This is a genomic window from Pulveribacter sp., from assembly GCF_032079985.1.
GTDB lineage: Bacteria > Pseudomonadota > Gammaproteobacteria > Burkholderiales > Burkholderiaceae_C > Melaminivora.
On the sequence record NZ_DAMATK010000001.1, the window covers coordinates 708,712 to 763,952 of the forward strand.

The 55,241-nt window shown below is 67.1% G+C and carries 55 protein-coding genes and 1 riboswitch (1 of these 56 running past the window's edge); of the genes, 35 read left to right on the forward strand and 20 right to left on the reverse strand.

Annotated elements, in window-relative coordinates; genetic code table 11:
• Positions 1–239 precede the first annotated feature (239 nt).
• Together RT282_RS03275 and RT282_RS03280 are read left to right on the forward strand one after the other, a co-directional pair.
• The gene (locus RT282_RS03275) at positions 240–725 is read left to right on the forward strand and encodes a thioesterase family protein (protein ID WP_313311756.1); all 486 of its coding nucleotides are present in this window, start codon (positions 240–242) and stop codon (positions 723–725) included.
• 152 nt (positions 726–877) lie between these two features.
• Positions 878–1,477, forward strand: coding sequence for a polymer-forming cytoskeletal protein (locus RT282_RS03280; protein ID WP_313311757.1), 600 nt, complete (start codon positions 878–880; stop codon positions 1,475–1,477).
• Between the two features lie 87 nt (positions 1,478–1,564).
• Here the strand turns inward: RT282_RS03280 and RT282_RS03285 are convergent, their stop codons facing one another.
• Complete coding sequence (locus tag RT282_RS03285) at positions 1,565–1,981, reverse strand: acyl-CoA thioesterase (protein ID WP_312306505.1); 417 nt, start codon at positions 1,979–1,981, stop codon at positions 1,565–1,567.
• 132 nt (positions 1,982–2,113) lie between these two features.
• Between RT282_RS03285 and RT282_RS03290 the strand changes: the two genes are divergently transcribed.
• The 6 genes from RT282_RS03290 (at position 2,114) to RT282_RS03315 (ending at position 7,360) form a co-directional block, all read left to right on the forward strand.
• Complete coding sequence (locus tag RT282_RS03290) at positions 2,114–3,931, forward strand: ABC transporter ATP-binding protein/permease (RefSeq protein ID WP_313311758.1); 1,818 nt, start codon at positions 2,114–2,116, stop codon at positions 3,929–3,931.
• 64 nt (positions 3,932–3,995) lie between these two features.
• Positions 3,996–4,370, forward strand: a complete 375-nt coding sequence (locus RT282_RS03295) for a YciI family protein (protein WP_313311759.1) — start codon at positions 3,996–3,998, stop codon at positions 4,368–4,370.
• A 111-nt stretch (positions 4,371–4,481) separates the two neighbouring features.
• A complete protein-coding gene (locus RT282_RS03300) occupies positions 4,482–4,976 on the forward strand; it encodes a VOC family protein (RefSeq protein WP_313311760.1) in 495 nt (164 codons plus the stop codon).
• Positions 4,977–5,005: 29 nt separating this feature from the next.
• Positions 5,006–5,443, forward strand: a complete 438-nt coding sequence (locus RT282_RS03305) for a VOC family protein (RefSeq protein WP_313311761.1) — start codon at positions 5,006–5,008, stop codon at positions 5,441–5,443.
• Between the two features lie 158 nt (positions 5,444–5,601).
• Entirely contained in the window at positions 5,602–6,024 is a 423-nt protein-coding gene (locus RT282_RS03310; protein WP_312305974.1) for a VOC family protein, read from the forward strand.
• A 1-nt stretch (position 6,025) separates the two neighbouring features.
• A complete protein-coding gene (locus tag RT282_RS03315; protein WP_313311762.1) occupies positions 6,026–7,360 on the forward strand; it encodes an RNA polymerase sigma factor in 1,335 nt (444 codons plus the stop codon).
• A gap of 86 nt (positions 7,361–7,446) precedes the next feature.
• Here the strand turns inward: RT282_RS03315 and RT282_RS03320 are convergent, their stop codons facing one another.
• The 5 genes from RT282_RS03320 to RT282_RS03340 form a co-directional block, all read right to left on the reverse strand.
• Positions 7,447–8,466, reverse strand: coding sequence for a transketolase C-terminal domain-containing protein (locus RT282_RS03320; protein WP_313311763.1), 1,020 nt, complete (start codon positions 8,464–8,466; stop codon positions 7,447–7,449).
• On the reverse strand, positions 8,463–9,467 hold the full coding sequence (locus RT282_RS03325; protein WP_312305966.1) for a thiamine pyrophosphate-dependent dehydrogenase E1 component subunit alpha: 1,005 nt from the start codon (positions 9,465–9,467) through the stop codon (positions 8,463–8,465). The genes RT282_RS03320 and RT282_RS03325 overlap by 4 nt, the downstream gene beginning before the upstream one ends.
• Positions 9,468–9,644: 177 nt before the next feature.
• Entirely contained in the window at positions 9,645–10,679 is a 1,035-nt protein-coding gene (locus tag RT282_RS03330; RefSeq protein WP_312305964.1) for a DctP family TRAP transporter solute-binding subunit, read from the reverse strand.
• Between the two features lie 60 nt (positions 10,680–10,739).
• Positions 10,740–12,038, reverse strand: coding sequence for a TRAP transporter large permease (locus RT282_RS03335; RefSeq protein WP_313311764.1), 1,299 nt, complete (start codon positions 12,036–12,038; stop codon positions 10,740–10,742).
• The gene (locus tag RT282_RS03340) at positions 12,035–12,637 is read right to left on the reverse strand and encodes a TRAP transporter small permease (RefSeq protein WP_312305961.1); all 603 of its coding nucleotides are present in this window, start codon (positions 12,635–12,637) and stop codon (positions 12,035–12,037) included. Before RT282_RS03340 ends, RT282_RS03335 begins: the two co-directional genes overlap by 4 nt.
• A gap of 216 nt (positions 12,638–12,853) precedes the next feature.
• On the opposite strand from RT282_RS03340, the gene RT282_RS03345 reads away from it, so the two are divergent.
• The 7 genes from RT282_RS03345 to RT282_RS03375 all read left to right on the forward strand — a co-directional run bounded on the left by RT282_RS03345 (position 12,854) and on the right by RT282_RS03375 (position 19,334).
• Positions 12,854–13,792, forward strand: coding sequence for a LysR substrate-binding domain-containing protein (locus RT282_RS03345; RefSeq protein ID WP_313311765.1), 939 nt, complete (start codon positions 12,854–12,856; stop codon positions 13,790–13,792).
• Positions 13,793–13,885: 93 nt separating this feature from the next.
• A complete protein-coding gene (locus RT282_RS03350) occupies positions 13,886–14,776 on the forward strand; it encodes an amino acid ABC transporter substrate-binding protein (protein ID WP_313311766.1) in 891 nt (296 codons plus the stop codon).
• A 102-nt stretch (positions 14,777–14,878) separates the two neighbouring features.
• Entirely contained in the window at positions 14,879–15,778 is a 900-nt protein-coding gene (locus tag RT282_RS03355) for an amino acid ABC transporter substrate-binding protein (protein WP_313311767.1), read from the forward strand.
• 117 nt (positions 15,779–15,895) lie between these two features.
• Positions 15,896–16,648 (forward strand): amino acid ABC transporter permease, encoded by a 753-nt coding sequence (locus tag RT282_RS03360; RefSeq protein ID WP_312305954.1) that lies wholly within the window; start codon positions 15,896–15,898, stop codon positions 16,646–16,648.
• 5 nt (positions 16,649–16,653) lie between these two features.
• On the forward strand, positions 16,654–17,325 hold the full coding sequence (locus RT282_RS03365) for an amino acid ABC transporter permease (protein ID WP_312305972.1): 672 nt from the start codon (positions 16,654–16,656) through the stop codon (positions 17,323–17,325).
• 30 nt (positions 17,326–17,355) lie between these two features.
• Positions 17,356–18,093: an amino acid ABC transporter ATP-binding protein gene (locus RT282_RS03370; RefSeq protein WP_312305952.1), complete on the forward strand. Its 738-nt coding sequence runs from the start codon at positions 17,356–17,358 to the stop codon at positions 18,091–18,093.
• Between the two features lie 278 nt (positions 18,094–18,371).
• Positions 18,372–19,334 (forward strand): tripartite tricarboxylate transporter substrate binding protein, encoded by a 963-nt coding sequence (locus tag RT282_RS03375; RefSeq protein WP_313311768.1) that lies wholly within the window; start codon positions 18,372–18,374, stop codon positions 19,332–19,334.
• Between the two features lie 49 nt (positions 19,335–19,383).
• Here RT282_RS03375 and RT282_RS03380 read toward each other — a convergent pair whose 3' ends face one another.
• The 6 genes from RT282_RS03380 to RT282_RS03405 all read right to left on the reverse strand — a co-directional run bounded on the left by RT282_RS03380 (position 19,384) and on the right by RT282_RS03405 (position 26,032).
• Positions 19,384–20,178, reverse strand: a complete 795-nt coding sequence (locus tag RT282_RS03380) for an HAD-IIB family hydrolase (protein WP_313311769.1) — start codon at positions 20,176–20,178, stop codon at positions 19,384–19,386.
• Positions 20,179–20,212: 34 nt separating this feature from the next.
• Positions 20,213–21,181, reverse strand: a complete 969-nt coding sequence (locus RT282_RS03385; protein WP_313311770.1) for a glycosyltransferase family 2 protein — start codon at positions 21,179–21,181, stop codon at positions 20,213–20,215.
• An 11-nt stretch (positions 21,182–21,192) separates the two neighbouring features.
• On the reverse strand, positions 21,193–21,540 hold the full coding sequence (locus tag RT282_RS03390; protein WP_312305944.1) for an EamA family transporter: 348 nt from the start codon (positions 21,538–21,540) through the stop codon (positions 21,193–21,195).
• 16 nt (positions 21,541–21,556) lie between these two features.
• Complete coding sequence (locus RT282_RS03395; RefSeq protein ID WP_313311771.1) at positions 21,557–24,004, reverse strand: hypothetical protein; 2,448 nt, start codon at positions 24,002–24,004, stop codon at positions 21,557–21,559.
• A gap of 44 nt (positions 24,005–24,048) precedes the next feature.
• Entirely contained in the window at positions 24,049–25,683 is a 1,635-nt protein-coding gene (locus RT282_RS03400) for a peptide chain release factor 3 (protein ID WP_313311772.1), read from the reverse strand.
• Between the two features lie 115 nt (positions 25,684–25,798).
• Positions 25,799–26,032, reverse strand: a complete 234-nt coding sequence (locus RT282_RS03405; RefSeq protein ID WP_312305937.1) for a hypothetical protein — start codon at positions 26,030–26,032, stop codon at positions 25,799–25,801.
• Between the two features lie 150 nt (positions 26,033–26,182).
• Positions 26,183–26,266: riboswitch (S-adenosyl-L-homocysteine riboswitch) on the forward strand.
• A gap of 77 nt (positions 26,267–26,343) precedes the next feature.
• Here RT282_RS03405 and ahcY point away from each other — a divergent pair.
• From ahcY to RT282_RS03425, 4 genes are all read left to right on the forward strand, one after another.
• Positions 26,344–27,789: an adenosylhomocysteinase gene (ahcY, locus tag RT282_RS03410; RefSeq protein WP_313311773.1), complete on the forward strand. Its 1,446-nt coding sequence runs from the start codon at positions 26,344–26,346 to the stop codon at positions 27,787–27,789.
• A gap of 114 nt (positions 27,790–27,903) precedes the next feature.
• A complete protein-coding gene (locus tag RT282_RS03415; RefSeq protein WP_313311774.1) occupies positions 27,904–28,911 on the forward strand; it encodes a TlyA family RNA methyltransferase in 1,008 nt (335 codons plus the stop codon).
• A complete protein-coding gene (metF, locus tag RT282_RS03420) occupies positions 28,908–29,753 on the forward strand; it encodes a methylenetetrahydrofolate reductase [NAD(P)H] (RefSeq protein ID WP_313311775.1) in 846 nt (281 codons plus the stop codon). The genes RT282_RS03415 and metF overlap by 4 nt, the downstream gene beginning before the upstream one ends.
• A 63-nt stretch (positions 29,754–29,816) precedes the next feature.
• On the forward strand, positions 29,817–30,548 hold the full coding sequence (locus RT282_RS03425) for a septal ring lytic transglycosylase RlpA family protein (RefSeq protein WP_313311776.1): 732 nt from the start codon (positions 29,817–29,819) through the stop codon (positions 30,546–30,548).
• 6 nt (positions 30,549–30,554) lie between these two features.
• On the opposite strand, the gene RT282_RS03430 is transcribed toward RT282_RS03425, so the two are convergent.
• Positions 30,555–31,439: a 23S rRNA (adenine(2030)-N(6))-methyltransferase RlmJ gene (locus tag RT282_RS03430; RefSeq protein WP_312306988.1), complete on the reverse strand. Its 885-nt coding sequence runs from the start codon at positions 31,437–31,439 to the stop codon at positions 30,555–30,557.
• An 80-nt stretch (positions 31,440–31,519) separates the two neighbouring features.
• On the opposite strand from RT282_RS03430, the gene RT282_RS03435 reads away from it, so the two are divergent.
• The 4 genes from RT282_RS03435 to erpA all read left to right on the forward strand — a co-directional run bounded on the left by RT282_RS03435 (position 31,520) and on the right by erpA (position 34,972).
• On the forward strand, positions 31,520–33,406 hold the full coding sequence (locus RT282_RS03435; protein WP_313311777.1) for a serine/threonine-protein kinase: 1,887 nt from the start codon (positions 31,520–31,522) through the stop codon (positions 33,404–33,406).
• 170 nt (positions 33,407–33,576) lie between these two features.
• A complete protein-coding gene (gene rplM / locus RT282_RS03440) occupies positions 33,577–34,005 on the forward strand; it encodes a 50S ribosomal protein L13 (RefSeq protein WP_312306986.1) in 429 nt (142 codons plus the stop codon).
• 9 nt (positions 34,006–34,014) lie between these two features.
• Positions 34,015–34,407, forward strand: coding sequence for a 30S ribosomal protein S9 (gene rpsI, locus RT282_RS03445; protein ID WP_312306985.1), 393 nt, complete (start codon positions 34,015–34,017; stop codon positions 34,405–34,407).
• 190 nt (positions 34,408–34,597) lie between these two features.
• Positions 34,598–34,972: an iron-sulfur cluster insertion protein ErpA gene (erpA, locus tag RT282_RS03450; RefSeq protein WP_312306984.1), complete on the forward strand. Its 375-nt coding sequence runs from the start codon at positions 34,598–34,600 to the stop codon at positions 34,970–34,972.
• 69 nt (positions 34,973–35,041) lie between these two features.
• On the opposite strand, the gene RT282_RS03455 is transcribed toward erpA, so the two are convergent.
• Positions 35,042–36,193: an anhydro-N-acetylmuramic acid kinase gene (locus tag RT282_RS03455; protein WP_313311778.1), complete on the reverse strand. Its 1,152-nt coding sequence runs from the start codon at positions 36,191–36,193 to the stop codon at positions 35,042–35,044.
• Positions 36,190–37,557: a peptidoglycan DD-metalloendopeptidase family protein gene (locus RT282_RS03460; protein ID WP_313084631.1), complete on the reverse strand. Its 1,368-nt coding sequence runs from the start codon at positions 37,555–37,557 to the stop codon at positions 36,190–36,192. The genes RT282_RS03455 and RT282_RS03460 overlap by 4 nt, the downstream gene beginning before the upstream one ends.
• Positions 37,558–37,762: 205 nt before the next feature.
• On the opposite strand from RT282_RS03460, the gene tyrS reads away from it, so the two are divergent.
• Entirely contained in the window at positions 37,763–38,995 is a 1,233-nt protein-coding gene (gene tyrS / locus RT282_RS03465; RefSeq protein WP_313311779.1) for a tyrosine--tRNA ligase, read from the forward strand.
• 83 nt (positions 38,996–39,078) lie between these two features.
• Here the strand turns inward: tyrS and RT282_RS03470 are convergent, their stop codons facing one another.
• On the reverse strand, positions 39,079–40,065 hold the full coding sequence (locus tag RT282_RS03470) for a LysR substrate-binding domain-containing protein (protein WP_313311780.1): 987 nt from the start codon (positions 40,063–40,065) through the stop codon (positions 39,079–39,081).
• Between the two features lie 135 nt (positions 40,066–40,200).
• Between RT282_RS03470 and RT282_RS03475 the strand changes: the two genes are divergently transcribed.
• From RT282_RS03475 to RT282_RS03485, 3 genes are all read left to right on the forward strand, one after another.
• Positions 40,201–40,581, forward strand: coding sequence for a DUF2917 domain-containing protein (locus RT282_RS03475; RefSeq protein WP_313311781.1), 381 nt, complete (start codon positions 40,201–40,203; stop codon positions 40,579–40,581).
• 141 nt (positions 40,582–40,722) lie between these two features.
• On the forward strand, positions 40,723–42,156 hold the full coding sequence (glmU, locus tag RT282_RS03480) for a bifunctional UDP-N-acetylglucosamine diphosphorylase/glucosamine-1-phosphate N-acetyltransferase GlmU (protein ID WP_313311783.1): 1,434 nt from the start codon (positions 40,723–40,725) through the stop codon (positions 42,154–42,156).
• Positions 42,157–42,162: 6 nt separating this feature from the next.
• Positions 42,163–42,930, forward strand: coding sequence for an ATP-binding protein (locus tag RT282_RS03485; RefSeq protein ID WP_313311784.1), 768 nt, complete (start codon positions 42,163–42,165; stop codon positions 42,928–42,930).
• Here RT282_RS03485 and RT282_RS03490 read toward each other — a convergent pair.
• From RT282_RS03490 to RT282_RS03500, 3 genes are all read right to left on the reverse strand, one after another.
• Positions 42,927–43,262 carry a chaperone modulator CbpM gene (locus RT282_RS03490; RefSeq protein ID WP_313311785.1) on the reverse strand — a complete coding sequence of 112 codons (336 nt, stop codon included), beginning with the start codon at positions 43,260–43,262 and terminating at the stop codon, positions 42,927–42,929. The genes RT282_RS03485 and RT282_RS03490 overlap by 4 nt on opposite strands.
• Positions 43,263–43,266: 4 nt before the next feature.
• On the reverse strand, positions 43,267–44,259 hold the full coding sequence (locus RT282_RS03495) for a DnaJ C-terminal domain-containing protein (protein ID WP_312307006.1): 993 nt from the start codon (positions 44,257–44,259) through the stop codon (positions 43,267–43,269).
• 95 nt (positions 44,260–44,354) lie between these two features.
• Positions 44,355–44,870 (reverse strand): Lrp/AsnC family transcriptional regulator, encoded by a 516-nt coding sequence (locus tag RT282_RS03500; RefSeq protein WP_313311786.1) that lies wholly within the window; start codon positions 44,868–44,870, stop codon positions 44,355–44,357.
• 147 nt (positions 44,871–45,017) lie between these two features.
• Here RT282_RS03500 and glmS point away from each other — a divergent pair, with 147 nt between their 5' ends.
• The 3 genes from glmS (at position 45,018) to RT282_RS03515 (ending at position 47,935) form a co-directional block, all read left to right on the forward strand.
• Positions 45,018–46,919: a glutamine--fructose-6-phosphate transaminase (isomerizing) gene (gene glmS / locus RT282_RS03505; RefSeq protein WP_313311788.1), complete on the forward strand. Its 1,902-nt coding sequence runs from the start codon at positions 45,018–45,020 to the stop codon at positions 46,917–46,919.
• A gap of 157 nt (positions 46,920–47,076) precedes the next feature.
• Entirely contained in the window at positions 47,077–47,400 is a 324-nt protein-coding gene (locus RT282_RS03510; RefSeq protein ID WP_312306825.1) for a DUF6916 family protein, read from the forward strand.
• Positions 47,372–47,935, forward strand: coding sequence for a GNAT family N-acetyltransferase (locus RT282_RS03515; protein ID WP_312306826.1), 564 nt, complete (start codon positions 47,372–47,374; stop codon positions 47,933–47,935). The genes RT282_RS03510 and RT282_RS03515 overlap by 29 nt, the downstream gene beginning before the upstream one ends.
• Here the strand turns inward: RT282_RS03515 and RT282_RS03520 are convergent.
• Positions 47,916–48,395 (reverse strand): DUF6916 family protein, encoded by a 480-nt coding sequence (locus RT282_RS03520; RefSeq protein ID WP_313311790.1) that lies wholly within the window; start codon positions 48,393–48,395, stop codon positions 47,916–47,918. The genes RT282_RS03515 and RT282_RS03520 overlap by 20 nt on opposite strands.
• Positions 48,396–48,537: 142 nt before the next feature.
• Here RT282_RS03520 and RT282_RS03525 point away from each other — a divergent pair, with 142 nt between their 5' ends.
• The 5 genes from RT282_RS03525 to corA form a co-directional block, all read left to right on the forward strand.
• Positions 48,538–49,044 (forward strand): tail fiber protein, encoded by a 507-nt coding sequence (locus RT282_RS03525; protein WP_312306828.1) that lies wholly within the window; start codon positions 48,538–48,540, stop codon positions 49,042–49,044.
• A 4-nt stretch (positions 49,045–49,048) separates the two neighbouring features.
• The gene (locus tag RT282_RS03530) at positions 49,049–49,543 is read left to right on the forward strand and encodes a tail fiber protein (protein ID WP_312306830.1); all 495 of its coding nucleotides are present in this window, start codon (positions 49,049–49,051) and stop codon (positions 49,541–49,543) included.
• 27 nt (positions 49,544–49,570) lie between these two features.
• On the forward strand, positions 49,571–50,089 hold the full coding sequence (locus RT282_RS03535; RefSeq protein WP_312306832.1) for a phage tail protein: 519 nt from the start codon (positions 49,571–49,573) through the stop codon (positions 50,087–50,089).
• A 76-nt stretch (positions 50,090–50,165) separates the two neighbouring features.
• Entirely contained in the window at positions 50,166–54,788 is a 4,623-nt protein-coding gene (locus RT282_RS03540; RefSeq protein WP_313311792.1) for a choice-of-anchor U domain-containing protein, read from the forward strand.
• Between the two features lie 237 nt (positions 54,789–55,025).
• Positions 55,026–55,241, forward strand: the beginning of a protein-coding gene (corA, locus tag RT282_RS03545) for a magnesium/cobalt transporter CorA (protein ID WP_313311793.1). It continues 927 nt past the right edge of the window; only the first 216 of its 1,143 coding nucleotides appear in the window; its start codon is at positions 55,026–55,028; its stop codon lies off the right edge, out of view.

Genomic DNA, 55,241 nt, shown 5'->3' on the forward strand with positions numbered 1-55,241 from the left:
CAAAAGCGGCACCCGGATTTCAGCCAGTGCTGAAATCCGCGGCCAGCGCAGCGGGCCGGCGCTGCGCAGCAGCGAGGCGGCTTTCGCCAAAAGCGGCACCCGGATTTCAGCCAGTGCTGAAAGGCCGTTGACAAGCCGTTTCTTGCCAGCCCCGCCCGCGGGGCTTTTTTGCGAGTCAAATCGGTCTCCAACGCCCAGTGGATAAGCGCCAGCAGCTCATTTTTGAATAGCAAAACACCATGACCGCCGCTCACAGACAGCCGCCCATCGCCTTCGAGCCGGAGTTCATCTCCGGCCTGAAGGACATCTTCGAGGACAAGATTCCCTTCAACCGGGTGCTGGGGCTGGAGATCATGGAGATCACGCCCACCCAGGTAGCGGCGCGCATCGCCATGCAGCCGCAGCTGGTGGGCCACTTCGCCTACAACCGCTTGCACGGTGGGGTGATCAGCGCCGGGCTGGACGCCATGGGCGGCCTGGCCGTCATGGCAGCCATCGGCGCACGGCACATGGACGATGCGCCGCTGGCGCGGCTGCAGCGTTTCTCGCGCCTGGGCACCATCGACCTGCGGGTGGATTACCTGCGCGCCGGCATCGGCGAGCGGTTCACGCTGCGCGCCCAGGTGCTGCGCCTGGGCTCGCGCGTGGCCAGCACGCGCATGGAGTTCCTGGGTCCGCAGGACGAGCTGCTGTCCACCGGGGCGGCGGCCTACATCGTGTCCTGACGGCTTCTGACGGCATCACGCGCTTGTTTGTCACTGCAACGCATGCAAGTGCATGCAACGATCGAGCGCTTTGGTTACCTCTCTTGCGTAACGCCAAAGGTCTGGGGCGGCCCGGCCCCCTAGCATGGGCTGGTTATTTCTCAGGAGTTCCGATGGCCGTGCAAAACCCCTTCTTTGGCAAGCGAGACAGCAACAGCGACAGCTTTTCCACCCGCCAGCCCACCACATCGTCCGTGCTGGGCGGCACCACCACCCGGCCGGGCAGCGTCAGCACGGCTTCCACCCCGGCAGCATCCATGACCCCCAGCACCGCCACCACCACCGATTCCGCCACCACCACGGCCACCGGCGGCAGCAAGCTCACCGTGGGCCCCAACATCAAGCTCAAGGGCGTGGAAATCACCGACTGCGACACCCTGGTGGTCGAGGGCACGGTCGAGGCCACCATGGACTCGCGCGTGATCCACATCGCCGAGCAGGGGGCCTTCCGCGGCAGCGCGGAGATCGACATCGCCGAGATCCACGGCCAGTTCGACGGCCAGCTCACCGTGCGCGAGAAGCTGGTCATCTTCGGCTCGGGCCGCGTCAGCGGCAAGATCCGCTACGGCAAGGTGGTGATCGAAGAGGGCGGCCAGCTCAGCGGCGAGATCGAGGGTGGCCTGGGCAGCAACAGCGCCCGCGCCACCTCGGGCAGCAGTGGCACCAGCCACTCCAGCGGCGCCGGCACCGCTTCGGCGCTGGCCGCGGTCTGACCGCGCTGCGCACGCATCTGCGCAGACCAAAAAAAGGGAGCCTTCGGGCTCCCTTTGTCGTTGGCGCCTTGGGCGCTTCTGGCAGGCTTATTCCTGCGCGGCCTTCGGGATCGGGCGCGGGCGGCCGTTCTCGTCGATGGCCACGTAGGTCAGCTTGGCCTCGGTCACCTTGGCATAGCGGCCCTGCGTGCGGATGCGCTCGGCATAGACCTCCACCTGCACCGTCATGGAGGTGGTGCCTACGCGCGTGACCTCGGCGAAGAACGACAGCAGGTCGCCCACGCGCACCGGCTGCTTGAAGACGAACTCGTTCACCGCCACGGTGGCCATGCGGCCCTGGATCAGCCGCGCCGGCAGCACCGAGCCGGCCAGGTCCACCTGCGCCATAACCCAGCCGCCGAAGATGTCGCCGTTGCTGTTGGTGTCCGCGGGCATGGGGATCACTTTGAGCACCAGCTCCTTGTCCGTGGGCAGGGCGTGGTGGGCGTGCAGGGCGTCGGTCATGGCGGAATGAGGAAAAGGCGGGGCCGCATTGTCCCGCAACTGGCGGCCTTGGCCTGTTTTGCCCGCCGCTGCACGCCGCGGCGCCGGCGGTCACAATCGGCCGCTGCTCTTCCTCTTTCCCCTCCTGCCTCCATGCGCCGCTTCGGCTCCGATACTGCTCCCGCCCCCGATCCCACGGTTGTCCGCACCGACTGGGCCACGCTGTCGCGCCTGCTGCCCTACCTGATGCAATACAAGTGGCGCGTGGCCGCCGCCATCGCCTTCATGGTGGGGGCCAAGCTGGCCAACGTGGGCGTGCCGCTGCTGCTCAAGGCCCTGGTGGACGCCATGACCGTGCCGCCCGGCAACCCTGCCGCGCTGCTGGTGGTGCCGGTGGGCCTGCTGCTGGCCTACGGCCTGCTGCGCTTTGCCAATTCGCTCTTCAACGAGCTGCGCGAGCTGGTCTTCGCCAAGGCCACGCACGGCGCGGCGCGTTCCATAGCGCTGAAGACCTTCGAGCACCTGCACGCCCTCTCGCTGCGCTTTCACCTGGAGCGCCAGACCGGCGGTATGACGCGCGACATCGAGCGCGGCGTGCGCGGTATTGAGTCCCTGGTGTCGTTCGCCCTGTTCAACATCGCCGCCACGCTGGTGGAGGTGGCGCTGGTGCTCACCGTGCTGGCCACGCGCTTCGATGCCTGGTTCGCGATCATCACGCTGGCGGCGCTGGCGCTGTACATCGGCTGGACGGTGTGGGTGACGGAATGGCGCATCCACTTTCGCCGCGAGGCCAATCAGTTCGACTCGGCCGCGCACAGCAAGGCCATCGATTCGCTGCTGAACTACGAGACCGTCAAGTACTTCAACAACGAGCAGTTCGAGGCCCGCCGCTATGACGAAAGCCTGGAGCGGCTGCGCCGCGCGCAGCTCAAGAGCCGCAGCTCGTTGAGCCTGCTCAATGGCGGCCAGCAGCTGATCATCGCCGTGGCCCTGGTGGCCATCCTGTGGCGCGCCACCGAGGGCGTGGCGGCCGGGCGCATGACGCTGGGTGACCTGGTCATGGTGAATGCCTTCATGATCCAGATCTACATCCCGCTGAACTTCCTGGGCGTGGTGTACCGCGAGATCAAGCAGAACCTGACCGACCTGGACAAGATGTTCACCCTGATGGACCGCCAGCAGGAAGTGGCCGACGCCCCCGGCGCCGCGCCGCTGGACGCCGCCGCGCCGCCCGTGGTGCGCTTTGACGACGTGCACTTCGCCTACGACCCGGCCCGGCCCATCCTGCAGGGCGTGAGCTTCGAGATCCCGGCCGGGCGCACGGTGGCCGTGGTCGGTCCGTCCGGCGCCGGCAAGAGCACGCTGGGGCGTCTGCTGTACCGCTTTTATGACCTGCAGGGCGGCGCCATCACCATCGGCGGGCAGGACATCCGCCAGGTCACGCAGGCCAGCCTGCGCCGGGCCATCGGCATCGTGCCGCAGGACACGGTGCTGTTCAACGACACCATCGCCTACAACATCGCCTACGGCCGCACCGACGCCAGCCAGGTCGAGGTGGAGGCGGCCGCCCGCGCCGCGCACATCCACGACTTCATCGCCGCCACGCCCCAGGGCTATGCCACCCAGGTGGGCGAGCGGGGCTTAAAGCTGTCGGGCGGCGAGAAGCAGCGCGTGGCCATCGCCCGCACGCTGCTGAAGAACCCGCCCATCCTGATCTTCGACGAGGCCACCAGCGCGCTGGACTCGGCCAACGAGCGCGCCATCCAGGCCGAACTGCGCCAGGCCGCGCAGGGCCGCACCACGCTGGTCATCGCGCACCGCCTGTCCACGGTGGTGGACGCGCATGAGATCCTGGTCATGGACGCCGGCCGCATCGTCGAGCGCGGCACGCATGGCCAGCTGCTGGCCGCCGGCGGGCGCTATGCGGAAATGTGGGCGCTGCAGCACCGCAGCGCCGGGGCACAAGAATGATGGTGAAAAAGGCCTCCCGCCCTTGCCAGTCAAGCGCTGGCAGCTATTGAACAAGGAGCAAACCATGGCCCACATGCTGCTGATCCACGAACCCGTAGGCCAGCGCGCCGAGCGCAGCCTGGCCGAGGGCCAGCTGCTCTACGAGCGCATGCGCGCCTGGGGCGCCGAGCTGCAGGGGCGCGGCCTGCTGCTGGCCGCCGAGTCGCTGGCGCCGCAGGATGCCGGCGCCGCCCAGGTGCGCCGCCGCGCCGGCGCCGTGCAGGTGCTGGACGGACCGTTTGCCGAGACCAAGGAAATGGTCGGGGGCTTCTACCTGCTGGCCACCGACAGCCGCGCGCAGGCCGTGGCCCTGGCGGCCGAATGCCCGGCCGCTGCCTGGGCCACGGTGGAGGTGCGCGCCGTCGCGCCCTGCTGGGCAGGCAGCCCGGGCAGTGATTGACTCAGGGTAACTACCTAGTCGCCGGCTGTCGAAAACCGGTGGCCTGATGCGTCGTGGTGGTACGAGCCGGCGAAAGCCGGGTGCCTGCCCTTTTTTTAAGGAGCCACCTCTGTGATCTTGCACGCCCACCCCCGCATCGTCCCCTGCCTGTGGTTCGACCGCGACGCCGAAGCCGCGGTACGCCACTACAGCGCCATCTTCCCCCGCAGCCGCACGACGGCCACCAGCCACTACGGCGAGGGCGCGCCGCTGCCCGCCGGCACGGTGCTGACCATCGCCTTCGAGCTGGACGGCCAGCCCTTCATGGCCCTGAACGGCGGCCCGCACGAGGCCTATACCGACGCCCTGTCGCTGCAGGTGATGTGCGACACCCAGGCCGAGATCGACCACTACTGGGAGCGCCTGGCCGCCGGCGGGCGGCCCGTGCAATGCGGCTGGCTGAAGGACCGCTGGGGCGTGTCCTGGCAGGTGGTGCCGCGCATGGTGCTGGACATCATCGGCGGCAGCGACGCCGCGCGCTCGCAGCGCGTGCTGCAGGCCGTGCAGGGCATGGTCAAGCTCGACATCGCCGCGCTGCAGGCCGCCGCCGACGGCCGTGGCGCCTGAAGCCCGCATCCACCTTACAGAGACCCGCCATGAGCATGAACCCTGTCATCCACTTCGAACTGCCCTGCCGCGACCGTGAGCGCATCGGGCGCTTCTATGCCGGCGCCTTCGGCTGGAAGCTGCAGTTTCTGGGCCCCGAGATGGGCCACTACACCGTCGTCACCACGGCCGACCCCCAGAATCCGCCGCCGGCGCCGCCCGGGGCCGTGCCCGGCTGCATCAACGGCGGCTTCTTCATCGCCGACGCGCACATGCCGGCCCAGCACCCGGGCATCGTGATCGGGGTGCAAGACCTGCGCGCCGCCATGGCGCGCGTCGCGCAGGCGGGCGGCAGCGTGCTGGGCGAGCCCATGGACATTCCCGGTGTCGGCGCCTACGTGGCCTTCACCGACACCGAGGGCAACCGCTGCAGCCTGCTGCAGCCGCTGGCCTCTGGCAGCGGGGAGGGCGCGCCGTGCGTTTCATGATCATCGCGAAGGCCACGGCCACCGGCGACGCGGGCCACGGGCCGCGCCACATCCAGCACGCGCGGCGCCAGGCCCTGCGCGAGCGTTTCCGCGCCATGGGCAGGTAGCCCGGCGCCTTCCCGTTGCCCCTCAACCCTGTCGTTTTCTGGAGCCGAACCATGGCCCGCAAGATCTTCGTCAACCTGCCCATCGCCGACATGCAGCGCTCGCGCGCCTTCTTCGAGGCGCTGGGCTTTTCCTTCAACCCGCAGTTCACCAACGAGCAGGGCGCCTGCATGGTCATCAGCGAGGACATCTACGCCATGCTGCTGGTGCGGCCGTTCTTCCAGACCTTCACCGCCAAGCGCATCGCCGATGCGCGCGAGAGCGCCCAGGTGCTGCTGTGCCTGTCGTGCGACAGCCGGGGCGAGGTGGACGCGCTGATGGCCAGGGCGCTGGCTGCTGGCGCCACCGAGCCGCGGCCGGCGCAGGACCACGGCTTCATGTACTACCGCGCCTTCGACGACATGGACGGCCACGGCTGGGAACTGATGTACATGGACATGGCCGCCGCGCCCGCCACGCCTCCCGCCGCCGCCTGACGTGCCCGGCGCCGACGACGCCGCCCGCCAGGCCGTCGCCGCCGTCTGGCGCATCGAGGCCGCCAAGGTCGTGGCCCACGCCGCGCGCGTGGTGCGCGACCTGGGCGTGGCCGAGGAACTGGCGCAGGACGTGCTCGTCTCCGCCCTGGAGCACTGGCCCGTGAACGGCATCCCGAACAGCCCCGGCGCCTGGCTGATGGCCGCCGTGCGCCGCCGCGCGCTGGACCACCTGCGGCGCCAGCAGGTGCGCAGCGCCGCGGCCGACCTGATCGCCGGCGAACTGCAGGCGCAGCAGGCCCTGTACGCCCCCGACGCCGCCGCAGGCCTGGACGAGCGCCGCGCCCAGGCCCGGGGCGACGCGGTGGACGACGAGGTGCTGGGCCTGGTCTTCACCGCCTGCCACCCGCTGCTGCCGGCGTCGGCGCGCAGCGCGCTCACGCTGAAGCTGGTGGCCGGGCTGTCCACGGCGGCCGTGGCCCGCGCCTACCTGGTCAGCGAGGGCGCCATGGCGCAGCGCCTGGTGCGCGCCCAGCGCACGCTGGCCGAAGCCGGCGTGCCCTTCGAGGTGCCCGGCGGCGAGGAGCTGCCGGCGCGGCTGGCGGCGGTGCTGGAGGTGGTCTACCTGATCTTCAACGAGGGCTATGCCGCCAGCGAGGGCGACGACTGGATGCGCCCGGCGCTGGTGGACGAGGCGCTGCGCCTGGCGCGCAGGCTGGCGGCCCTGGTGCTGCGTCGCGCCCGCGCCGGCCGGCCCCTGGCGCCCGCCGACCAGGCCGAAGTGCACGGCCTGGCCGCGCTGCTGGAGCTGCAGGCCGCGCGCATGCCGGCGCGCACCGACGCCCGGGGCCGGCCGGTGCTGCTGGCCGACCAGGACCGCCGCCGCTGGGACCGCCTGCTGCTGCGCCGCGGCCTGGCGGCGCTGGCGCAGGCCGAAGCGCTGGCTCCGGCGCGAGGGCCGTACACGCTGCAGGCGGCGATCGCCGCCTGCCACGCCCGCGCGCCCAGCGCCGCGGCCACCGACTGGCGGCGCATCGCCGGGCTGTATGGCGCACTGGCGGCGCGCCAGCCGTCGCCGGTGGTGGAGCTGAACCGCGCCGTGGCCGTGGGCATGGCCGACGGCCCGGCCGCCGGGCTGGCAGTGCTGGAGCCGCTGCGGGCCGAGCCCGCGCTGGCGCGCTACCACTGGCTGCCGGCCGTGCGGGCGGACTTCTTGCTGCGCCTGGGCCGGGTGCACGAGGCGCGGGCCGAACTGCTGCGCGCCGCCGCGCTGGCCGGCAACGGCCGCGAGCGCGCCCTGCTGCAGGAGCGGGCGCAGGAGCTGGCGGGCGGCGCCTAGCGCCCGCAGGAAATACAAGCAAAAAGAGCCGCCAGCGCTTGTGCAGCAAGCGCCAGCAGCTCCTGTTTTGCTAGCAGACTGGTTTGCTAGCGCGCTTTTGCGGCCATCAGCTGCTGCGCCACTTGCACCACGCGCGCGGCGCCGATGCGCGATTCGGCCTCCAGCGTGGGCGCGTAGCCCACGGGGATGCGCGGCGCGCCCAGGCGGGCCACGCGGGCGCCGGTGTGCTCGGCCACGGTGGCGGCCACCTCGGCGCCGAAGCCGGCGGCCTGCACGGCTTCGTGCACCACCAGCAGGCGACCGCTGGCGGCGGCGCTGGCCAGCACGGCCTCGCGGTCCCAGGGCCAGATGGTGCGCAGGTCCAGCACGCGGGCGCGCACGCCCTGCGCGGCCAGCGTGCGCGCCGCGTCCACGCAGGCATGCACCTGGCGCGACCAGGAGACGATGGTCAGGTCCTGCCCGCCGCCGTCTTCAAAGGCCACGCGGCATCGGCCCAGCTCGGCCGTGGCCTGGGTGTCCACCTCGCCCTGCAGGCCCCACAGCTCCTTGTGCTCCATGTAGACCACCGGGTCGCCGCTGGCGAGCGACGCCTTGAGCAGGCTGTAGTTGTCCTGCGGCGTGGCGGGCGCCACCACCACCAGGCCCGGGACATGGGCGAACCAGGCTTCGAAAGACTGCGAGTGCTGCGCGGCCGAGGCCGTCCAGATGCCGATGGGCAGGCGCGCGACGAGCGGCACGCGGCCCTGGCCGCCGAACATGAAGCGGTTCTTGGCCGCCTGGTTGACCAGCTCGTCGATGGCGCACAGCGCGAAGTCGGCCACGCGCATCTCCACCACGGGGTGCAGCCCGGCCAGGGCCATGCCGACCCCGGCGCCCATGATGGTGGCCTCGGAGATCGGCGTGTCGAGGATGCGCTGCGGGCCGAAGTGCTCCACCAGGCAGCGCCCGTCGGTGGCCCGGTACTGGCCGAAGACGCCGCCGCGGCCCAGGTCCTCGCCCAGGGCGACGATGTGGGGCTGGGCCTGCATGGCCTCCTGCAGGGCCAGGGCGGCGGCCTGGGCGTAGCTCAGGGTGGCGGTGGTCGTTGTTGTCGTTGTCGTCGTCATGTCCATGCGCCTTCTCCAATGCTGACAACGTCGCCGTAGGCCGCCTCGGCGGGCGGCAGCGGGGCGGCGGCGGCCGTGGCTACGGCGGCGGCGATTTCCTCGCGCGCCTCGGCCTCGATCTGCGCGGCCTGTGTGCCCAGGCCCTGGGCCTGCAGGCGCGCGCGGGCGCGGTCGATGGGGTCGTTTTCGAGCGCCCGGGCCAGCTCGGCCGGGTCGCGGTACTTGGCCGGGTCCACGGAGACGTGGCCCTTGAGGCGGTAGGTCTGCGCGTGCAGCAGGCGCGGCCCGCCGCCGGCGCGGATGGCGCCGACCAGGGTGCGGGCGGCTTCGCTCACGGCCTGCACGTCATTGCCGTCCACCTGCACGGCCGGGATGCCCAGGGCCTGCGCGCGGGCGCTGGCCGCCTGCTCGCCGGCGGTCATGGGCGCGGACTGCGTGGTGGCCGAGATGCGGTTGTCCTCGCACACGAAGAGCACCGGCAGACCATAGATCTGCGCCCAGTTCAGCGCCTCCAGGAAGGGGCCGCGGTTGATGGCGCCGTCGCCGAAGAAGCTGACGGCGATGGCGTCCTCGCCGCGGATCTTCAGCGCGTGGGCGGCGCCCACGGCAATCGGCAGGCCGGCGGTGACCACGCCGTTGGCGCCCAGCATGCCGACGGAAAAGTCAGCGATGTGCATGGAGCCGCCCTTGCCGCCGTTGTAGCCGCTGGCGCGGCCGAACAGCTCGCACATCATCTTGGTGGGGTCGGCGCCCTTGGCCAGGGTGTGGCCGTGGCCGCGATGGGTGGAGGTCAGCAGGTCGCGCGCGTGCAGGTGGCGGCAGACGCCGGCGGCCACGCCCTCCTGGCCGGTGGACAGGTGCAGCGGGCCCTTGACGCGCACCTCCACGCCGTCGGTGGCCGCGCCGCCCCAGGACACGCCGCCCTGGCTGGCCGCCTCGGCCGCATCCTCGAAGGCGCGGATGCGCACCATGGTGCGGTAGAGATCAAGCAGTTCGTTCATGGACATCGGAACAGTGTCATCCCGCCAGGCCGGCACGGGTGCAGGCTGGCGGGAGAGCTGGCAGGTTTTCAAGCAAAATCAGGCGCAAACGCTTGCTGGGCAAGCGCTGGCAGCTATCAAATTTGATAGCCACATGGCCGGTGGCGGCGGCCGCCGCCGGCCCCGGGACGGCCCGGCTTATTGCTTGCGGCTGGCGATCGCTTTTTCCGCCATGTCCACCAGCGGCGTGCCGATGGTGGGCTTCCACTTGTTGTAGACGGCGCGCGTGGCCTGCACGAAGGCGTCGCGCTCGGCCGGCGACAGGCGGGTGACGGTGACGCCCATGCCTTCGATGTCTTTGAGCAGCGGCTGGCCGGGCTCGATCATGCCCTTGCGGGCGATGGCGATCTCTTCCTTGCCGGCCTCGATGGCGGCCTGGCGCACGTGCTCGCGGTCCTCGGGCGTCCAGGAATTCCACACGTCCTTGTTGACCACGAAGACCAGCGGGTCGGCCACGTAGCCCCACATGGTCAGGTACTTCTGGCCCACGTTTTGCAGCTTGGCGGCGGTGAAGATGCTCATGGGGTTTTCCTGCCCGTCCACGGCGCCGCTGGCAAAGGCCGGCTGCGCGTCGGCCCAGCTCATCTGCGTGGGGTTGGCGCCCAGGGCGGTGAAGGTGTCCACGAACAGCGGCGAGCCGACGACGCGGATCTTCAGGCCCTTCATGTCGGCGGGGGTCTTCACGGCGTGCTTGGAGTTGGTGAGCTCGCGGTAGCCGTTCTCGCCCCAGGCCAGGGGCACGACGCCGGCCTTTTCCAGCGTCTTGAAGATCTCTTTGCCCACCTCGCCCTGGGTCAGGGCGTCGACGGCCGCGTAGTCGGGCATCAGGAAGGGCAGCGAGAACAGGTTGAGCTGCTTGACCTGGGGCGACCAGTTGATCGTCGAGCCGACGGCCATGTCGATCACGCCCTGGCGCAGGGCGGAGAACTCGCGCGTCTGGTCGCCCTGGATCAGCGACACGCCGGGATACAGCTTGATGTTGATGCGGCCGTTGGTCTTTTCCTTGACCTTGTTGGCCCAGATCTCGCCGCCCTTGCCCCAGGGGAAGGCCGTGCCCACCACCAGCGACATGCGGTACTCGCTCTTGTAGTTTTGCGCGTGCGCGGCGGGCAGGCCCAGGGTCAGCAGGGCGCTGGCGGCGGCGGTGGCGGTGAGGAAGGTGCGCAGTTTCATGGGTTGGTCTCCTTTATTGGAAGGTCAGTGGAAAAAACAAAAAGATCGGCGTTCGTTCGATCAGTAGCCCAGCCGCGCCGGCAGCCACAGCGCGATCTGCGGCCACACCACCACGGTGATCATGGCCAGCGTCATGGCCAGCACCAGCCACAGCACCCAGCGCGTGGTGGACTCCATGCGCACCTGGGCGATCTTTGCGGACACCATCAGGTTCACGGCCATGGGCGGCGTGAACTGGCCGACGGCGATGGTCAGCACCAGCACCACGCCGAACCAGACCACGTCCCACTGGTAGTGCAGCATGATGGGCGCCATCAGCGGCACGAAGATCAGCATGATGGAGATGCCGTCCAGGAACATGCCCATGATCAAGAGCAGCACGATGATCAGCGCCAGCACACCGCTCTCGCTCAGGCCGGAGCTGACGATGGCGCGGGTGATCGGGTCGATCACGCCCAGCGTGGACAGCGAGAACGCGAAGATGCCGGCCAGCGAGACCACCACCAGGATCACGGCCGACAGCTCGCCGGCTTCGCGCAGGATGGGAAACAGGTCGCGCACGCCGATGGTGCGGTGCACCACCATGCCCACGAACAGGCCGTAGAAAACCGCTACCACGGCCGCCTCGGTCGGGGTGAACCAGCCCATGCGCATGCCGCCCAGGATGACCACCGGCGCTGCCAGGCCCCAGGAGGCCTCACGCAGGCTGCGCCAGAACGGTGGGCGCGGCAGGCCGGCTTCGAGCTTGCCCATGCCGTGGCGCCGCGCCATCCACACCGCCGGGATGATCAGCGCCAGGCCGGCCAGCATGCCGGGGAACATGCCGGCGGCAAACAGCGCCGGCACCGATGCGCCCGGCACCAGCACCGAATAGACGATGAAGGCCACCGAGGGCGGGATCAGGATGTCGGTGGCCGCGGCACTGGCCACCACGCTGGCGCTGTAGCCGGCCGGGTAGCCAGCGCGTGCCATGGCGGCGATCATCACCCCGCCCACGGCGGCGGCTGTGGCCGGCCCCGAGCCGGAGATGCCGCCCATGAACATGGCCACGGCAATGGCCACCAGCGGCAGCATGCCGGGTCCGCGACCGACGATGGATACGGCGAAGTTCACCAGCCGCAGCGCCACGCCCGAGCGGTCGAAGATGGAGCCCACCAGCACGAACATGGGAATGGCCAGCAGCGGGTACTTGCCCAGGCCGGCATAGAAGTTCTGCGGCACGGCCAGCAGGCCGAACCACTGCGTCTCGGCGTTCGCCAGGGCGATGGCCGCGGCGCCCGCCAGGCCCAGCGCCGCGCCGATGGGCACGCCCAGGAACATCAACGAGAGGAAGGCGACGAAGAGCAGCGTGGCGATCATGCTTGCTGCTCCTTCGCGGCTGGTGCGGGCGGCTCGTCGCCGGCCAGGTACTGTGCGTCGCTCTGGCGTGTGCGGCGCCTGAGCAGGCCCACGGCGCGCACGGCGATCAGCGCCGACAGGATGGGCAGCCAGATGGAGTACCACCACTGCGGCACGCCGATGCCGGGCGACGTTTCCTCGAAGCGGTAGTCATCCCACACCACGCGCACGCTTAAGAGCGCGATCAGCGCGAACAGCAGGGCCACCAGCAGCGCGCCCAGCTGCGCCAGGCGCCGGCGCCGCGCGGCGGTGCCGGCGCTGCAGAAGAATTCGATGCGGATGTGCTGATCGCGCGCCACGGCCGAGGAGCCGCCCACCAGGGCCAGCATGATCATTAGGAAGACGGAGAACTCCTCCGTCCAGGCGAAGGAGGAATCGGTGAAGTAGCGCACGATCACGTTGGTGAAGGTGATCAGCGCCAGCAGCGCCATGGCGGTGACGGTCAGCCAGTCTTCCAGGCGCAGCGAGGAGGAGAGGGCGGTGTCAGGGGTGGCGGCCGCAGGCGCGGCTGCGCCGTCGGCGCCGCTGCGGGACGGCCCGGGTGTGGGTTGGGAAGACATGGAGGCGCAAGAGCGGGAAGTCGGACATACGGGCTGGGTGCGTCGCTGGGCAAGCCCGCCGGCGTCGTGTGCCGCGGGCCCTGGACGGTGCGCACGGCTGATAGGTGCGCTCGGCCTATTTTGCAATCAAATGCAGCAGGGCTTGGCGCAGGGTGTTCCCCAACGGACAGCACGGGCGGGCAAGGGCACGCGGGCGGCGGCCCGATAATGCGCGCCATGGAAACCAAATGGCTCGAAGACTTCGTCAGTCTGGCCGAGACGCGCAGCTTCAGCCGCTCGGCGCAGCTGCGGCACGTGACGCAGCCGGCGTTTTCGCGCCGCATCCAGGCCCTGGAGGCCTGGGCCGGCACCGATCTGGTGGACCGCAGCTCCTACCCCACCAGCCTCACGCCCGCGGGCCTCACCCTGTACGACCAGGCGCTGGAGGTGCTGCAGGCGCTGCAAAACACCCGCGCGGTGATGCGCGCGCACTCCAGCACCAGCAGCGACATGATCGAGTTCGCCGTGCCGCACACGCTGGCCTTCACCTTCTTTCCGGCCTGGGTGTCCAGCCTGCGCGAGAACTTCGGCCCGCTCAAGAGCCGCCTGATCGCGCTGAACGTGCACGACGCGGTGATGCGGCTGGTGGAGGGCGGCTGCGATGTGCTGATCGCCTACCACCATCCGTCGCAGCCTTTCCAGCTCGATTCCGAGCGCTACGAGATGGTGACGCTGGGCCAGGAGCCGCTGGCCCCCTATGCCAAGGCCGGCGCCGACGGTCAGCCCCTGTACATGCTGCCAGGCCAGGCGGGCGAGCCGCTGCCCTACCTGGGTTACGCGCCGGGCGCCTATCTGGGACGTGTGACGGAGCTGATCCTCAAGCAGGCGGCCATACCCATTCATCTGGACCGCGTGTACGAGACCGACATGGCCGAGGGCCTGAAGGCCATGGCGCTGGAGGGGCACGGTGTGGCCTTTCTACCCTACAGCGCGGTGCGCAAGGAGCTGCGTGCGCGCAAGCTGGTCAACGCCGCGCCGCCCGCCATGCAGCAGGAACTGCAGATGGTGATGGACGTGCGTGCCTACCGCGAGAAACCCTCGCGCAAGGAGCCGAGCAAGAGCCTGGCGCAGGCGCTGTGGAGCTATCTCACTGCCCAGAAGCAACCGGCGGCATGACCCGGGTGTGCCTCTGTTGAGGAGCGGCCGACGCGCCATCTCTGCCTTTCTTTTTCCTGCTTCTTCCATCAACCCGTTGAGAGAGCGCAGTCCATGCCACTTTCTTCCCCTCTTCACTCCCTGGCGGCGCTGGCGCTGCTGTGCTGCGTGCCGCTGGCGCAGGCGGGCGACGTGCTGGCACGCGTGCGCACGGGAGCGCCACTGGTCATCGCGCACCGCGAGTCGTCGGTGCCGTTTTCCTACGTGGACCAGGGCAAGCCCATGGGCTATGCGCTGGACCTGTGCCTGCGGATCGCCGAGGCGGTGCGCAAGAAGACGGGCGTGAAGGACATGCCCGTCAAGCTGCTGCAGGTGACGCCGGCCAACCGCATCGAGATCATCAAGAGCGGTCAGGCCGACATGGAATGCGGCTCCACGACCAACAACGCGGAGCGGCGCAAGGACGTGGCCTTCACCATCCCGCACTTCATCACGGGCGCGCGCCTGCTGGTGCCGGCGAACAGCTCTGTCACGCGCATCGAGGACCTGGAGGGCAAGAAGCTGGTGTCCACCAAGGGCACCACGCCCCTGAAGGCGGCCGAGCAGGCCAACCGTGAGCGGCTGATGCGCATCCAGATGCTGGAGGCGCCCGACCATGAGGCGGCGGTGGTGATGGTGGAAAAAGGCCAGGCCGACGCCTTCGTGATGGACGACGTGCTGCTCTTCGGCCTGATGGCCAACCGCCCCGAGCCGGGCAAGTTGAAGGTGGTGGGCCGCTTCGTGACCACCGAGCCATTGGCCATCATGCTGCCCAAGGACGATGCCGAGTTCAAGGCCGTGGTGGACGAGGAGATGCGCCGCCTGATTCAGAGCCGCGAGATCCAGCCGATCTACGACAAGTGGTTCCTGCAGCCCATTGCGCCCACCCAGCGTGCCCTGAATCTGCCGGTCAGTTATTTGCTGCGGGACTTCTGGAAATACCCTACGGATCAAGTCCCCTTCTGAGCTCGGCTGCCCGCACAATATGGCCCTTCGTTGACGGGGCGTCATCCGCTTCCGTCCTCGGTTTTCGCTTTCCGCGTTTCACACCCCTACAAGGAGATAACCATGAAAAAACAACTGTTGGCGGCTGCCATTACCCTGCTGGCCGCGGGCAGCGCACTGGCGCAGGCAGGCGACACGCTGGCCAAGATCAAGTCCTCGGGCGCCATCACGCTGGGCGTGCGCGAGTCCTCCGGCCTGGGCTACACGCTGGGCAACGGCAAATACGTGGGCTTCCACACCGAGATGAGCGAGCGCATCGCAGATGACATCCAAAAGCAGCTGGGCCTGGCCAAGCTGGAGGTCAAGTACCAGCCCGTCACCTCGCAAAACCGCATCCCGCTGGTGTCCAACGGCACGGTGGACCTGGAATGCGGCTCCACCACCAACAACCTGGCACGCCAGAAGGAAGTGGCCTTCGCCGTCACCACCTACGTGGAAGAAGTGCGCATCGCCGTGAATGCCAAGTCGGGCATCACCGGCATCAAGGACCTGAACGGCAAGACCATCGTCACCACCACGGGCACCACGTCCGTGCAGACGCTGCGCAAGAACAAGCGCGCCGAAGGCCTGAACTTCAAGGAGGTCATGGGCAAGGACCACGCCGACAGCTTCCTGATGCTGGAGACGGGCCGCGCCGACGCCTTCATCATGGACGGCTCCATCCTGGCGGCCAACATCTCCAAGTCCAAGAACCCGCAGGACTTCAAGATCGTGGGCGAAGTGCTCTCCGTCGAGCCCATCGCGTGCATGCTGCGCAAGGACGACCCGGCCTTCAAGAAGGCCGTGGACGACTCCATCAAGCGCCAGATTGCCGACGGCTCGCTGGCCAAGCTGTATGACAAGTGGTTCCTGCAGCCCATTCCGCCCAACAACGTGAAGGTTGGCCTGCCGCTGTCCGAGGCCACCAAGGAAGCCTGGGCCAACCCCAATGACAAGCCCATGGAGTCTTACGAAATCAAGTAAGGCCTGACCTGAGGCGCACCGCCCCTTTTCGGCCCGTGCGGCGGAGAAGGGGCGTTTTCGTTGCCGGCCCGCGCGCGCCGGCAACTGCAATTGAATGAGAACTGAAAGGGTGTTCCTATGAATTGGGAATGGCAGGTGTTCTGCCAGGACACCATCACCATGGAGGTCGGTACGAGCTGCTTCGGCAAAGGCGGCGACGTGACCTACCTGGACTGGATGCTGTCGGCCTGGGGCTGGACGGTGTCCGTGTCGCTGCTATCGCTGCTCATCGCCCTGGTCGTGGGCGCGGTCGTTGGCACGTTGCGCACGCTGGAAGGCCGGCCCTGGGTCGTGCGCCTGGGCAATGCCTGGGTCGAGCTGTTCCGCAACATTCCGCTGCTGGTGCACATCTTCGTGTGGTACCACGTGGTGCCCGCGATCTTCCCGGCGATGAAGTCGCTGCCAGGCTTCGTGCTGGTGGTCTTCGCCCTGGGCTTCTTCACCTCGGCGCGCATCGCCGAGCAGGTGCGCTCGGGCATCCAGGCGTTGCCGCGCGGCCAGCGCTACGCCGGCATGGCCATGGGCTTTTCCACGTTCCAGACCTATCGCTACGTGCTGCTGCCCATGGCGTTTCGCATCATCATCCCGCCGCTGACCAGCGAGACCATGAACGTGTTCAAGAACTCGTCCGTGGCCTTTGCTGTCTCGGTCGCCGAGCTGACCATGTTCGCCATGCAGGCGCAGGAAGAGACCTCGCGTGGCGTGGAGGTCTACCTGGCCGTCACGGCCCTGTACGTCATCTCGGCCTTCGCCATCAACCGCATCATGGCCTTCATCGAGAAGCGCTCACGCGTGCCCGGCCTGATCGCCGCCGGCGGGGGAGGGCACTGAGCATGGTGAATCTCAACATCGACTGGTCGTTCTTCACCTGGGACCTGGTTTCCAACTTCGTGCTGAAGGGCTTGTACTTCAGCGTGACGCTGACGGTGATCGCCACCCTGGGAGGCGTGGCCCTGGGCACCGTGCTGGCCCTGATGCGCCTTTCGGGCAAGAAGTGGCTGGACCTGCCCGCCACCATCTACGTGAACGGCATGCGCTCCATCCCGCTGGTGATGGTGATCCTGTGGTTCTTTCTGCTGGTACCCATGATCATCGGCCGGCCCATCGGCGCCGAGGTCTCGGCCATCATCACCTTCGTCGCCTTCGAGGCCGCGTACTTCAGCGAGATCATGCGTGCGGGCATCCAGTCCATTCCGCGCGGACAGGTCTTCGCCGGCCAGGCCCTGGGCATGACCTATGGCCAGAACATGAAGCTGGTGGTGCTGCCGCAGGCCTTCCGCAACATGCTGCCGGTGCTGCTGACGCAGACCATCATCCTGTTCCAGGACACCTCGCTGGTCTACGCCATCGGCGCCTACGACATGCTCAAGGGCTTCGAGATCGCGGGCAAGAACTACGGCCGTCCCATCGAGGCCTATCTGGCCGCCGCCGTCGTCTATTTCGTGCTGTGCTATGCGCTGTCGTGGCTGGTCAAGCGCCTGCACAAGAAGATCGCCATCATCCGCTGACGCGGCACGGCTGGCAGAGGAATCATCGCAATGATCGAACTGAAAAACGTCTCCAAGTGGTACGGCTCCTTCCAGGTGCTGAGCGACTGCTCCACCAACATCCAGAAGGGCGAGGTGGTGGTGGTCTGCGGTCCGTCGGGCTCGGGCAAGTCCACGCTGATCAAGACCATCAACGCGCTGGAGCCCATCCAGAAGGGCGAGATCTACGTGGACGGCACGGCCATCCACGACCCCAAGACCAACCTGCCCAAGCTGCGCTCGCGCGTGGGCATGGTGTTTCAGCACTTCGAGCTGTTCCCGCACCTGTCGGTGACGGAGAATCTGACGATCGCCCAGATCAAGGTGCTGGGCCGCAATCCCACGGACGCCAAGGCACGCGGCCTGAAAATGCTGGAGCGCGTGGGCCTGACGGCGCACAAGGACAAGTTTCCCGGCCAGCTGTCGGGCGGCCAGCAGCAGCGCGTGGCGATTGCCCGGGCGCTGTCGATGGACCCCATCGTCATGCTGTTCGACGAACCGACTTCAGCGCTGGACCCGGAAATGGTGGGCGAGGTGCTGGACGTCATGATCGGCTTGGCCCACGAGGGCATGACCATGATGTGCGTGACGCACGAAATGGGCTTCGCCAAGAAGGTCAGCAACCGTGTGATCTTCATGGATGTGGGGGGCAAGATCCTCGAGGACTGCACCCGGGACGACTTCTTCGGTCATCCCGAGGCGCGCCAGCCGCGTACCAAGGATTTCCTGAACAAGATCCTGCAGCATTGATGAACGAGCTGACTGCGCAGATGGCCAAGGTGCCATCTGCACGTCAGGCCTACAGGCGCCTTCGGGCGCCTTTTCTTTTGCTCATTTTTTAATAGCTGCCAGCGCAGATGGGATGCGTGCTGGAGCCGCTTTTTGCTTGAAAAACGGGCCGCAGCTGCAGCCGTCGTTTCGCCTGCGCGACAGCGCCTCAGGGTTTTCATGCGCCGCCGCGGGGCTGTCAGGCGCTGCAATGCGCGCTGCATCCGTCCGTCCTTCGTTTTGAGAAAGGTCCAACATCCATGCAGCGTCGTCAACTCATGCAGTGGGGCGCGGCCGCACTGGCCGCCCCGGCCTTCACCGCCAATTCCCAGGCTTTCCCGTCCAAGCCCATCCGGCTGCTCGTCGCCTTTCCTGCGGGCGGGCCGACCGACATCACCATGCGCGTGCTGGCCGACCAGGCCGGCCGGGTGCTGGGCCAGCCGGTGGTCGTGGAGAACAAGCCGGGCGCCGGCGGTACGCTGCCCGCGCAGGCGCTGCAAAGCGCCGCGCCCGACGGCTATACCGTCGCCCAGATCCCGCTGGGCGTGTTCCGCCTGCCCTACACCACCAAGATCAACTGGGATCCGGTGCAAGACATCCGCTACGTCATCAACGTCACCGGCTACGCCTTCGGCGTGGTGGTGCCGGCGGACTCGCCCCTGAAGACCTGGACGCACTTCGTCGCCTGGGCCAAGGCCAACCCGGGCAAGCTCAGCTACGGCTCCACCGGCACCTTGACCAGTCCGCACCTGACCATGGAGCTGGTGGCGCAGCAGCTGGGCATCGAGCTGCTGCACGTGCCCTACAAGGGCAGCGCCGACCTGATGCAGTCCATCCTGTCGGGCCAGGTGATGGCCGCGGCCGACTCCACCGGTTTTGCGCCGCAGGTGGAGGCCGGCAAGCTGCGCGTGCTCAACACCTGGGGCGAGCAGCGCCTGGCCAAGTTCCCCGACGCGCCCACGCTGCGCGAACTGGGCCTGGACGTGGTGCAGAACTCGCCGTTCGGCATCGGCGCACCGCGCGGCACGCCCGACGCGGTGGTGCAGCGCCTGCACGCGGCCTTCAAGGAGGCCATGGACCACGAGAGCTACCGCAGCGCCCTGGCGCGCTACGACATGCTGCCCATCTACATGGGCCCGGCCCAGTACGAACGTTTTGCCCGCGAGACCTTCGCGCGCGAGAAGGCGCTGATCGACAAGCTGGGCCTGGCGCGCGGCTCGTGACGGTGGTTTGCTATTAGTTGTATAGCTGCTCGCGCTTGTACAGAAAGCGCTAGCGGCCTTTTTGGCTTAAAACGGCGCGCGCCACTTCGGCAAACCCTGCACCGCGCTCGCCCTGCGTCACATAGCGCGGCAGGTGCGTCAGGTGCGGCACGAAGCGCGCCACGTTGGCCACACCCACGCTGCTGTCGAAGGCGTGGAACATCAGCGCGTCGTTGGTCGAGTCGCCCACGTAGACCCAGCGGTCCATTTCGGTGTCCAGCTCGCGGCCCCAGAGCTGGCGCACGATCCAGCGCGCGCCTTCCAGCTTGTTGTGCTCGCCATACCAGCCGTTGACGTGGATGCTGCTCACGGTGGCGTGCATGCCCTCGTGGCGCATGGCTAGCACCACCTTGTCGATCTGCGCATCCGACAGCTGCGTGAACTCGCTGTGGTCGATGGCGATGTCGGTCTCGCGTCCGGCGGAGTCGGTGGCGCGGCGCGCGCCGGGGATGGTCGCCTCGATGTGCGCCAGCACCTGCTGCATGCGCGCGAAGTTGGTGGCGCGCGTGGAGGCGTCCTGCTGGTACAGCTTGTCCAGGCTACCCGAAGCATTGCGCTTGAGCGCCACGGCGCCGTTTTCGGCCACGATGGCGTCCACCGGCCAGGCGAGCGCGAAGGGCTCGCTCCAGCCCACGGGCCGGCCGGTGATGGCCACGACCGACAGGCCGGCAGCCTTCAGATCGGCCAGGGCCTGCAGGGCGTCGGGCGTGATGGCGCCGTCGGTGGTGAGGGTGTCGTCGATGTCGGTGAAGACGCCGGCAATGGGGCTGCGGGCCTCTGGAGGCCACTGGGTCAGGGAAAGCATGCGAGAAGGAGGGCGCCGCGTCAGCAGCCGCAATTCAAGGACGAAGGGGCAGGTCAGCCAGCGTCAGGCTGACCGGCTCGGTGGGGACGTTGCTCACGTCGTAGTGCAAGAACGCGATCAGGCACTGGATGCCGATGAGCACCGGCAAGGCCGCGAGCATCACGGTGCCGCTGGTGGCGGGGTGGTTGGTGCTGCTGCTGACGAACCAGTGCCAGCCGCCAAAGGCCGCGCCCACCAGCAGCAGCACAACCGCAAAAAGGCTGTACAGCGTGCCCACGTTGAAGTCGCGCACGAGGTAGTTGTACACATAGCGCCTTCCGAGCCGCGACAGGTGCTTGCGCAGAAATTCGGGCAGCACGCGGCTGACCTTCAAGTTGGATTCTTCATCCGCGTAGACCGCGTCCATGGGTACATCACGCACCACGGCCCGCACCGTATTCAGGCGAAACAGCATGTCGGTCTCGAAGAAATAGCGGCGCTCGAGCTTGTCCAGCGGCAGCTCGGCCAGCACGCAAGTGCGCACGGCCGTGTAGCCGTTGGTCGGGTCCATCACGTTCCAGTAGCCGCAGCTGAGCTTGGTCAGAAATGACAGCACGGCGTTGCCGAAGAGCCGCACCGGGGGCATGCCCTGCACCGATTCGGGACGATAGAAGCGGTTGCCCTTGGTGTAGTCGGCCTGCCCGCGCAGCAGCGGGCGCACAAACAAAGGCAACAGCGCTGGGTCCATCTGGCCGTCACCATCGACTTTGACCACGATGTCCATGCCGTCAGCCATGGCCGCCTTGTAGGCCGTGACGATGGCGCCGCCCACACCGCGGTTTTCCGGGTTGTAGAGAACGCGCACTCGAGGGTCACGGTTGTGCTCTTCGACGAAGCGGCCACTGCCAGCGGGGCAGGCGTCGTCGACGGCGTAGATGGCGTGTACCTCGGGGCCGATGGCACCGATCACGCCCAGCACATGCTGGGTCACTTTGTAGCAGGGGATGGCGACGGCGATGCGCACAAATCAACTCCTCAGCTTGTAGAGGCCAGCGCAACGCCGGCCATGATCAGGGCTCCGCCAGCGAGGGTGCGCCAATGCAGTGGTTCGCTCAAGAAGTACCAGGCCAGAACAGGAACGATCAGAAAAGCTAGGCCCATAAATGGATAGGCCAAATGTAGAGGTGCCTGGCGAAGAATCCATACCCAGCCGAGTGTAGTTATGCCGTAGAGAATAAGAGCTGCAATGAGCCAGCCGTTCTGGATCAATAAAGGCACAGAAAATTCAGGAGGTAGGGCAGTGGCAGCCTTCTTGAAAAAAAGCTGGCCAATAGAAATTCCAATTACACAAAGCAAAGTGTACAGAGTGAGGGAAAAATTCATGGTCAATCTGTATATTTCATCTTGGAGGCGTTACGGAAAACCAGACCAAGCCTTTGTGTTTTCCAATTTCTTTTAATAATGGGCTCTTTCTCAAGTTCTCCGCTTGTTCGTCGAATGCTGTAATCCTTTGCGCCCCTGTGAGGTTAAAATCAAATTTCTCTGGATCTATTGTAACCACCACCCATTCCATCCACGGAGAGCTTACCGAGTAGCTTTCGTAATTGGCGGGTTTTCCGGTTGTGAATGCAAGATGTTGATACCTATTGACGATCGGCCAATCCTTCTCTGGAAGTTGGAGCCTCTTCCACAAGGTAAGCTGTGGATATGCAAGTACTCCATTTATAGTGGGCAATCCAACTGCTGCGAATAAGTGCGGACCCATTCCTTCGCCGCTCACAAAAAGAATTCTGTGTAAATTTCCGTTCTCATCTGAGGCTAACATTTTAACCTCGGGAGTCATCTCTACCTTCTTCGGTGCTTTTGCTATTGGGTTGAATCCAAACGTGGCCACGAGTGAGAGTATAAGAAGTAAAGCTATCGGGCCGGATGTTTTCCCATGTGTTAGCCACCAGGCGCAGAAAATGCTGAAAACCAAGAAAACAGAAATATAAACAATGCTATTTTTCGGAAAAATGAAAACGGGCATTTCGGCTAGTACTGCATAAGCCAAACAAGAGCTTCCAATGGCGATGATGGCTGCCGCTGCTTTACGCGGCCAGATGGATCTTTCCTGCGTCAGGGGAATAAACCACTCTCGCCTGGTTAGGCAAAGTAAAATGATAAATGCCAACCCAAGAGAGACGTCAGTTCGATTTGTTGGCGCCCGCCCCCATAGGGTGAGCCTTGCCATCCACTCGGGAACTCCTATGAAGGTAAAAACAAAATAATATACGATAAAAATGGTGCAGCCTAATAGCAGGCAGCGATTTCTCTTTTCTCGTGCCAATCCATAGGCGCATAACCATAACATGGCCAATGGAAGCCAAATGTATGAGCTGATCTCCGGTTGGTTTGTCCATGGTGTATCTCCCCCGAAGGTTATAGCTTCGGCGTTGGTGAAGCCGCGGAAAGTCCAGAGAATACTGCCGGTGCCTCCAGTGAGCGTGGTGCGCTGACCGGGATAAACCGTCTTCTGTGTCAGCTCAATAGCATCTCTGGTGTCGAGCCACCAACTCCCCAGAATTACAGTCGCAATAACCAATCCTAAGGTTAAACCGCTTGCCGCCAGCTTGAATTGAATTTCTGGTGATGAACGCCGGTCTAATAATAGGCCGATGCAAAGGAGGGCGCACAAGGTTCCGATGGTAACCATCCATGGGGGATAGAGCGTCAATACCCAGGCTGCAATGGAGTATCCTATTCCGGCTCCCCAAAGGAGGGCATGTGTAATCCTCTTGGATTCGAGAAGCTTAATAAAGCTGGAAAATGCCAGAACTGGGAAAAGGGTAAAGTAGAGTGGCCAATTTGACCAGGCTGCGGCATAAGGTGCAATGCAGAAAAGAGTGGCTAGTGCAAGATTGCGACCGGCAGATTGAGGTTTGAAGAGATTTAATAGCCACCATAGGGCCAACAAACATCCCCAGAAGGGGAGCTGCCATTGCCATGATTGGGCTTGACGAAGTGGAAGAAAGAAGTAGCCCCATGTTGCTGGGCGAGCAATCGCGGCCCACTGTGCAACGGGTGCACCAGTCATGCCAAGTATGCCCATATTCTGCCCATCGATACCTAGATTGGTATTGATGATTGGAAATGGAGGGGTGTGGTTGACTTGGGCAAGGATATTGGGCGTTAAAATTCCCCACTCATCCCCTCGAGAGGATTGCAGCTTAAAAATTCGTGCGTCGCTACCGCTTGCGGTGGAGATGGCTTTTGCCACAGGCCCTTCTAAAGCGATGCGAAAAGAACTCCCCGTAATACCGATGAGAACTAGCGAGAGGCTGAAAATTAGTATTCCGGCAGCTATGCCTTTGACATGCTGTTGTGTCCAATTGGCGAGGTGTAGGCCAGATTGCTGAATTCGCCTTGAATAGGTGAGTGCGATTGCGGTCAGAATAATTCCCAGCAATGCCCAGTGTCGTGTGTATATCTTTGGTATATGGGCGAGGGGCTGGGTTCCGTCGGCAAGGTGGAGGTCAAATCTTTCTCCTGCGGGAGAGACGGCGCTTGCTTTGATTTTGAGAAGTCCACCTGGCAGTGGATCTTCAAATTTGACCTCTATGCTGAAGCGTTCGCTATTTATATTTTTATTTACGATTTCTCCACGCTTGTCCTTGGCTTGTATCTGGAATGTGGTTCCGGCTTTGTTGTCGTCTCCTGCTGTAAATCGGCCATTGATATGTAGATGATTTGATCCCGTTTCGTAATTTATATTTTCAATGAAGGCGTAAACGTGAGGCGCGTCTTTTGCCCAATTGATGCCGTTGAATCCGATGGACAGGAAAAATATTAAAAAGATACGCAGCATGTTCTAATATTTTGGATGCCGGTCGTGGTCGGACAATACGCGGCCTAAGCCGCCGCCTGCAACGCCAACCCCGCATGCTCCCGCAGCGGATGAAAATGAATCTTCGGAAACCGCTCCTGCGCCAGCCGCACGTCATAGGGCGAAGTGCACAGATAAGCCAGCGTATCCGCCGCATCCCGCGCCATCCGCAGCGGATAGGCGTTTTCAAACTCACGCAGTTCTTGCTGCGCATCCGCCGTGATCCAGCGGGCGCCCGTGTACTGGCAGCCTTCCAGCCGGATATCGCAGTCGTACTCGGTATTCAACCGATGCTGCACCACCTCAAACTGCAACTGCCCTACCGCCCCCAGCAGCATGTTGCCGCCGGCCTCGGGTTTGAAGACCTGGATGGCGCCTTCTTCTCCCAGCTGCATCAGCCCCTGCTGCAGCTGTTTGGTGCGCAGCGGGTTCTTCAGTACCACGGTCATGAACATCTCGGGGGCGAAGAAGGGTAGGCCGGTGAACTGCAGCTGCGCGCCGTCGGTGATGGTGTCGCCCAGCTGCACGCCGCCGTGGGTGGTAAAGCCGATGATGTCGCCCGCATAAGCCTCTTCCACCGCCTCGCGGCGCTGGCTCATGAAGGTGACGACGCTGGTGGGGCGCAGCTCCTTGCCCGTGCGCTGCACGCGCATCTTCATGCCGGGCGTGTACTTGCCCGAGGCCACCCGCACGAAGGCGATGCGGTCGCGGTGGTTGGCGTCCATGTTGGCCTGCACTTTGAAGACCACGCCGGCAAAACCCTCGTCCTCGGGGTGCACGGTCTTTTCGACGGGCTGTTTGTTCACGACCAGCGTGCTGGTGCGCGGGCCGGGCGGGGGCGACATGTCCACCACCGCGTCCAGCACTTCTTTCACGCCAAAGTTGTTCACGCCCGAGCCGAAGAACACCGGCGTGAGCTTGGCCGCCAGGAATTCCTCGTGGCTCCACGCGGCGGATGCGCCCACGGCCAGTTCCATGCTCTCCAGCGCGTCGTCGAAGGTCTGGCCGAAGCGCGCGCGCAGCTTGTCGGCCTCGCTCAAAGAGATGACCTCAAAGTCCTCCGGGCGCTTCTCGCTGCCGGGCTGGAACACCGTCATGGTGCGCGTGCGCAGGTCGATGATGCCGCCGAACTGCCGGCCCTGGCCCACCGGCCAGGTCATGGGGCAGCAGGGCATGCCCAGCTCGCGTTCGACCTCGTCCAGGATGTCCAGCGGGTCGCGCACCTCGCGGTCCATCTTGTTGACGAAGGTGATGATGGGCGTGTCGCGCTGGCGGCAGACCTCGATCAGCCGGCGCGTTTGGGTTTCCACGCCGTTAGCGGCGTCGATCACCATCAGCGCCGAGTCCACGGCCGTCAGCACGCGGTACGTGTCTTCCGAGAAGTCCTTGTGGCCCGGCGTGTCCAGCAGGTTGATGACGTGCTTGCGGTAGCTCATCTGCATGACCGACGAGGCCACCGAGATGCCGCGCTGCTTCTCAATCTCCATCCAGTCGGACGTGGCATGGCGGCTGGCTTTGCGGCCTTTCACGGCACCAGCGATCTGGATGGCGCCGGAAAACAGCAGCAGCTTTTCCGTCAGCGTGGTCTTGCCCGCGTCCGGGTGGGAAATGATGGCAAAAGTGCGGCGCCGCCGGGTTTCGGCGAGGAACGGTGCGGGCATTCGGGCAGAGGCCGCACGGGCTCGCGCGGCGCAAAAGGGATGGGAAACCCGCGATTATCCCGTGCCACGCGCAGGGGGCAGCGACCGGCCGGCGCGGCGGTCCTGCCCCTGCCGATCACTTGGCTGGCGTGACCTCGACCTTTGGCACTTCAATGACCTTCTTTTCGGTGGTCACGTTGACGTCGGGCGTCTTCACGTCGTACTTGGGCAGCGTGACGTCGCCCGACTGGGTTTTTTCCACTTCGTATTTGGGCAGCGTGACGTTGCCTTCCTGGGTCTTCTTCACGTCGCAGCCCACCAGGCCGACGAGGCCAATGGACACGAGACCGATGGCAAGAATGTTCTTCATGGGGGTGCTCTCTCTCATGGGGTTGATCATGGTGCTGATTACATGGCTGGCCAGCAGGCAGCCGCTGTAGGAAGGTGCATGTCGCGCAGGTCGTCGCCCGGCTCATGCGCCGGCAGGCTGAAGGGGGAGACGGCTGTATTAAAATCGCCGCTTTCCGAGGAGCGTTGCAGCGCCCCCAACCGGCGGGGCGTGAGGCTCGGAAACATCGACTGACCGCAACGACGCTCGCCCACGCTTTGTCTGTGCGGTGAGCCGTATCTTTCGCCCCAGGCGCGTGGTTTTCATCCTGCTTCTTTCACGAAGGAAAACCCATGAGCGCTGTTCTCGACACTTCCCGTTCCGCCGCGCAGGCCGATTGCGCCATTGCCGACCTGTCGCTGGCCGACTGGGGCCGCAAGGAAATCCGCATCGCCGAGACCGAGATGCCCGGCCTGATGGCCATCCGCGACGAGTACGCCGCCGCCCAGCCCTTGAAGGGCGCGCGCATCACCGGCTCGCTGCACATGACCATCCAGACCGCCGTGCTGATCGAGACGCTGCAGGCGCTGGGTGCCACGGTGCGCTGGGCCTCGTGCAACATCTTCTCCACGCAGGACCACGCGGCCGCGGCGATTGCCGCCAGCGGCACGCCGGTGTTCGCCATCAAGGGCGAATCGCTGGAGGACTACTGGGACTACACGCACCGCATCTTCGACTTCGGCGCCAAAGGCACCGAGGGCGAAGGCCCGAACATGATCCTGGACGACGGCGGCGACGCCACGCTGCTGATGCACCTGGGCCAGCGCGCCGAGAAGGATGCCTCCCTCGTCGCCGGCAACGGCGCCAGCGAGGAGGAGCGCATCCTGTTCGCCTCCATCCGCAAGAAGCTGGCCGAAGACCCCACCTGGTACAGCCGCAAGAGCGCCCAGATCATCGGTGTGACCGAGGAAACCACCACCGGCGTGCACCGCCTGAACGAGATGTCGGCCAAGGGCACGCTGCTGTTCCGCGCCGTCAACGTGAACGACTCGGTCACCAAGTCCAAGTTCGACAACCTGTACGGCTGCCGCGAGTCGCTGGTGGACGGCATCAAGCGCGCCACCGACGTGATGATCGCCGGCAAGGTGGCCGTGGTGGCCGGCTATGGCGACGTGGGCAAGGGTTCGGCCCAGGCGCTGCGCGCCCTGAGCGCCCAGGTCTGGGTGACCGAGATCGACCCCATCAACGCCCTGCAGGCCGCCATGGAAGGCTACCGCGTGGTGACCATGGAATATGCGGCCGATAAGGCCGACATCTTCGTGACCACCACCGGCAACAAGGACGTGATCCGCCACGAGCACATGGCCGCCATGAAGGACCAGGCCATCGTCTGCAACATCGGCCACTTCGACAACGAGATCGACGTCGCCTCGCTGGAGCAGTACCAGTGGGAAGAGATCAAGCCGCAGGTGGACCACATCATCTTCCCCTCTGGCCGCCGCATCATCCTGCTGGCCAAGGGCCGCCTGGTGAATCTGGGCTGCGCCACCGGCCACCCCAGCTACGTCATGAGCAGCTCGTTCGCCAACCAGACGCTGGCGCAGATCGAGCTGTTCACCCGCCCCGACGCCTACGAGGCCGGCAAGGTTTACGTGCTGCCCAAGCTGCTGGACGAGAAGGTCGCGCGGCTGCAGCTGTCCAAGCTGGGCGCCATGCTCACCGAGCTGACCGACGCCCAGGCCGCCTACATCGGAGTGGACAAGAACGGGCCCTACAAGCCCGAGACGTACCGCTACTAAGCGTCAAAAATCATAGCTGCTAGCGCTTGTTTTGTGCCGTTTTCAATATGAAAATCATCTGAAAACGGCTTGTGGCAAGCGCCAGCAGCTATCAAAAAGAGAGAGGAAGGCGCGATGCGCGCGGACGTGTTTTTGGTGGAGGGCGGCCATGCGGCCACCCGCTCGCAGGCCCAGCGGCTGATCGCCGCGGGCGTGCAATGGCGCCTGGCGGCCACGCTGCCGTGGCAGAAGGTGGGCAAGAACGGCGACGACATCCCGCCCGGCGCCCAGGTGCAGCTGCTGGACGCGGCCGAGGCCAAGTACCTCTCGCGCGGCGGCCTGAAGCTCGAAGGCGCGCTGGCTGCCGCCGGCATCGACGTGGCCGGCCTGCGCTGCCTGGACGTGGGTCAGGGCACGGGCGGTTTCACCGACTGCCTGTTGGCGCACGGCGCGGCGCAGGTCATCGGCGTGGACGTGGGCCAGGGCCAGCTGCACGAGCGACTGCAGGCCGACGCCCGCGTGGTCGGCGTGGAGGGCGTGAACGCCCGCCACCTCACGCCCGAGGCGCTGCAGGAGGCCTGCGAGGAAGCCCTGTCCGAGCGCATCGACGCCGAGCCCGAAGACAACGACACCCAGCCCCAGGCCCCCTACGCCTGGATGCGCAACGGCGGCTTGGTGGACGACGAGTACGACGACAGTGCCGACGCCAAGGAGCACGAGGTCGAGGCCTTCAAGGCCGAGCGCGCCGCCCGCGCCCAGGCCCGCGCCGCCGGCAGCCTGCCCACCGTGCGCCGCCGCCGCGCCGGGCGCGAGCAGGTGGACATCACGCCTGCCTTCCCGTTCATCACGGGCGACGTGTCCTTCATCTCGCTGACCCTGGTGCTGCCGGCCTTGGTGCCGCTGCTGCAGCCGGGTGGTCAGCTGCTGATGCTGGTCAAGCCCCAGTTCGAGCTGCAGCCCGGCCAGGTCGGCAAGGGCGGCATCGTGCGCGACGCCAGCCTGTACGCCCAGGTCGAGGAGCGCCTGCGCGCCGCCTGCGAGCAACTGGGCCTGCGCGTGCGCGCCTGGCTGGACAGCCCCATCGAAGGCGGCGACGGCAACCGCGAATTCTTCATCCACGCCGACCTCCGGAGCGCCGCATGAGCACGACGACCGCAACGCTGCTGCCCATCAGCTTCGAATTCTTCCCGCCCAAGATGCCCGAGGGCGCCGAGAAGCTGCGCGGCGTGCGCCAGCAGCTGTATGCGCGCGCGCCGCAGTTTTGCTCCGTCACCTACGGCGCCGGCGGCTCCACGCAGGAGGGCACCTTCGCCGCCGTGCGCGAGATCCTGGCCGAGGGCGTGGATGCGGCCTCGCACTTCTCGTGCATCGGCGCCACGCGGGACAGCGTGCGCGCGCAGCTGGCACAGCTCAAGGCCATGGGCGTCAAGCGTCTGGTCGCCCTGCGCGGCGACCTGCCCAGCGGCTACGGTGTGGGCGGCGAATTCCACTATGCCAGCGACCTGGTGGCCTTCATCCGCGCCGAGACGGGCAAGGACTTCCACATCGAGGTGGCGGCCTACCCCGAGGTCCACCCCCAGGCGCGCAGCGCCGAGGCCGACCTGCAGGCCTTCGCCGCCAAGGTGCGCGCCGGCGCCGACTCGGCCATCACCCAGTACTTCTTCAACGCCGACGCCTACCAGCGCTTCGTGCAGGACACGCGCCGGCTGGGGCTGGACGTGCCGGTGGTGCCGGGCATCATGCCGATCACCGGAGCCAGTCAGCTGCTGCGCTTTTCCGACGCCTGCGGCGCCGAAATTCCGCGCTGGATCCGGCTGCGTCTGCAGGGCTATGGCGACGACGTGGCCAGCATCCGCGCCTTTGGCCTGGACGTGGTCACCCAGCTGTGCGAGCAGCTGCTGCGCGCCGGCGCGCCGGGCCTGCACTTCTACACCATGAACCAGAGCGCGGCCACGCTGGCCATCTGCGAGCGCCTCAAGCTCTGAAACAGCGCGTGGGGCCGGGGCGGCTAAAGTGCCTTGCTTGCGCAACGCATGAATGCCATCTCCATGCATCCACTCTCCCTGCGACTGCTCTGGGCCGTGGCCACTGCCGCCGTGATTGCCGGCTGCGCCGCGCCGCCGGCTGCGCCGCCAGAGCCTGTCGCTGCGGCGCCAGAGGCCACAGCCCCGGCATCCACCCCCAGCATTGCGCCGCGGGCGCCGCCCAGCAGGGCGGAGCCGGCGCTGCGCATCAAGCCCGAGCGTGGCCCGGCGGAAACTTCCGGTCCGCCCGGTCTGCGCCTGCCGCCCGAGCCTGCGACCACTGAACCTCCGGTGCTGCTGGGCAGCGGCCAGGCGTCCTGGTATGCCGACAGCCTGCACGGGCGGCGGACCGCCAACGGCGAGCGTTATGACCGCGAGGAGCTGACGGCCGCGCACCGCAGTCTGCCCTTTGGCGCGCGCCTGTGCGTGCGCAGCCTGGTCAACGGCCGCACCGTCATGGTGCGCATCAACGACCGCGGGCCCTTCGTGCGCGGCCGCGTCATCGACCTGAGCCGCGCCGCCGCCGAGGAGCTGGGCATGGTCGGCCTGGGCATCAAGCCGGTGCAGCTGTGGCGCCTGGACGAGGGCAGCGACAACTGTCCCGAGGACCTGGAGACGCAGGTGGAAGGCTCCAGCCTGGGGCTGGACGCGGCTGCGGCCGACGAGGCCCTGCAGCTTGCGCCGCCCACCAAGGCCGCCAAGCCCGCCAAGGCCGTCCAGAAGCCCAAGGCACGGCGCAAGCCGCGCAAGCGCTAGGCGGCGTCAGCCGCCGGCTTCCAGCGTGTGGCCGGCGTGCCGGTCCTGCGCCAGCAGCTCGGCCATCTGGGGCAGCGCCTCGCGCAGGGCAGCCTGCAGGGTATAGGGCGGATTGACCACGAACATGCCGCTGGCCGGCAGCCCGGGGCGGCGGCTGTCGCCGGCCGCCGGCGGCGCCAGCTTGCTGCCCTTCACCGTCAGCGTGGCGTGCAGCCAGGGCTTGCCGGCCTTGGTGGCCAGGGCCTTCAGGCGGCGCGGCAGATCGTGCGCCTCCGGGCGCGGAATGATGGGGTACCAGATGGCGTAGGCGCCGGTGGCAAAGCGCTTCAAGGCGTCCTGCAGCATGTCCTGCACGCGGCCGTAGTCGCTCTTGATTTCATAGCTGGGGTCGCACAGCACAAGCGCCCTGCGGGCCGGTGGGGGCAAGAGCTTGCGGGCGCCCTCGAAGCCGTCCTCGCGCAGCACCGCCACCTGGCGGCCGGCTTCGAGCTGCTCCACGTTGCGCTCCAGCGCACGGGCGTCGCTGGGGTGCAACTCGAACAGCTTCAGGCGGTCGTGCGTGCGCAGCAGGCGCTGGGCGATGAAGGGCGAGCCGGGGTAGACCCGCGCCTGGGGGCCCTGGTTGAAGGCGCGCACGGTGTCCACATACGCCTGCAGCGCCGGCGCCAGCGGGCCGGGCGCGGCCAGCAGCCGGGCGATGCCGTCGGCGCTCTCGCCGCTGGTGCTGGCGTAGTCGCCGTCCAGGCGGTACAGGCCGGCGCCGGCGTGGGTGTCCAGCACCATGAGCGCGGCCTCCTTGAGCAACAGATGCTGCAAGGTGGCGATGAGCACCGTGTGCTTGAGCACGTCGGCGTGGTTGCCTGCGTGGAAGGCGTGGCGATAACTAAACATGCGGCGATGGTAACCAGGGCGCCGCGTCCGCGATGACGCACAATGCACCGCTGCCGAGCCCAGCCACCCGCACCGCATCCATGTCCGCCCCTCCTGCCCAAGCCACCCCCGCCAGCGTCGCCCACCATGTCGACGCCCTGCCGCCGGGCACGCGGCTGGGCGAGTTCGAGGTGCTGGCGCTGCTGGGCGTGGGCGGCTTCGGCATGGTCTACCAGGCGTTCGACCATTCGCTGCTGCGCTTCGTGGCCATCAAGGAATACATGCCGGCCGCCCTGGCTGGCCGCGCCGACGGGCAGTCGCTGTGGGTGCGCTCGTCCTCGGACGAACAGTCCTATCAGGCGGGCCTGGCGTCCTTCGTGGGCGAGGCCCGCCTGCTGGCGCAGTTCGACCATCCCTCGCTGGTCAAGGTGTTCCGTTTCTGGGAGGCCAATCACACGGCCTACATGGTCATGCCGCTGTACAGCGGCATGACGCTCAAGCAGGCGCGTGCCCACATGCGCACGCCGCCGCCCGAGGCCTGGCTGCGCAAGCTGCTGTGGTCGGTGACCAGCGCGCTGCGCGTGCTGCACGAGGGCCAGGCCCTGCACCGCGACATCTCGCCGGACAACATCTTTTTGCAGGACTCGGGCCCGCCCGTGCTGCTGGACCTGGGCGCCGCGCGCCACGTCATCGGCGACACCTCGCAGCGGCTGACCTCGGTGCTCAAGGTCAACTACGCTCCCATCGAGCAGTACACCGACGCCGGCCAGCAGTTGCAGCAGGGGCCCTGGAGCGATCTGTATTCGCTGGGCGCCGTGGTGCACGGCTGCCTGTGCAACGACACCCCGCTGCCGGCCACGCTGCGTGCCATCCGCGACCGCATGGTGCCGTTCTCGCGCGTGGCGCGCACCGTGCGCAAGCAGTTCGGCGTGGAGTATTCGCGCCCCTTCATCGATTCCGTGGCCCACAGCCTGCAGCTGCAGCCCGAAGACAGGCCGCAGACCATCGACGAATTCCTGCAGGAAATGGCCATGACCGAAGCCCCGGCGGGGCTGGAGCATTTCGATTTCCGCGCCGAACTGGGCGACGTCTGGGTCGAGCCTTCGAGCAAGGATGCGCAGGGCGTGGCCAGTAACAAGGTCATCGACCTGTCGGGGCTGTCCCAGCCCTATTCGGCGCCGCTGTCACGCGACACCGCGCCCGCGGCGCTGGAGCAGGCGGAGGCTCAGCCCGAGAGCGCGATGGCTTTCGCCGAGACCGTGGCCGCCGACTGGGACCCGACGGCGTTCGCCGATACGCGCAACCTGGCGCTTGATCCACCGCCGCCGCGCAAATCCAAAGCGGGCAGGCAGCGGTCTGCGGCAGAAGAATCGCCGCCCACCGGCCCGGCTGAGTCCGTGCGCTCCGCGCCTGGCAGCGCGGCTGCTGCAGGACGTGCCCGGCTGATGTGGGCCATGGGTGCCTCGCTGCTGGTGCTGCTGGCCGCGGCCTGGTGGTGGGGTCAGCAGCACCAGCAGCGCCCGCGCTATACGCCCGAGAGCGAAATCATCACCGAGCTGGCGCCGCCGGCTGCGCCGCAGCCCCTGCCCGCACCGGAGACCGAGGCAACCCTGGCCGAGGCGACGGCCGGCGAGGCCGAGGCCGCTGCCAGCGAGGCCGCCGCCGCGCTCCAGCCGGCAGCCGTAGCCCCGGTGCCCCGCGCCCGCACGCCACGCCGCGTGGAGGAGGCGCCCCGTACACCGCCAGCGCCCGAGCCGCCGGTGCAGGTCGCAGCGCCGCCCGAACCGCGCCCGCCAGCCTCACGCCCGGCGCCCGCCGTGCGCGTGCCCGGCCCGGAGGAGGCCTGCGCTTCCGCCAGTTTCCTGTCCCGGCCCATGTGCATCCACGAGCAATGCCAGTCGTCGGCATTGGCCGGCCACCCGGTGTGCGTGGCGGCGCGCCGCCAGCGCGAGGAAGCAGCGCGCCAGCAACAGTTGTACCCGCAGTAGCGGCAGCGGGCACCGGTTGCGGACCGCCGTTATATAATGGCGGGCTTCGCAGCGTTTTTCAGGTCCCGCGGCGAGGCCCTAAGCACCCACCTAAGAGGCTTCCATCAGAGGAGCACCGACCGTGGAAAAGGACCGGCCAAACCCTCTTCTTTCTAGAGAGAAAACTCACCATGACCACCTTCAGCGCAAAGCCTGCTGAGGTCGTGCACGAGTGGTTTGTGATTGACGCCACCGATAAGGTGCTCGGTCGGGTCGCCAGCGAAGTGGCCCTCCGTCTGCGCGGCAAGCACAAAGCCATCTACACGCCTCACGTTGACACCGGCGATTACATCGTCGTCATCAACGCCTCCAAGCTCAAAGTGACGGGTACCAAGTCCACGGACAAGGTGTACTACCGCCACTCGGGCTTCCCCGGCGGCATCACTGCCACCAATTTCCGCGACCTGCAGGCCAAGCACCCCGGCCGCGCCCTGGAAAAGGCCGTCAAGGGCATGCTGCCCAAGGGCCCCCTGGGTTACGCCATGGCCAAGAAGCTCAAGGTCTACGGCGGCGGCGAGCATCCGCACAGCGCACAGCAGCCCAAAGTGCTGGATATCTAAGGAGCCGAGATGATTGGTGAATGGAACAATGGCACCGGCCGTCGCAAGTCCAGCGTCGCCCGCGTGTTTCTGAAGAAGGGTTCCGGCAAGATCACTGTGAATGGCAAGGACATTCAGCAGTATTTCGGCCGCGAAACATCCATCATGATCGCCAAGCAGCCGCTGGTGCTCACCAACCATGTCGAGACCTTCGACATCCAGGTGAACGTGCACGGCGGTGGGGAGTCCGGCCAGGCCGGCGCTGCCCGCCACGGCATCACCCGCGCCCTGATCGACTACGACGCCACGCTCAAGCCCCAGCTCAGCGCTGCCGGCTTCGTGACCCGTGACGCCCGCGAAGTCGAGCGTAAGAAGGTCGGTCTGCACTCTGCACGCCGCGCCAAGCAGTTCTCCAAGCGCTGATTCTTCAGCCCTGGAAACCCGAAAAACCGCCCTTGTGGCGGTTTTTTTGTGCCTGCGGGCATTGCATGCCGCGGCTTACGCCCCCACCTCTGGCAAAAGCCTTATACGCCCTGGCGGCAAGCGCTACTACCTCTGCGGCGCCACAGGGTTTGCCTTAACATCCCGCATACCACTGCCAAGGAGCCCCCTCATGAGCGCCGTTGCCGAAACCACCACCACCGAAATGCCCAGTCCCATCCTCTTCACCGACAGCGCCGCCGCCAAGGTGGCCGACCTGATCGCCGAGGAGGGCAACCCGGACCTGAAGCTGCGTGTGTTCGTGCAGGGCGGCGGCTGCTCCGGTTTCCAGTACGGCTTCACGTTTGATGAGATCACCAACGACGACGACACGACCATGACCAAGAATGGCGTGTCGCTGCTCATCGACGCCATGAGCTTCCAGTACTTGGTGGGTGCCGAGATCGACTACAAGGAAGACCTGCAGGGCGCGCAGTTCGTCATCAAGAACCCCAACGCCGAGACCACCTGCGGCTGCGGCTCCAGTTTCTCGCCGACGGACCACTGAGGCGCGCTGCGCGCAGCCCAAACGAAAAAACCGCCCTCGGGCGGTTTTTTCATGGACAGGCCCGGTCCTTCATGCCGGATAGATGGCGCCCAGGATCCTCGGCCCGCGTGCGCCCGTGACGGCAGGCAGATTGCCAGGTTGGCCATGCATGCACTGCCGGGCCAGCCAGGCAAAGGCGGCGGCTTCCACCTGCAGCGGCGGCAAGCCGTGCCGGGCCGAGGATTCGACCCGCACGCCGGGCAGCAGCGCCTGCAGGCGCTGCATCAAGTGCCCGTTCAGTGCGCCGCCGCCGCAGACGATGAGCAGCCGTGCCTCGGCAGCGTGGTTCAGCATGTCCTGGGCACAGGCGTGGGCGGTGAACTCGGCCAGCGTGGCCTGCACATCCTGCGGCCGAGCCTGCAGGGCCCCACCGTCCTGCAGCCGTTGCAGCAGCCAGGGCGAATTGAACAAATCGCGCCCCGTGCTGCGCGGTGGTGGCAGCGACAAGAACGGTTCGGCCAGTAGCGCCTGCAGCAGGTCCGGCAGCACCGTGCCGCTGGCAGCCCAGGCACCATCCTCGTCGTACAGGCGGCCGGGCTGGTGTTGCTGGCACCAGTAGTCCAACAGTGCGTTGGCAGGGCCGCAGTCAAAGCCCAGCGTGGCGCCGTCGGCGCGCAGCACGCTCAGGTTGGCGATGCCGCCGAGGTTGAGGACGCCGGTGGCGCGGGCCGTTTGGCCGAACACGCAGCGGTGAAAGGCCGGCACCAGCGGCGCGCCCTGGCCGCCGGCGGCCACGTCGCGGCTGCGGAAGTCGGCCACCACGGCGATGCCGGTGCGCTCGGCCAGCAGGGCGGGATTGCACAGCTGCAGCGTGTATCCCGTGCCGCCATGCATCTGAGGCTGGTGGCGCACCGTCTGGCCATGGGCGCCGATGGCCTGCACGTCGCTGGCGGCCAGGCCGGTGCGTGCCAGCAGCTCATGCACGACGCGGGCGTAGGCGTGCATCAGGGCGTTGGCGGCCAGTGCGGCACGGTGCAGCTCGTCCGCGCCGTAGCGGGCGTTCAGAGAGAGCAGCTCGGCTCTGAGTTCGGAATCGAGCGGGACGGCGGCGTGCTGCGCCACGGCGCAGCCAGTGGCAGACACCTCGGCCAGCACGCCGTCCACGCCGTCGAGCGAGGTGCCCGACATCAGGCCGACGTACCACCCGGCGGCAGGCAGTGCCGGGCTGGGCGCGCCGCTCACTCGGCGCTGGCTTGCAGGTTTTGCGAAGCGGCGGCCAGTTGCACGCGCATGTTGCTGGCCAGTTGATCAAAGGCCTTGCGCGCGGCGCCCGAGATGGGCTGGCCGGCCTCGCTCTGGCGGGCGATGGTCATCGGGTCCTGGTGCTGGCCGTTCACGCGGAATTCGAAGTGCAGGTGGGGGCCGGTGGCCCAGCCGGTGGAGCCGACGGCGCCGATGGTCTCGCCCTGTTCGATGGATTGGCCCTTGCGCACGTCGATGCGGCTCAGATGGGCGTACACGGTGACGTGCTGGTTGCGGTGGTTTACGTAGACCACGTTGCCATAGCCGTTCTGCACGCCGGCGAATTCGACCACGCCGTCGCCCACAGTGCGCACGGGCGTGCCGGTGGCGGCGGCCATGTCGGTGCCCAGATGCGCGCGCCAGGTCTTCTGGACGGGGTGCATCCGCATGGAGAAGCCGCTGGAGATGCGCGTGAAGGCCACCGGGGAGGTCAGGTAGGCACGGCGCATGCTCTCGCCTTCCAGGGTGTAGTAGGCGCCCTTGGACTGGGCCGACTCCTGGAACCACAGCGCGTCGTGGGTCTTGCCGTTGTTGTGGAACTCGGCGCTCAGCACGCGGCCGCTGCGCAGCGGCTCGCCATCGGCCTCCAGCGTTTCGTAGACCACGGAAAAGCGGTCTTCCTTGCGCAGCGAGCGGCGAAAGTCGATGCTGCTGGAGAAGATGTCGGCCAGCTGCACGGCCACGCCGTCGGGGATGTTGGCGGCGTCGGTGGCGGCGAACAGCGAACTGCGGATGACCCCGCCCGCCAGGCGGCTGCCCACCGTGAGGGGGGCGCTTTCGATGCGCGAGCTGAAGGAGCCGTCGGCGCCGCGCTCGACCACCAGGCGCTTGAAGTTGGGGGTGTCGTCCGGTGCCCAGCGCGCCGTCAGGCGCTGCAGGCGGTGGTCGTCCGTGGTTTCGGCGGTCAGCGAGCGGCCGGTGCGGCCCAGCAGGTTCTGACGTACCAGGTCGTTCTTGCGCAAGAAAGCGGAGGCAGCCGGGTCGGCCACGCCCATGCGCTCCAGCAGGCTCTCGGCCGTGTCGGTGCTGCGCGTGACGTCGGAGCGGTACAGCGAATAGCTGGGCATGCTGTCCAGCAGGCTGGCCAGCGTGTCGCCCTCAGCCAGGGAATCGACCTCTTCCAGCACGGTGCTGACGGGCAGCTGGGCCGGGTCAGGTGCCAGGGAGGCCACGGCAAAGGCGCCGCCGCCGCCGGTGAGCAGCACGGCGCCCAGGGCGGCGGTGATGCGTTTCGGATGCTGACGGACCGTGCGTGCGACGGAATCAAGGAGTGCCACGCAGGCGGCGGTCAGGTTGTTTTTCAACAAGAGTCTTACCCCAGGCTGTGATGCCTCCGGGCCTCTTGGGTGACACAGGCAAGGGCTGCGAAGAGACGGGAAGCAATGCAGGTATCAAGGTGCGGCTGTGGGCGCAAAAGGCCGGGAAAGTGGACAGGCCACTAGAATCCCCCGCTGCAAAATGACCGCAAGTATAGTCGGCGTCGTCCTGCAGACACCCCTAAAAACCCTTATGAATCAAGCTGCTGTTACAAGATTTCCATTGACCGGCGACGTCGAGCGGTCGCTTGAGGTTTCGCTGCGCGGCGTCGACGAACTGCTGCCGCAGGAGGAGTGGGCGCAGAAGCTGGCGCGTTCGCAGGCCACCGGCCAGCCGCTGCGCATCAAGCTGGGGCTGGACCCCACGGCGCCCGACATCCACCTGGGCCACACGGTGGTGCTCAACAAGATGCGCCAGCTGCAGGATCTGGGCCACCAGGTGATCTTCCTGATCGGTGACTTCACCACGTTGATCGGCGACCCGTCCGGGCGCAACAGCACGCGCCCGCCGCTCACGGCCGAGCAGATCAAGGCCAATGCCGAGACCTACTACACCCAGGCGGCCAAGGTGCTGGATCCTTCGCGCACCGAGATCCGCTACAACAGCGAGTGGTGCGACAAGCTGGGCGCACGCGGCATGATCGAGCTGGCGGCCAAGTACACCGTGGCCCGCATGATGGAGCGCAACGACTTCCACCAGCGCTTCACGGACGGCAGCTCCATCAGCCTGCACGAATTCCTCTATCCGCTCCTGCAGGGTTACGACTCGGTGGCCCTGAAGAGCGACCTGGAGCTGGGCGGCACCGACCAGAAGTTCAACCTGCTCATGGGCCGCCACCTGCAGCAGGAATGGGGCCAGGAGCCGCAGTGCGTGCTCACCATGCCGCTCCTGGTCGGCCTGGACGGCGTGGACAAGATGTCCAAGTCCAAGAACAACTACATCGGCATCACCGAGGACGCCAACAGCATGTTCGCCAAGGTGCTGTCGATTTCCGACACGCTGATGTGGGACTGGTACACGCTGCTGTCGTTCAAGAGCCTGGCTGAGATCGCGGCGCTCAAGGCCGAGGTGGCGGGGGGGCGCAATCCCAAGGACGCCAAGGTCATGCTGGCCAAGGAGATCACCACGCGCTTTCACAGCGCGGCCGCGGCCGATGCGGCCGAGGAGGACTTCCACAACCGCAGCAAGGGCGGCATTCCCGACGAAATCCCCGAAGTGCGCCTGTCCGGCGCGCCGCTGGGCATCGGGGCTGTTCTGAAGCAGGCGGGCCTGGCGCCGTCCACCAGCGAAGCCAGCCGCCTGATCGACGGCGCCGGGGTGCGTGTGGACGGCTCGGCCGTCAGCGACCGGGGCCTGAAGCTGGATGCCGGTAGCTACGTGGTGCAGGTGGGCAAGCGCAAGTTTGCCCGCGTGCTGCTGGACTGACCAGCCAAAATATCGGTCAAATCGGCCTCAAACCCTTGCTGGAAAAGCGCTGGCAGCTCTCATATTGGCAGCGTGGCGGCGCCTCAGCCCGCCTGCTCGCCCATCGCCCGCCGCGTCGCCTCGGCCTGCAGCAGCAGCCAGGCGCAGAACGCCTGCACTTCCGGCCGCTGGGCGCCGCGCGGGCCCGGCACCAGCCAGTACACCAGGGGGGAGTCCAGCCGGTGGCCGGGCAGCACCTCCACCAGGTCGCCGCGCGCCAGGATCTCGGCGATCAGCGGCATGCGCGCCAGCGCCAGGCCCTGGCCGGCCAGCGCGGCCTGCACGATCTGCTGGGCGTAGTTGAAGTACAGCCAGCGCTTGGGCTGCAGCCGCTCCAGCCCATGCAGGCTGAACCAGCGGCGCCAGGTGATCCACTCGAAGTAGGGCATGCGGTGCGCGTCCCCGGCCTCGATCAGCGTGAAGCGCGCCACGTCCTGCGGCGTGGCGATGGGCGGCATGCTGCCCAGCAGCCAGGGGCTGCCCACCACCGCCAGCTGCTCGCCGAACAGGCGCTGCGCACCCGGCCCGGCATGCCCGGGAATGCTGGAACGCAGGGCCAGGTCCACGTCGGCCGTCTCCAGGTCCTGGATGGCGTCGCTGGCATCGATGCGGATGTCGATGTCCGGGTTGTCGCGCTGGAACTCCTCCATGTGCGGGATCAGCCACATCGACGCAAAGCTGGCCCAGGTGGTGATGGCCACGCTGCGCCGCCCCGCCGCCAGCCGCACCTGGCGCACGGCCGCGTCCAGCCGCTCCAGCGCCGGGCCCACGGCGCGCTGCAGCTGGCCGCCGGCACTGGTCAGCTCCACCGCCCGCGTGTGGCGCAGGAACAGCGGCACGCCCACCTCGTCCTCCAGCGCCTGGATCTGCCGGCTGACGGCGGACTGCGTCAGCGCCAGCTCCTCGGCCGCGGCGCGAAAGTTCAGGTGCCGCGCCACGGCCAGAAAGGCGCGCCAGTGCCCCACGGCCACGGGCCGCGTGCGCAGGTGAGGTATGGGCAAGGCGGCGGCGGGTGTGGGCGGCGTGCTCATGGCGGTTCCTGAACAGGGTGGTTGGTGCGGCAATTGATGCGATCTGGGAATCTATCCGGGCTTCGCAATTCATTGGACGCTCCGGGCACGCAGTTTCACACTGCAGGCACACCAAAGGTCTTTTTGGAGAGTGTCATGACCGCCGTATCTTCCGTATCTGTTCCCGAATCGCAACAATCCTCGCTGCAGCCCGTGCGCCTGGCCGCGGGCGCCGAGGTGCAGACGCTGGAGCTGCGCCAGGCGCGCAGCCTGCGTGCCGCGGCGGCCATGCAGCTGCGCGTGCTGCGCGGGCGCGCCTGGGTCACGCTGGGCACCGGCCCCGGCGGCTGGCTGGAGGAGTCGGGCGACACGCTGCTGTACCCCGGCCAGTGCCTGCAGGTGCAGCCCGGCCAACGGGCCGTGCTGGAGCCGCTGGGCGGCGAGGCGCTGCACTACCAGTGGCGCCGCGCCGGCACCTATGCCCCGGCCGCGCGCCCCGCGGACTGCGCCGTCCAGCCGCAGGCCTGCGGCGCCTGAAGGGCGGTTTGGGGTTAAAACAGGCTGAAACCCTTGCCAGGCAAGCGCTGGCAGCTATGGTTTTTGGATAACCCGCAGGCGCCCGATAATCCCCGTTTCGCGCGCCGCGCGGCCTTGCCTGCAACCCCGACCTCCCTTTCCATGACAGCGCCACTCGACATCATCATCATGGCCGCCGGCCGCGGCACGCGCATGAAAAGCCGCACGCCGAAGGTGCTGCAGCGCCTGGCCGGCCGGCCCCTGCTGCACCACGTGCTGGACCAGGCGGCGCGCCTGCAGGCCCGCCGCGTGGTGGTGGTGACGGGCCACGCTGCTATCGAGGTGGAAGCTGCCTGCGCAAGCGGGGCGGGCGCTGGCGCCGGTTTTGACCTGCAAACCGTGCGCCAGGAGCCGCAGCTGGGCACCGGCCACGCCGTGCAGCAGGCCGTGCCGCTGCTGGCGGGCGATGGCCTGGTGCTGGTGCTGTCGGGCGATGTGCCGCTGACGCAGGCGGACACCCTGGCCGCCCTGGTGGCCGCGGCCGGTGCCGACCGCATGGCACTGCTGACGGTGCAGCTGCCCGACCCCACCGGCTATGGCCGCATCGTGCGCGGCGAGGGCGGCGCCGTGCAGCGCATCGTCGAGCACAAGGACGCCAGCGATGAGGAACGCGCCATCGGCGAGATCTACAGCGGCATCATGGCCGTGCCCGCGCGGCGTCTGGGCGGCTGGCTGGAGCGCCTGGCCAACGACAACGCCCAGGGCGAGTACTACCTGACCGACATCGTCGCCATGGCCGTGGCGGACGGCGTGCCCGTGGCCGCCCACTGCATTGGCGATGCCCTGCAGGTGGCCGGCGTGAACAGTCCTGCCCAGCTGGCCGAGCTGGAGCGCGCCCACCAGCTGCGCCAGGCCGCGCGGCTGATGGAGCAGGGCGTGCGCCTGGCCGATCCGGCGCGCTTCGACCTGCGCCAGGACGTGCGCAGCGGCGCGCCCGGCCAGCTGGATTGCGGCCAGGACGTGGAGATCGACGTGGGCTGCATCTTCAGCGGCCGCGTGCACATCGGCGAGGGCGCGCGCATCGGTGCCTGCTGCCACATCGCCAACGCCCGCATCGGCGCCGGCGCCGTCATCCACCCCTACACCCACATCGACGGCGAGGCCGTGGGTGTGGAGGTGGGCGAGGGCGCGCTGGTCGGCCCGTTCGCGCGGCTGCGCCCGGGCGCGCAGCTGGGGCGCGAGGTGCATATCGGCAATTTCGTCGAGGTCAAGAACTCGACGCTGGCCGACGGCGCCAAGGCCAACCACCTGGCCTACCTGGGCGACGCCACCGTGGGCGAGCGCGTCAACTACGGCGCCGGCAGCATCACCGCCAACTACGACGGCGCCCACAAGCACCGCACCGTGATCGAGGCCGACGTGCACGTGGGCAGCAACTGCGTGCTGGTGGCGCCCCTCACCCTGGGCGCCGGCGGCACCGTGGGCGGCGGCTCCACCGTCACCAAGAGCACGCCGCCCGGTGTGCTGACCGTGGCACGCGGCAAGCAGGTCAGCCTGGCCGGCTGGCAGCGCCCCGCGAAGCAGCCCAAGGGCTGAGCCGGCATGGCCGACGTTCAGGCTCTGCAGCAGGAGCTGGCGCTCGCCCGCCGGCAGCTGGCCGACATGGCCGCCGCGCAGGACGCCTTCATGCAGCGCGTGGTGCACGATTTGCGCGCGCCGCTGCGCCACGTCACGTCCTACGGCGCTCTCGTTCAAGAACTGCTGGGCGAGCTGCCCGGCGCCGGCGAACCCGTGGCCGAAGCGCTGGACTGCCTGGCCACCATGGAGCAGTCCGCCCGCCGCATGGCGCTGATGCTGGACGGCCTGCGCGCCATAGCCGACGCCGGCCGCGCCCCGCTGCAGCCTGTGCGCGTGGACCTGGCCGCTGCGCTGCACGAGGCGCGCACCCTGCTGGCTGGCGCCGAGGCCGGGCGCGGCGTGCAGTGGCAGGTGGGCGCCGAGCTGCCCGCCGTGCAGGCCGACCCGGCGCTGCTGCGCCAGCTGCTGCGCGAACTGCTGGCCAACGCGCTCAAGTTCACCCGGGGGCGCGAGCCGGCCCGCATTGCCGTGCGGGCTCAGCAGCAGGGCGCCAGCGTGCGCATCAGCGTGCAGGACAACGGCGCCGGCTTCGAGCCCGAACGCGCTGGGCAGGTATTCGGCGTGTTCGAGCGGCTGCACCGCGAGTCGGAATTCGAGGGTGTGGGCGCAGGCCTGGCAATGTGCCAGACCATCGCCGAGCGCCATGGCGCACGCCTCAGCGCCACTGCCCAGCCCGGCGAGGGCTGCACCGTGCAGCTGGACTGGCCGGCGGCGTACACCAGTCCTGGCTAAAGGCCTCCCAGGCCCAGCTGCGCCTCCAGCTGGCGCAGGCGCTGGCGCAGCGCGCTCACCTCTTCGATCAGGTCGGCCGTCAGGCCGGCCAGTTGCGGATCGGCATCGAAGGTCGATTCCAGCCGCGCCAAGCGGCGCGCGCGCACCACGGTGGTGCTGGAGAAATGCCAGCGGCCGCCGGCTTGATCGCCCTGCAGCAGGCCGGCCGTGGCGCGCTCGCTGACCCAGCCGGGCGCCATGCAGCAGGCGCGGGCCAGCTCTTCCAGGCTCAAAGGGCCGCGCTCGTCCAGCAGCTCGGCCAGGGCGCCGGCGGTCGTGTTGGATGGGGACATGGCTTCAGCCTCCTTGGGTGCGGCGGGGGTTGAACGTGGGATAGGCCTGGGCCAGGGCGCGCCAGGCCTGCTTTTCGGCCTCGGTGGTGGCCGGTGGCAGGACCATGTGCAGCTCCAGGTACAGGTCGCCCGGCGTGGCGGCGGGGATGCCGCGCTCCTTGAGGCGCAGCTTGCGCCCAGGCTTCCAGCGGGCGGGGACGGTGACTTCCACCGTAGTGCCGCCGGGCGTGGTGACCTCGATGGCGCCGCCCAGCTCGGCCTCCCAGGGCGCCACGGGCACGCTTTGATAGACATCGCGGTCCTCGGCGCGCCAGCGGCTGTCGGGCTTGAACTGCACCTCCAGGAACAGGTCACCCGCCGGCGCGCCACCCAAGCCCGGCGCGCCCTGGCCGGCCAGGCGGATCAGCTGGCCCTCGCGCACACCCTTGGGGATGCTGACCTGCAGCTGGCGCTCTTCATTCACCAGGTGGCCCTGCGCGTCCAGCCGCGCCCCGCGCAGCGACAGGGTGCGCTCGGCGCCGTGGTAGGCGTCCTGCAGATCCAGCTCGATGCGGGCGTGGTGGTCGCTGCCGCGCTGCTCGCGCGCCGCGCCGCCGCCCGCGCGGTGGGCGCGGCCGTGCCCCTGGCCGCGGGCGGCGCGGCCGAAGAGTTCTTCGAAGAATTCGCTGAACTGGGCACTGTCCATGCCCTCGGCGCCATCGGGCGCGCCGGTGAACTCGAAGCCCGCATCCCAGTTCGGTGGCGGGCGAAAGCCCTGGCCGCCGCTCCCTGCGCCGTGCGGCGCGCTACGGCCCAGCTGGTCGTAGGCGGCGCGCTTCTCCGGGTCGGACAGGACGGTGTTGGCCTCGTTCACCTCGGCCATGCGCGCGGCGGCCTCGGGCTCCTTGCTCACGTCCGGGTGGTACTTGCGGGCCAGCTTGCGGTAGGCCTTCTTGATCTCGTCGGCCGTGGCGTCCTTGGCCACGCCCAGCGTCTTGTAGTAGTCCTTGAATTCCATGCGTCCTCCATGGCTGGCACTGCCGTGCCTGGGTCACTGTAAGCGAGCTGGTGGCGCGGTGCCTGTAGGTCAAGGGGGGAGAATGTTGTTGCTATTTATTTGATAGCTTCTGGCGCTTGACTGGAGGGCGTTAGAGGCAGTTTTGTCTCAAATTTGGCGCGCTGGGTGGCGAAGAAGGCACGCACGTTGCGCACGTTGGCGTCCTGCGTGAACAGCCGCTGCGACAGCGCCAGCCAGGCCGGCATGTCCACCACCTGGGCGACGAGGACGAAGTCCGGCCCCGGTGAGACGCGCCAGCACTGCTGCACCGCGTCCTCCTGCACGGCGCGGGCCTGGAAGGCATCCAGGTGCTCGGCGCCCTGGCGGTCCAGCGAGACCTCGGCGATCACCGTGAGGCCGTGGCCCAGCGCCGCCGCCAGCCGCTCGGGCTGCACCAGGGCCACCTGGCGCTCGATCAGCCCGCACTCGTGCAGCCGGCGCACGCGGCGCAGACAGGTGGCGGGCGACACGCCCACCTGCCGGGCCAAGTACTGGTTGCTCAGTGACGCGTCGCGCTGCAGCTGGTCAAGCAATTGCATGTCGATGCCGTCGAGCGTCATTTCTGGTTGCATGAATAGATGTTAAATGAATCAATATTTCATGTCTTCATGGTTTTGAAATGTGATATCAAAAATAGATGAAAAGAAATCACAAATTTCACACAGGGCTTCATAGCATCCGCCCATCGCATTTCTTCTTCAATTACGGAGCATTGGCTTATGTGCGGCATCGTCGGCGCGGTCTCCACGCGCAACATCGTTCCCATCCTGGTGCAGGGCCTGCAGCGCCTGGAGTACCGCGGCTATGACTCCTGCGGCGTGGCCGTCCACGCGCAAAGCCTGCCGGGCCGCAGCGGCGCGGGGCTGGTGCGCGCGCGCAGCACGGCGCGCGTGGCTGAACTGCTGGCCCAGGTGGCGCACGACGACCTGCAGGGTGGCACCGGTATCGCCCACACCCGCTGGGCCACGCACGGCGCACCGCAGGTGCACAACGCCCACCCGCACTTCAGCCACGGCCCCGGCGTGGCGCCGCACAGCGATGCCCAGCGCCCTGGCCGCGTGGCCCTGGTGCACAACGGCATCATCGAGAACCACGAGGCGCTGCGCCGCGAGCTGGAATCGCGCGGCTACGTGTTCTCCAGCCAGACCGATACGGAGGTCATCGCCCACCTGGTGGACAGTCTGTACGACGGCGACCTGTTCGCTGCCGTGCGCGCGGCCACGCAAGAGCTGCGCGGGGCGTTCGCCATCGCCGTGGTCCACCGCGACGAGCCGCACCGCGTGGTGGGAGCGCGCGCCGGCTCGCCGCTGGTGCTGGGCGTGGGGGAGGGCGGCAGCGAACATTTCCTGGCCAGCGACGCCATGGCCCTGGCCGGCGTGACGGACCAGATCGTCTACCTGGAAGAGGGCGACCTGGTGGACCTGCAGCTGGGCCGCTACTGGATCACCACGGCCGACGGTCAGAGCCTGGGTCCGGCCGAGCGCCCCGTGCGCACCGTGCATGCCCACAGCGGCGCGGCCGAGCTGGGGCCCTACCGCCACTACATGCAAAAGGAGATCTTCGAGCAGCCGCGCGCCCTGGCCGACACGCTGGAGGGTGTGCAGGGCATCGTGCCCGAGCTGTTCGACGGGGCAGGCGCCGCCGCCTGGCGTGTGTTCAAGGAGATCGACAGCGTCCTCATCCTGGCCTGCGGCACCAGCTACTACAGCGGCCTGACGGCCAAGTACTGGCTGGAGGCCATTGCCGGCATTCCCACGCAGGTGGAGGTGGCCAGCGAATACCGCTACCGCACCAGCGTGCCCAACCCGCGCGCGCTGGTGGTCACCATCAGCCAGTCCGGCGAGACGGCCGACACCCTGGCCGCGCTGCGCCACGCCAAGGGGCTGGGCATGCGCCACACCCTCACCGTGTGCAACGTGGCCACCAGCGCCATGGTGCGCGAATGCGCGCTGGCCTACGTCACCCGCGCCGGGGTGGAAATCGGCGTGGCCTCGACCAAGGCCTTCACCACGCAGCTGGCCGGGCTGTTTTTGCTCACCCTCGCGCTGGCGCAGTCGAAAGGACTGCTGAGTGAGGAAGACGAAGCGCGCCACCTGCAGGCCCTGCGTCACCTGCCCGTGGCGCTGCAGGCCGTGCTGGCGCTGGAGCCCCAGATCATCAGCTGGGCCGAGGACTTCGCGCGGCGCGAGAACGCCCTGTTCCTGGGCCGCGGGCTGCACTACCCGATTGCGCTGGAGGGTGCGCTCAAGCTCAAGGAGATCAGCTACATCCACGCCGAGGCCTACCCGGCCGGCGAACTCAAGCACGGCCCGCTGGCGCTGGTGACCAGCGAGATGCCGGTGGTGACCGTGGCGCCCAACGACGCGCTGCTGGAAAAGCTCAAGAGCAACATGCAGGAAGTGCGCGCCCGCGGCGGCGTGCTGTACGTGCTGGCCGACGCCGACACCCACATCGACAGCAGTGAGGGCATCCACGTCATCCGCATGCCCGAGCACGGCGGACCGCTGTCGCCGCTGCTGCACGTGGTGCCGCTGCAGCTGCTGGCCTATCACACGGCCTGCGCGCGGGGGACGGATGTGGACAAGCCGCGCAACCTGGCCAAGAGTGTGACGGTGGAGTGAGCGGGGGTGAAGAAGAGCCGCCCGCCGCTGTCGAATGGCTGGAGGACATGCGGCCCGAGCGCTGGCAGGAACCCCATCGCTATACTCGTTCAGCGTTGCAGCCGCGCATGCACGGTGCTTGCATGCAGCGTTGCTTTCTGACTCCCGACCTCCCGCCGTGCTCGACTCCGCATTGTTCTCCCGCACGCTTACCTGGCCCGACGCGCAGTGTTTTGCGCGTCAGCAGGTGCTGGCACACCTGGCTACGCCCGCTGGCCCTATTACGGTCCCACTAACGGTCTGCGAAGTGGCCGAGTCTCCAGCAGCGCCTGGCGCCCACCAGTTCCGCATCAGTTTTCAGGGGCCAGCCGACGCGTTTCTGACCCAGGGCACCTACCGAATGCAACATCCGCAACTGGGTGACTACGCCATCTTCATGACGCCTGTGGCGCGCCGGCCTGAAGGCTTCGTCTATGAAGCATGTTTCTCGCATGTGGGGTGACCTGAACTTATCGCTGTTGCCGCCCGCGCTGCACCTGAGGCCGGCCACTATCACGGACCTGCCGTTCCTGCGTGCGCTGTACCGTACGGTGCGGGACCCTGAATTGGCACTGACGCCGTGGACCGAGGCACAGAAGCAGGCGTTTTCGGATTCGCAGTTCGCGCTTCAGGACCACCATTACCGTAAGCATTACCCCACTGCTTCGTTCATGGTGGTGGAGCACCTCGGCACAGCGGTAGGTCGTCTGTACCTGGCGGCGCCAACAGGACAGTTGCGCCTGATGGACATCGCTCTGCTACCACCCTGGCGCCGCCGCGGCTGGGGGGCGGCGCTGGTGCGCATGGTCCTTGAGTGCGCGGACCGGCAGGGACGCGAGACGCTGCTGTATGTCGAAGTCAGCAACCCGGCTTACGGGCTGTACCAGCGCGAGGGTTTCATCACCGGCGAACTGGAAGGAGTGTATGTATGCATGCGTCGCCCGCCAGCGCCCACGGCGAAACGCGCACTGCCTGTAGCTAGGGTTGATGGCGGTTGAAGATGGCTTCGATCTTCTGGCCTTGTGCGTCATTAGGGCTCACGAAGATTGCATGCGTGCCCAGGGCAGGGTGGGAAACCTCCCACGTGTCCTGGCTCAAGGAGGAGTCATTTGGAGCAAAGACCAGTCGAAAGCTGCGCTCGCCATCCTCCGCGCCTTCCAGTGGGTGGGCATGCAGCAAGGTGGCGCTACCGCGGACACCACTAGGGTGCAGGAAGGTGAACCCTTCCCCCGCAAGTCGCGCGAAATGACTGCGAAGCAGGGTCATGGTGCCTAACTGCTGCTGCGATGCGGGGATGGCGGCAGCAGCATGGCCCATTGCTGCCGAGGCCGCAGCAGTCGAGGCCATGCCTGCGGCCTTGAGGAAGGTGCGGCGTTCACGATTCATGAAGAAGGGGCGGCAGAAATGAGGTCTGAAGGATTGCAAGCGGCGCAGATATTGCCTTAGTTTTAACTGCAACGCTATGTTTGTCTTGCATCAAGGAGTGACCCCTTTTATATTGGCGCGCTTTACGAGGTAGTCACTGGCACGATCTGCGGGCTGACACCTTTCCATCCTTTTCGTTCCCTGTCCAACAGGTCGGTACGGCCTGCAGCGCTACATGGCACAACCCTACATTGGCGAAATTCGCATGTTCGCCGGGAATTTCGCCCCAGTAGGCTGGGCCTTCTGTGAGGGCCAGATACTGCCGATTGCCGGGAACGAGACGTTGTTCCAGCTGATCGGCACCACCTATGGCGGGGACGGACAGAACACGTTCGGGTTGCCGGACCTGCGCGGGCGCATTCCCATCCACCAAGGCAACGGCCACTATTTGGCCGAGATGGGCGGGGTCGAGGCGGTGACGCTCACCGTCAGTCAAATCCCCCGCCACAACCACACTCTGATGGTGGCTGCGGGCACGGGGTATGTGGCCTCGCCCGTAGGCGCATTGCCTGCGCGGCACCGCGACTACAAGAACTTCGTGAATGCCGCGCCTGCGGCGCAACCTATGCACCCCGGCACGCTGTTGTCGGCCGGAGGCAGCCAACCGCACGAGAACCGGCCTCCGTTCCTGTGCGTGAGTTTCATCATCTCGCTCTTCGGCATCTATCCGTCGCCGACCTGACGTCATGGCAGAACCGTTTCTCGGAGAAATCCGCATCGCTTCCTTCAGCTTTGCTCCCAAGGGCTGGGCGCTGTGCAACGGCCAACTGTTGCCCATCAACCAGAACCAGGGGCTCTTTTCCCTGCTTGGAACCACGTTCGGTGGCGATGGGCGGGTCAATTTCGCCCTGCCGGATTTTCGCGGGCGCATGCCCATCCACGTGGCGCCCGGGTATCCGCGGGGAACCCGAGGGGGCGCTGAAGAGCACACGCTGTCGATCAACGAAATGCCGGCACACACCCATGTGCCGAGTGCCACCTCGGCAGTGGGGCATGCCACGGGCCCGACGGGGAATGCCTTTGCCGCCTCGCGGGGCAACTACGCTGCGGCAGCCACGGCAGCCACCCGCACCGATGCGATCACATCCGTGGGGGGGAGTCAGTCCCACTTGAACCTGCCCCCCTTCATCACGTTGAATTTCGTGATTGCGCTGCAGGGTATCTTCCCCTCGCAGAACTGATCGACTAAACCCAGAGACCTGCGCACCATGGCCGATCCCTTCGTTGCGGAAATCCGTATTGTTCCCTTCAACTTCGCACCCAAGGGGTGGGCAATGTGCGATGGGCAACTCCTGCCCCTATCGCAGAACACTGCGCTGTTTTCACTGCTGGGCACGACATACGGCGGTAATGGGAAGAGCAATTTTGCTCTGCCTGACCTGCAAGGCCGCGTGCCCATGATGTGGGGGCAGGGTCCAGGCTTGCTCAGTTATGACATCGGGGAAGCGGGCGGAGCGGAATCTGTGAGCCTGCTACCCAGCGAAATACCCATGCATACCCACATGCTGTACGGCGGCGATGCAGCCGGCCCGGCCGTATCCGACCCCGCGGGCGCTGCCCTGGGTGCCTCGCCTGCGCGGGCCTACGCCAGTATGGCCCCCAGCGAGCCCATGTCTGTGCAGGCGGTCAGCGTGGCCGGTGCCGGTCAGCCGCACAACAACATGCCACCCTACCTGACCGCAAATTTCATCATTGCGTTGCAGGGCGTATTTCCCCCCCGGTCCTGATGGCGCGCGTGCAAATGCTTGCCTGCCCCGGTTGGGCCCGCTACCCCTGATCATCTGCCCTGCCTGGACACTCATCATGCGTTGTACCGTTCTGGCCCTGGCGCTCGTTGCGGGCGCCTTGCCCTCTTGGTCGCAGACTAAGCCCGTCGTGCAGCGCGAATTAGCGGGACGCGAGAACCGCTTCATGGCCATGCCCGCCAGCGATGGACTGGCACGATTTCGCGCGGCAGCAGCAGGTCGGCAGCTCGCCTTCGACGACACGGGCGTGCTGCTGCAGTCGCGGCGCATGCCAGCCACGTGGGCTAAGGCTGCGAATGGGGGGTTGCAGGCGGCCGGGGACGGCGGACTGCGCTACCGCTTCGAAGGCACGGCAGGGGTGGCTCCGCAGGGTATGCAGGCATCACCGACGGTCTACCACTGGTTGGTGGGAGACCGGTCGCAATGGCAGACCGGGCTGAAGAGCTATGGCGCGGTGGCCTACCGCGGTGTGTGGCCGGGCATCGACGCCTATTTCGGCGGCAATGCCGGCGGTTTCAAGTACCAGTTTGAGCTGGCACCCGGCGCCGACCCCGAGCAGGTGGCGTGGCGCGTGGACGGTGCCGACGCCCTGAGCCTGCAGCCCGATGGCTCGCTGCAGTGGCGCGTGGGCGACGAGGTGCTGGTCGATGCGGCGCCCGTGGTGTATCAGCCCGAAGGCGCGCAGCGCGTCACGGTGGCCGCTCGCTACGTGGTAGAGCAGGCAGGCGAGCGCAGCTGGCGCGTGCGTTTCGCGCTGGCGCCGCACGACAGCCGTAAACCCCTGGTCATCGACCCGGCCTGGACGGGCTACTCGGGCTTGGTGGGTGGCAATGCGGACGACCAAGTGTTTACCGTAGCACGTGACCAGGACGGCAATACCTTCGCCTGTGGCGCGACCCAGTCGCTGAATCTGCCGATCACTGGCGGTGCAGGCAGCCGCGGGGGCGACGACGCCTTCGTGGTGAAGTTCGACCCGAAGGGCGTGGCCCAGTTTGTGGCCTATGTGGGCGGCAGTGCTAACGATGCCTGCCACGGCTTGGCACTGGATGGCAGCGGCCGGATCTACCTTGCGGGCGCCACCCATTCCACCGATTTCCCCACAGCAGGTACCGATCCGGACAACCGTTTGCGGCGTACCAAAATGCAGCAGGACCGGGATGCCTTCGTGATGCGCCTGGGCAGCGATGGCAGCTCGGTCTCGTATGCAGGCTTCATCGGCGGCGCCGAGGACGACCAAGCCAATGCCATCGTCGTCGATGCGGCAGGACGCGCCTACGTGACGGGTTTTTCCATTTGCACTACTACGGCTGCAGCAGGGTGTACCACGGCAGCACCGGCGTTCCCGGCCTTCGGAGGGCCCCGTCTGAGCCACGGGGGCGACCAGCTTGGTACCGGCGGCATGGACACGTTCGTGGCGCGCGTGGCCGCCAATGGCAGCGGCCTGGACTATGCAGGTTTCCTGGGCGGCAACGGCGGCGATGAGATGGGCAATGCGCTGGCGTTGCTGGCGGACGGCCGCCTGGCCGTGGCTGGGGCTACCGACTCTACCGATGGGCTACCGACGCTTATCGGGCCGCGCACCGTGCTGGCATCCCGGTCGCAGGACGCGGTGGATGCCTTCGTGGCCTTCGTTGGAGCTGATGGCACCAACGCGCAGATGCAGATCCTCACGGGCTCTCTTCCGGCCAACGGCAACGTCGGCATCGACCGCGCGCTGGCATTGGTGGCCGACTTGGGTGGCGGGCTGGTCGTTGCCGGCGAGACCAACGCGCCCCAGTTTCCCGCGAACGATGCTGGCACGCAGTTCATCGCGGGCGGCCCGCAAAGCGCAGGGCATGGCGGCATGGATGGCTTCGTCGTCCGACTGCATCCCACGGCGCCCTTTGCCACCTACTTGGGCGGCTCAAGCTACGACTACGTGGCGGCCTTGGCAGACGATGGCGATGCGTTGTACGCCACGGGTGCGACCAGCGCCGGGACGGGCTTTCCCGTGGTGGCACAAAGCGGCATCGCCACTGTCCAGCCCGGTCAGCAAGATGGCTTCCTGAGCAAGATTGCGTGGGCTGCGCCCAACCGTTTCGTGTATTCCGGTTTTCTCGGCACCAGCGGGGCCGATGCCATGCATGCCTTGTCCGCCACCCTGGTGGAAACCGACACGATCCTCTCGGTGGGCGGGGTGACCACCTCGGGTTGGGAAGGCTTGGCGAACCCTACCTCCAGTGCCGCGGCGGGCGTGTCTGCTGCCAATGGCCTGGTGCTGCGCATCGATCCCTTCGGCCCGCCCCATCGCATCAATGTACTTGCTGGGGCCCCGCAGTCCACGCCGATCGGCCAGGCGTTTGCCGCCCCGCTGCAGGTGCAGGTGTTCGACGTGGACGATCGCGCTCTGTCCAACGTGGTGGTTACTTTCAGCGCTCCGGTATCGGGGGCTTCGGCGGCGCTGGACGCGGGTGGCTCGGCAACCACCAACACAGCCGGGATCGCCACGCTGAATGCGGCTGCCAACATGCTGGCGGGCACCTACAACGTGACAGCCACTGCCGGTGGCGTACAGGTTCCCCTCGTGTTGACCAACGCCAAGGGCGCGCAAGCCACGCTGGCCGTTGCGGCCAGTCCGGCCAATATCCACTACAGCGGTACGGCGGCGCTGTCCACGACTGGTGGAACGGGCACCGGAGCGGTGAGTTACGCGGTAACAGCAGGAGCGCCCAACTGCTCCGTCTCCGGCACGACGGTCACGGGCGTGGGGGTGGGGCCATGTACTATCACAGCCACCAAGGCCACCGATGCCAACTACCTGCAGGCCACAGCCACAGTGGATATCAACGTCAGCAAGGCCAACCAGGCTCCGCTGACGGCGACTGCCTCGCCCGCCAGCATCGCATTCAACGGCACCACCACACTAGGGGCGACTGGCGGCTCGAACGCGGGCGCAGTGACTTTTGCGGTCACCGCAGGGATGGACGTCTGCACTGTTACAGGCAATGTGCTGACCGGGGTGGATGTAGGCTCGTGCACGGTCACGGCCACGCGTGCTGCTGATGCGCTCTACAACGAGGTGTCGGGGCAGGTCGTCATCACCGTGGGTCGGGCCCCGCAGGTTGGCTGGGCCGTCAGCGCCTCCTCGTCTTCCACCATCGCCGTCCACGGCACAGCAACGCTGGCAACTTCGGGGGGGGCCGGGTCTGGCGCTGTCACGCTGGCCATCACGGCCGGCGCTGCCTCGTGCTCGCTGTCGGGCAACGTGGTCACAGGCGTAACGCCCGGCACCTGCACGGTGACTGCGACCAAGGCGGGTGACACTCGGCATGACCCGGCATCGGCCACGGTGGACATTCAAGTGGAGCAGGCCTCGCAGGAACCACTGGTCGCCACGGCTTCGCCCAACACCATCGCCTACCTGGGAACGGCAACCCTGGGGACACGTGGAGGATCCGGCACGGGCGCGGTGACCTTCGCTGTCACCGCCGGGGTCAGCCAGTGCCAAGTCACTGGGAACGTGCTGACCGGTATCGGGGTGGGCGGATGCACCGTGACCGCGACCAAGGCCGCAGACATCAACTATGGCGCTGCCACGTCTAGCGTAGCAGTGCTGGTCACGAAGGCGGACCAGCCTGCGCTGGTCGTGGCGTCGTCGTCGCCCTCGTTGGCTCTGAACGGAACATCCACTCTGTCCACCGCGGGCGGCGCGGGCAACGGTGCGGTGAGCTACGCCGTCACCTCTGGCGCCAGCGTGTGCTCGGTGTCGGGGGTTACCTTGACTGGAACAGCGGTGGGCCTGTGCGAGGTCACGGCCACCAAGGCGGGGGATGCGACCTACGAGCCAGTGTCGGGCACGGTGACCGTGTCCGTGGGCAAGGCGTTGCAGTCCATCACTTTTGGCGTCCTGGCCAACAGGGTGCTGGGTGATGCCGACTTCGTCGTGGCAGCCAGCGCCAGTTCGGGCCTGCCGGTGGCCTTTGGCACGGACACCCCGCTAGTGTGCGCAGTAGAGGGCACTACCGTGCGTCTGTTGGGCATCGGCACCTGTCACGTGATTGCTTCGCAGGCTGGAGATGCGAGCCACAACCCCGCGGTCAATGTGGTGCAGGCCTTCACGGTTGCGCCCCCGCCGACGGCCGGCTCCAGCCTGACAGGAACAACTTCCTCCGGTCCGGCGTCGGCAACCATTTCCACACCGGCCTGGGTGTTTGCTGAGCCGGGCATGGGCAAGTACCAGAATGCAGGCTTTATCCCTCTGACTGGGCATCCGAAGTCGCCGTCCGTGGCGCCGCCAGCCGGGGTGTCCTTTCCTCTGGGTCTGTTCGACCTCGTAGCCATCAGCGGCGTGCCGGGCTCTTCATTTTCGGTGACGCTCACCTATCCCACGGCCCTGCCGCCGGGTACGCAGTACTGGAAGTTCGGACCTACGCTGGTCAATCCAACACCGCACTGGTACGCCTACCCGGACGCCGTAGTCTCGGGCAACACCATCACGCTCACCGTGGTGGATGGTCAGCAGGGCGACGATGACCTGCAGCCCAACGCTGTGATCCTGGACCCTGGTGGCCCTGCTGTGGCAGCAGCTCCGCCCAGCGGTGCGGCGCCCATTCCCACGCTGTCAGCGTGGGGACGGCTGGCGCTGGCGTTGTGCATGGCCGTGCTGGCGTGGCAGTTCATGCGTCAACGCGCACGCCATTGAAGGGCGTTCCTGGCACGGCAACTGGTCTTTCGAGGTCTCCATGGCCAGCCCTCCGGCGGCCGCGCGGCCCCCAGTTGCGCCGCCGTCGACAATTGCCGCGAAGAACCGCGGGCAGGTGGCTGGCTGAGGGAGTGCCTGTTCTGTCACGGGGCTGCTCGGATCGCCATGCCTGGAGTCACATCACACGGCAGGCGTGAAAAGGGAGTCGTCCTACTCGGCCCTCGTAGGATGCCCCTTGTGAAACGCCCTGTCACTGCCCGTCTCCGCACCTTGCGTCGCTACGGCTTTCGCCGCCGCAACAACCGCCCCGGTGCGCCGCCGGGCTCACTCGAAGCCGTCGCTAGTCCGCAGGACGATGCGCCACTGCCGCCTGCACGGCTGCTGCTGATGCACTACGCCCGCGAGGGCGACGTGGTCGAGCAGCAGGGGCCCACCATCGAAGCTGCCGGGATG

Excerpts from the sequence above, each read along its gene's own strand:
- RT282_RS03275 (WP_313311756.1), top strand. The coding sequence starts at position 240 with ATGACCGCCGCTCACAGACAGCCGCCCATCGCCTTCGAGCCGGAGTTC.
- RT282_RS03280 (WP_313311757.1), top strand. The coding sequence starts at position 878 with ATGGCCGTGCAAAACCCCTTCTTTGGCAAGCGAGACAGCAACAGCGAC.
- RT282_RS03285 (WP_312306505.1), bottom strand. The coding sequence starts at position 1,981 with ATGACCGACGCCCTGCACGCCCACCACGCCCTGCCCACGGACAAGGAG.
- RT282_RS03290 (WP_313311758.1), top strand. The coding sequence starts at position 2,114 with ATGCGCCGCTTCGGCTCCGATACTGCTCCCGCCCCCGATCCCACGGTT.
- RT282_RS03295 (WP_313311759.1), top strand. The coding sequence starts at position 3,996 with ATGGCCCACATGCTGCTGATCCACGAACCCGTAGGCCAGCGCGCCGAG.
- RT282_RS03305 (WP_313311761.1), top strand. The coding sequence starts at position 5,006 with ATGAGCATGAACCCTGTCATCCACTTCGAACTGCCCTGCCGCGACCGT.
- RT282_RS03310 (WP_312305974.1), top strand. The coding sequence starts at position 5,602 with ATGGCCCGCAAGATCTTCGTCAACCTGCCCATCGCCGACATGCAGCGC.
- RT282_RS03320 (WP_313311763.1), bottom strand. The coding sequence starts at position 8,466 with ATGACGACGACAACGACAACAACGACCACCGCCACCCTGAGCTACGCC.
- RT282_RS03325 (WP_312305966.1), bottom strand. The coding sequence starts at position 9,467 with ATGAACGAACTGCTTGATCTCTACCGCACCATGGTGCGCATCCGCGCC.
- RT282_RS03330 (WP_312305964.1), bottom strand. The coding sequence starts at position 10,679 with ATGAAACTGCGCACCTTCCTCACCGCCACCGCCGCCGCCAGCGCCCTG.
- RT282_RS03335 (WP_313311764.1), bottom strand. The coding sequence starts at position 12,038 with ATGATCGCCACGCTGCTCTTCGTCGCCTTCCTCTCGTTGATGTTCCTG.
- RT282_RS03340 (WP_312305961.1), bottom strand. The coding sequence starts at position 12,637 with ATGTCTTCCCAACCCACACCCGGGCCGTCCCGCAGCGGCGCCGACGGC.
- RT282_RS03345 (WP_313311765.1), top strand. The coding sequence starts at position 12,854 with ATGGAAACCAAATGGCTCGAAGACTTCGTCAGTCTGGCCGAGACGCGC.
- RT282_RS03350 (WP_313311766.1), top strand. The coding sequence starts at position 13,886 with ATGCCACTTTCTTCCCCTCTTCACTCCCTGGCGGCGCTGGCGCTGCTG.
- RT282_RS03355 (WP_313311767.1), top strand. The coding sequence starts at position 14,879 with ATGAAAAAACAACTGTTGGCGGCTGCCATTACCCTGCTGGCCGCGGGC.
- RT282_RS03360 (WP_312305954.1), top strand. The coding sequence starts at position 15,896 with ATGAATTGGGAATGGCAGGTGTTCTGCCAGGACACCATCACCATGGAG.
- RT282_RS03370 (WP_312305952.1), top strand. The coding sequence starts at position 17,356 with ATGATCGAACTGAAAAACGTCTCCAAGTGGTACGGCTCCTTCCAGGTG.
- RT282_RS03375 (WP_313311768.1), top strand. The coding sequence starts at position 18,372 with ATGCAGCGTCGTCAACTCATGCAGTGGGGCGCGGCCGCACTGGCCGCC.
- RT282_RS03380 (WP_313311769.1), bottom strand. The coding sequence starts at position 20,178 with ATGCTTTCCCTGACCCAGTGGCCTCCAGAGGCCCGCAGCCCCATTGCC.
- RT282_RS03390 (WP_312305944.1), bottom strand. The coding sequence starts at position 21,540 with ATGAATTTTTCCCTCACTCTGTACACTTTGCTTTGTGTAATTGGAATT.
- RT282_RS03395 (WP_313311771.1), bottom strand. The coding sequence starts at position 24,004 with ATGCTGCGTATCTTTTTAATATTTTTCCTGTCCATCGGATTCAACGGC.
- RT282_RS03400 (WP_313311772.1), bottom strand. The coding sequence starts at position 25,683 with ATGCCCGCACCGTTCCTCGCCGAAACCCGGCGGCGCCGCACTTTTGCC.
- RT282_RS03405 (WP_312305937.1), bottom strand. The coding sequence starts at position 26,032 with ATGAAGAACATTCTTGCCATCGGTCTCGTGTCCATTGGCCTCGTCGGC.
- ahcY (WP_313311773.1), top strand. The coding sequence starts at position 26,344 with ATGAGCGCTGTTCTCGACACTTCCCGTTCCGCCGCGCAGGCCGATTGC.
- RT282_RS03415 (WP_313311774.1), top strand. The coding sequence starts at position 27,904 with ATGCGCGCGGACGTGTTTTTGGTGGAGGGCGGCCATGCGGCCACCCGC.
- metF (WP_313311775.1), top strand. The coding sequence starts at position 28,908 with ATGAGCACGACGACCGCAACGCTGCTGCCCATCAGCTTCGAATTCTTC.
- RT282_RS03425 (WP_313311776.1), top strand. The coding sequence starts at position 29,817 with ATGCATCCACTCTCCCTGCGACTGCTCTGGGCCGTGGCCACTGCCGCC.
- RT282_RS03430 (WP_312306988.1), bottom strand. The coding sequence starts at position 31,439 with ATGTTTAGTTATCGCCACGCCTTCCACGCAGGCAACCACGCCGACGTG.
- RT282_RS03435 (WP_313311777.1), top strand. The coding sequence starts at position 31,520 with ATGTCCGCCCCTCCTGCCCAAGCCACCCCCGCCAGCGTCGCCCACCAT.
- rplM (WP_312306986.1), top strand. The coding sequence starts at position 33,577 with ATGACCACCTTCAGCGCAAAGCCTGCTGAGGTCGTGCACGAGTGGTTT.
- rpsI (WP_312306985.1), top strand. The coding sequence starts at position 34,015 with ATGATTGGTGAATGGAACAATGGCACCGGCCGTCGCAAGTCCAGCGTC.
- erpA (WP_312306984.1), top strand. The coding sequence starts at position 34,598 with ATGAGCGCCGTTGCCGAAACCACCACCACCGAAATGCCCAGTCCCATC.
- tyrS (WP_313311779.1), top strand. The coding sequence starts at position 37,763 with ATGAATCAAGCTGCTGTTACAAGATTTCCATTGACCGGCGACGTCGAG.
- RT282_RS03470 (WP_313311780.1), bottom strand. The coding sequence starts at position 40,065 with ATGAGCACGCCGCCCACACCCGCCGCCGCCTTGCCCATACCTCACCTG.
- RT282_RS03475 (WP_313311781.1), top strand. The coding sequence starts at position 40,201 with ATGACCGCCGTATCTTCCGTATCTGTTCCCGAATCGCAACAATCCTCG.
- glmU (WP_313311783.1), top strand. The coding sequence starts at position 40,723 with ATGACAGCGCCACTCGACATCATCATCATGGCCGCCGGCCGCGGCACG.
- RT282_RS03485 (WP_313311784.1), top strand. The coding sequence starts at position 42,163 with ATGGCCGACGTTCAGGCTCTGCAGCAGGAGCTGGCGCTCGCCCGCCGG.
- RT282_RS03490 (WP_313311785.1), bottom strand. The coding sequence starts at position 43,262 with ATGTCCCCATCCAACACGACCGCCGGCGCCCTGGCCGAGCTGCTGGAC.
- RT282_RS03495 (WP_312307006.1), bottom strand. The coding sequence starts at position 44,259 with ATGGAATTCAAGGACTACTACAAGACGCTGGGCGTGGCCAAGGACGCC.
- RT282_RS03500 (WP_313311786.1), bottom strand. The coding sequence starts at position 44,870 with ATGCAACCAGAAATGACGCTCGACGGCATCGACATGCAATTGCTTGAC.
- glmS (WP_313311788.1), top strand. The coding sequence starts at position 45,018 with ATGTGCGGCATCGTCGGCGCGGTCTCCACGCGCAACATCGTTCCCATC.
- RT282_RS03515 (WP_312306826.1), top strand. The coding sequence starts at position 47,372 with ATGAAGCATGTTTCTCGCATGTGGGGTGACCTGAACTTATCGCTGTTG.
- RT282_RS03525 (WP_312306828.1), top strand. The coding sequence starts at position 48,538 with ATGGCACAACCCTACATTGGCGAAATTCGCATGTTCGCCGGGAATTTC.
- RT282_RS03530 (WP_312306830.1), top strand. The coding sequence starts at position 49,049 with ATGGCAGAACCGTTTCTCGGAGAAATCCGCATCGCTTCCTTCAGCTTT.
- RT282_RS03535 (WP_312306832.1), top strand. The coding sequence starts at position 49,571 with ATGGCCGATCCCTTCGTTGCGGAAATCCGTATTGTTCCCTTCAACTTC.
- RT282_RS03540 (WP_313311792.1), top strand. The coding sequence starts at position 50,166 with ATGCGTTGTACCGTTCTGGCCCTGGCGCTCGTTGCGGGCGCCTTGCCC.